Source organism: Cyclobacterium xiamenense, from assembly GCF_900109255.1.
Classification (GTDB): Bacteria; Bacteroidota; Bacteroidia; order Cytophagales; family Cyclobacteriaceae; genus Cyclobacterium; species Cyclobacterium xiamenense.
The window spans coordinates 1-57555 of record NZ_FNZH01000014.1 but is presented as its reverse complement, the minus strand read 5'-3'; the positions used below and the strand labels follow the sequence as shown (position 1 = coordinate 57555).

Here is a 57555-nt window from a genome sequence, read left to right as displayed (position 1 = left end):
CTCCCCGTGTGTGGGTTCCGGAGCCCTCCGCTTGGGAAGGGGCTGATTCCGTTGCTTTGCGGCGCCATGCGGAACGGTTGGGGTGGGCCGGGCTTTTGTCGGCCGGCTTGTCATGGGATGTGTGGCAGTGGTCCGAAATCAGGCGGGGCCAGATTTTTTTCGGAGCGGATAGGGTTCTCAGCCAAAGGCATGGGAGACCTTCCGGTGCGCTTAAAAAAGGTTTCATACGCAAAAGGCGTTCGTAGGGTAAACACGTAGAAATGCCAAATTCCTGTTTACAGCGGAGACACAAGCTCGATGAAACGAAAACCTTTAAGCACAGCGGTGTAATCGACATTCAAAAAGTCACCAGGGACTGAAACGACACCTAAAGGTTGGTAAATTGGTAGATTTGTTTTTGGAAAAAGCTGATTCCTGTCAACAGTTTTCGGCGTTGAAGTTGATTGAAAAACCTTTTTGTTACAACCGCTAAAGATGTCTGTATCAAAAAGGACCCCTGACAAAACACGATGTCAGCAACGAAAACGAAAATAAACCGGTCAACGGTAGTATTGACCGTTTATGGAAGTGAATTTAGTAATTTTTTGTAACGATCCAAATTTTTTTATGGATAAATTGTTGTTTACATTGATATTTTGCGAGGTGGTAGCAATTTTGCCGCCTTTCGTGCGATGGAAGGAATGGGAATAGGGAAGAAAAAATCCTGCCAAAAGCCGCTTATTAAGATACGGACACGATTTTTTGATAAATGAATAGATCGCTTCTAGATGGTGTGCCTCCGGTTTTTATCGTCCGTTCCGGCGCGTCCGATCGCTATCTCGGTCGGCAGCTATCGGTTTTCGTACCGGGGACAGGACCTGACTTGTTTCCCTGGTTCAGTACGGCGGTTTTGATGGGGAATCAATGCGGTTCGGTTTGCCTGGCCCTTTTCCCGGGCCCTGCCTGTCCATAGGACGGTGCATCCCTTCGCCAATACCGGCTTTTTCGATCTTCCAAAACCTATCTGGCGTCGGTGTACGCCCGTTCGCGCCGTCAGCGTCCGGACCGGATCGTTCCCAAGCGTACCCGCCTCCTGCTTCCCTGGTCGGAGCGTTTTCCTGGCCATCCGGTACGGGTTCACCCGTGGTAGCGATGGCGTACCCAATACCGCTGATAAAAAGCATAATTTTTTTTACCGGTGCAAGGGCATGGGTTTTCGACGGTCGGAAATGCGGGAAGGACGATCAGGTAGGGTACAGGCGATTTAGCAGACCGGATAGGATTTTCCGCATGGCGGGTTCGGCGCTTGCAGCAGCTCGCAGCACATCGGCAATGCTAATCTTTTGGATATTTCCCGGCGTACCGAGATCGGTAATGGCCGAAAGGGCTGCCACCTTCATGCCGCAATGCACCGCTACCTGTACCTCTGGCACGGTGCTCATCCCCACCGCGTCCGCACCGATGGTCCGGAGGTAGCGGTACTCGGCCGGGGTCTCCAGATTGGGTCCCTGCACGCCGGCATAGGTACCCCGGTGCAGCCGGATTCCATTCGTCCGCGCAATCTCCAGGGCCCATTCAATCAATCGGGGGCAGTAGGGCTCGCTCATGTCCGGAAACCGCTCCCCAAATTCATCCAGGTTGGGTCCACGAAGGGGATTTTCCGGAAAGAGGTCAATGTGATCGTCAATAAGGAGCAGGTCACCCACTTTTTGCACCGGATGTAATCCCCCGGAGGCATTGGAAATCAGCAGGTTTTTCACGCCCAATTTGTGCATGACCCGAATCGGAAAGGTCACCTCTTTCATGGAATAGCCTTCGTAGTAGTGAAACCGTCCTTTCATGGCCAGGACCGGGTGTTTGCCCCATTTTCCCAGGAGCAGTTTTCCGAGATGGGATTCCACCGTAGAAACGGGAAAAAAGGGAATGTCAGCATAGGGGATTTCCCGTACCGATTCGATATCCTGCAAGAGGCTGCCCAGTCCGGTACCCAGAATGATTCCGGTTTCGGGAGGACCGTCTAGAAAAGGCGCGAGGTAATTCACCGCATGGGTGATTTTTTCGGCATACGAAATGGAGGGTTCTTTGCGCATGGTGAAGAAAGGGTGCAGTGAGGCCGGCAGGCAATGCCTACCGGTTAAAACCAAATATAATAAAAGGGAAACTTTATGGGGTACTTGTTTGTATTTATGTAGTTAAAAATTATTCTTCATGATTAAGATTATCGTAAGCACGAATCGAAAAAATGCGGTATCGGCGAAAATGGCCGAGTTGTATCAGCAGATACTGGATCAAAACGGAGCGGAAAGTGAAATCATTCACCTGACCGACCTTCCGGATGACTTTGTGTTTACTGCCCTCTACGAAAACAACGGGAAAAATAGCGCGTACAACGCCATCCATAACCGGGTAAAAAGCGGGCACAAGTTTGTGTTCATCGTGCCGGAATACAACGGGTCTTTTCCGGGTATTTTAAAGTCCTTTATAGACGGGATGACGTATCCAAACAGTTTCCGGGCAAAGAAATGTGCCCTGGTTGGCATTTCCTCAGGAATCGGCGGTGCCAGCATTGCGCTGAGTCACCTGACCGATATATTTAATTACCTGGGAATGCATGTACTGGCCAATAAGATTAAACTTGCCAAAATCGAGGAAAACATGAGCGACGGTCACCTCTCCAATAAGCTATACATCAGCCTCTTGCACGAGCAGGCGAGGGCGCTGATCGATTTTTAGGCTCAGTCCACATTGTCGTGAAGAAACCGGTTGTTGCTGATGATCTCGTTGTCATCGTTTAGGTTAAATTTGGAAAGGTTTCTTTCCGAACTGTGCTGTACTTCGTGGAGTTTGATGTTTTTCCGTTGGTACGCCGGAATTTCCAGTTTTTCCTTAAACTCCTCGGGCGTCTGATTCACGGAGCGCATTTGGCGCAGTTTTTCGAACCGGTCATGTGCCCGCTTCATTGCCTTTTCCTTTATTTGCTCAAAGTAGTCGTTTTGATACATGTTGGGCGCTTCCTTTTCCCTGGGAGTTTCCCGGGGCGCGGTTTCCTCCGGTCGGTCGAATAGGGTCAGTACCTTTTTTGCTTCCGGAGCGGGGGTGCGTGCGACGTATTCGAAATCGTCCATCTCCTCCTCTTTCTGACTTTTGTCACTGGAAGTTGCCGGGTTGGTTTTCTTTTCCGAGGGGGCTTCCTGAGGGGTATCGTAGGCATTTCTGGCGGCATCCGGAGAAGGCTGTGGGGGTTGTTTGACCGAAAAGGTCACGGTTTGTCCCGGATTGCTTGCGTCTTCCTCCACCTTTGAGGTTTTTCCCGACTCCAAATGGATCACTTTTTTGCTTTCCTCTGCTTCTTTTTTCCTGGATTCGGCAAAGGTTTTGTCCGCGAGGGAATCGGTTTGAAAGCCGGTGGCAATGACGGTTACCCGAATGGCTTTTTTCAGATCGGGATCAATACCCTGACCGAAGATCACGTCTGCCATGTCTCCCGCCCGGTCTTGAATGAATTCGGTGATCTCCACCAACTCGTCCATGGACAGCTCTTCGTCTTCTCCCGACATGATGGAGAGCAGGATTTTTTCGGCGCCTTTGATGTCCACGTTGTTGAGCAGGGGAGAAGAAATGGCTTTCTCGGCCGCTTTAATGGCCCGGCCCTCGCCCTCTTCCATGGCGGAGCCCATGACGGCCGCTCCGGCATCTTTCATGACGGTTTTGACGTCCTCAAAGTCCACGTTCACATCCTGGGTTTCGGTAATGATCTCGGCGATGGACTTGGCAGCAGTACTCAGGATATTGTCTGCCTTACCAAACGCCTGGCGTATGGGGAGGTTGCCGTAGATATCCCGAAGTTTGTCGTTGAGGATGACCAATACGGTATCGCAGTTTTCGCGCAGGGCTTCGATTCCTGCCTGAGCGGAAAAGGTTTTTTTCCGTCCTTCAAATACGAACGGTGCGGTAACGATGCCCACGGTGAGGATGTCCATGTCTTTCGCGATTTTTGCGATGACGGGAGCTGCCCCGGTGCCGGTACCTCCGCCCATTCCGGCAGTGATAAACACCATTTTGGTATTGTCTTCCAGTAGTTTTCGGATTTCCTCCTTGCTCTCCAGGGCGGCATTTTTCCCCTTTTCGGGGTTGGCGCCGGCACCCAGCCCTTCGGTAAGGTGGGCCCCGATCTGCAATTTCAGGGGTACCGGGCTGCTTTTCAAGGCTTGTGAGTCGGTGTTGACCACCACAAACTCCACGTCTTTGATCCCTTGGTTAAACATGTGGTTCACTGCATTGGAACCTCCTCCTCCGACACCGATGACCTTTATGATCGACCGGTGATTTTTTTGAATATCGAATTCATAATCTCTCATGATGTATGCTATTTTTTTGGCTATAGTTTATGCTGGGCGAAATCGCTCAATAGTTTTCGTTGTCGTCGCCGATATCATCGGTGATGAAATTTTTCAGTTTTTTGGTAATGGATCCAAATATATCCCGGCCCACCTGCTCGGACCGGTAGGCTTTTCTGGCGGCTGGATTGCGCATGGTTTCCTTGAGGCGGTAGGTGTCCTCGCGGTCATCCAGCGCTTTGAATCCGGCGAGTACCAGTCCCACGGTCGTGGCGTACATGGGACTTTTCACATCGTCAATTTTGGATTTGCCCAGGTGTTCGTTGGGGTAGCCAATCCGGGTATCCAGCCCGGTAAGGTACTCAAACAAGGGCCCCACCCCGTGCAGCAGCGATCCGCCTCCCGTCAGTACAATTCCGCCGGCCAGCTTTTTGTAAACCCCACTGGTGGCGATTTCGGATTGGACCATTTCGATGATTTCTTCCATGCGGGCCTGAATGATAGAGGCCAGGTTTTTTACCGAGATCTCTTTGGGAGGCCGGTTACGCAAGCCCGGAATCGAGACAATCTCGTTTGGATTGGCTTCTTCTGCGATGGCTTTGCCAAATTTGGTTTTTAGCAGTTCGGCCTGATGGTGCATGACCATGCATCCTTCTTTGATATCGGCGGTGATGATATTGCCGCCAAATGGAATCACTGCCGTATGCCGAATGATGTTCTCGTAAAAAATGGCTACATCCGTGGTGCCTCCTCCGATGTCCACCAGGCAGACGCCTGCCTCCTTGTCCAGGTCGCTCAGCACCGAAAGCGAGCTGGCCAGGGGTTCCAGGATAAGGGCTTTGGATTGAAGACTGGCCCGTTTTACGCAGCGGTCGATGTTGTTGATCGCTGCCGACTGGGCGGTGATGATGTGAAAATCTGCTTCCAGACGCGCACCGGACATGCCCACCGGGTCCCGGATACCTTCCTCATAGTCCACGGTATAGTCTTGCGGCATTACGTGAATGATGCTGTTGCCGGGTGGAACCACGATGTTTTCCATGTCATTGGCCAGGCGGCGAACATCCTCCACGGTGATCTCATCGTCCTTGGGGTTGCGGATGATCACGCCGTGGTGAATCGCACTTCGGATGTGCTGTCCGGCAATGCCGACGATCACCTCTCCGATGTCCACGTTTGACATTTCTGAGGCCTCATTGACCGCTTTGGTGATCGCATTGACGGTTTTGTCGATATTGGTGACGATGCCACGGATCACCCCGTCGGATACGGCTTTGCCCATACCCAATACCTCTAACTTTCCGTATTCGTTTTTGCGACCGATAATCGCACAGATTTTCGTGGTACCTATATCCAGTCCTACAATGAGTTTTTCGTTTTCCATAGCGCTAACAGTTATTCACAAATGATTTGATCCTTGTATTTTACATTTACCCGATCGTACGTATTCCATCCTTTTTCCGGGAGGATTTTCTTGTAGTAGGTTTTGATTTTTCTAAATTTCATGTCGATGTTCTCGGGTTTCCCGAATTCAATGACCTGTTTTCCCACCTGTTGGTACAGATCGATGTCGCCATTATCCCGCAGCTCGAGCGAACTGATCTGCGCAGCCCAGAAGGGGTCCTCGTTGATGAAGTGAATCAGGTCCAGCAATGCGGGTTCCGATGCGGACAAATCTTCCAGCTTCAGCAAGGCTTCCGCCCGTCTTCCGGTCAGCACCAATACCCGACTGGTGTAATTGGAGGAGGTGGGCAGTATTTTTCCCGTGCTGCTGATGTAGCCATCTGCTGCCATGGGGCGGACGATCCGTGCCATGGGGACATGCTGGCTTACATGGACCCGGATGGTTCCTTTCAAATCACGAAAGACCTCCGCTTTCTTTACAAAAGGATGGGCCTCTACCTTTTTTTCCAGGGCATTGATGGAAATAGCACCCAGCGCTCCCTGCTTTTCCAGTTCGGGAAAGGCATTGGTCAAGAGGCTGGCGACTTCTTTTTCCTCCACAAAGTAGACGTCACTGACCCCTTCGACGTGGATTTCCAGGCCGGATAGGGTTCGTGATGCCGCCTTCTTCTCGACAAAGGCAATGAATCCCGATAGTACCAATCCAGCCAGTACTAGGAGGATGGGTTTTTTAACGTTTCTTATGTTAAGTCCTTTCATCGGCTATCCATTTTGCGATAGGTTCCACCAAACGATCGATATCACCCGCTCCGATGGTCACCAGTACTTCCGGTGGCCGTTGCTTCAGGTAGGGCAGGAGGGCTTCTTTTTCCAGTATCCTTTTCACCGGGCTGCTGATGGCCGGCAGCAACATGGCCGCTGTCACGCCTGGCAAGGGCATTTCCCTGGCGGGATAGATGTCCAAAAGCAATACCTCGTCCGCAAGCGAGAGGCTCTCCGAAAACCCGGCGGCAAAATCCCGGGTGCGGGTAAATAAATGCGGCTGAAAGACAGCGGTAAGCCTTTTTGCGGGATACATGGCCTTTACCGAATGCAAAAAGGACCGAATCTCTTCCGGATGATGGGCGTAATCATCGATGTAGGTGATCGTTTCCCCGGAATGAATGAACTCAAACCGTCGTTTAACCCCCCGGTAGCTGGCAATTCCTTCTTTTATCGCGTTTTCGGAAAGACCAAAATACCGCGCTGCTGCGATGGCAGCCAGGGCATTTTCAATGTTGTGAAAACCGGGCACATGAAGGTTCAGGTCGTCGATTCGCTCGGTTTCGGAGCAGTAATCAAACGAAAACGTAATGGTACCCGCCTGTATGTTTTCTGCCCGGATGCTACCGGTGTCCAGGCCATAGGTACGGACCGGAACGGTGCCGTATTCCCGGTCTTTAATTTTCTCGTAGGCTCGGTGCTGAATGAACAGCTGCCCCGTCGGATTGGTCAGACGAATGAAGGCGAGGAACCCCTCCAGAAAGTGGTCGGGGTCTCCGTAGATATCCAGGTGGTCGGGATCGATGCTGGTGACGATGCTCACATTCGGATGCAACTGCAGGAAGGAGCGGTCAAATTCATCCGCCTCCACCACCACCACCGGTGCTTCCTTGCTTCCTTCGTCGTGAAGGATCAGGTTGCTTTGGTAGTTTTGGGTAAGGCCGCCCAAAAAGGCCGCTGTATTGTGGCCGGCGTTTTTCAGCAGATGGGCAATCATCGAGGAGGTCGTCGTTTTGCCATGCGTACCTGCAACAGCCACGGTTTCCATGGACTTGGTTATCAGGCCCAACACAGCGGAACGTTTCATCAGTGTGTATCCCTGATCGGTGAAAAAGCGGAAAAGCGCGCTGCTCTGCGGAACAGCGGGCGTCCAGATCACCAGGGTCTTTTTCGTATCCGTTTGCAGGAAGGCAGCGGGGATCTGATCGGGATCATCCCGATAGCTGACGTGCATCCCTTCGCTTTCGAGGGTCTCCGTAAGGGGAGAGGGGGTCTTGTCGTAGCCAAAAACAGGTACCCCAATATGGGCAAACCACCGGGCGATGGCACTCATGCCAATGCCCCCAATGCCGAGAAAATAGACGCTATGTAGGTTTTTTACGTTCATTGTACCAGATTTTCCATCACGCCTACGATTTCTACTGCGGCGTTTGGTTTCGATAGTTTTTTGATGGCTTCCGAAAGGGATTGCTGTTTTTCCGGATCCTGAAGCAAGGCATGTACCAGGGACTCCAGTTCCCGAACCGCCATCGAATCCGTTAGCAGCAAGGCGCCACCTTGCGTTACTACGGCCATGGCGTTTTTGGTCTGGTGGTCTTCCGCCACGTTTGGCGAGGGAACGAAAATCACCGGTTTGCCGACCAGGCTCAGTTCGGAAACCGAAAGTGCTCCGGACCTGGAAATGACCAGATCAGCGGCCGCATAGGCCAGGTCCATGTCCTTGATGAATTCCTGGGGATGAATGTGCTGCAACCCGGAGTCCCGAACCTGCTGGCTTACCTTCTGGAAATAGTACGAGCCGGTTTGCCACAGTACCTGGTATCCCTTTGCTTCGAACCCATGCATGCTTTCCAGCATTGCTTCGTTGAGTGTGCGGGCGCCAAGACTTCCCCCAATGGATAAGACCACGGGCTTGTCGGGCTGCAGGTTAAATTTTTTCCATGCGGCTTCTTTTTTTCCGGTTAAATCCAAGATGTCTTTTCGCACCGGATTTCCGGTATACTGTATTTTTTCTTTGGGAAAATAGCGCTCCATTTGCGGATAGGCCACGCAGATGGCCGTGGCTTTTTTCGCCAGCAAGCGATTCGTTAGACCGGCATAGCTATTTTGCTCCTGTATCAGCGTAGGAAGGCCCTTTCGTTGGGCGGCAAAGAGTACCGGGCCGCTGGCATAGCCACCCACACCAACCACCAGGTGGGGCTTAAAATTTTTGACCAGTTTTCGGGCCTTTTGGAGACTGTCCAATACCTTAAATGGAAAGCTGAGGTTTTCAAGCGTAAAGCGGCGTTGCAGGCCGGCGATCCGCAATCCCTCGATGGGATACCCGGCTTCCGGAACTTTCTGCATTTCCATCTTTCCTTCGGCACCGACAAACAGCACTTCACTTTCCGGAAACCGCTCGTTCCAGGCCTTCGCGATGGCTATGGCCGGATAGATATGGCCTCCGGTGCCCCCTCCACTGATGATGATGCGATATGTCTCTCCGTTCTTTTTCAATCGATTATGCGACTTTTACCAGGTTTTTGACCGATTTTTCTTCTCCCACGAAGGCATCTTCGTGGTCACCCCGGCTCACACTCAGGATGATCCCCAGGGAAATTCCCGTGAAAATCAAGGATGTCCCCCCCATGCTGACCATGGGCAAGGGCAATCCGGTGATGGGGACCAGTCCCACGGCTACTCCCATATTGATCATGGCCTGAATCACCAGGGAAAAACTCAGGCCTGCCGAAAGCAAGCCACCGAAAGGCCGGGTGGAAATGGCCACTACCCGCATGCCGCGGTACAGCAGCGCCAGGTACAGAAAGAGTACAAAGCCTCCGCCCACCATGCCGTATTCTTCGATGATGATGGCGTAAATGAAATCCGAGTAGGGATGGGGTAGAATGTTTCGTTGTTCGCTTTTCCCGGGTCCTTTGCCGGTGATCCCACCGGTTGCAATGGCCATGTAGGAGTGCTTGGCCTGAAAGGGTATCTCGCCAGGATCGTCGTTCATGAATTTTTCGATCCGGTAAAAGAAAACATCACCCCGCTGTCCCATCAGGATGGCGGAGGACAATACAAGTGCCCCCACCATGCCAACGACCATGAGGTATTTCACTGGGACCCTGCCGATGAACATGAGCAAGAGGCAGGTTGCCAATAGCATCACGGCTGTGGACATATTGGCCAAGGCAATGAGCAGGCAAATGATCCCAATCCAGATGATGATCGGGATAAACGTCCCTTTGATATCCGCTATTTTTCGTTGTCTTTTTGCCAGCATCCCAGCCACGGCGGCAATTAAAGCCAATTTGGCCAGGTCGGAGGGCTGGAATGACTGGTTAATGATTGGAATGGTCAGCCAGCGGTTGGCCTCGTTTTTCGTGGCGCCAAAAGCATAGGTGACCAACAGCATGGGAACGCTGATCCACAAGGCAAACAGACTCAGTTTGGAGAAATACTTATAGGGAATGGTATGTACGCCCCACATGACCACCAGGCTGCCTAGAATCAGCGCACTGTGCTTGAACAGGTAGATCTCCGTATTGCCGCCCATTTTCCGGTAGGCAATGGAGCCGGTAGCCGAATAGACCGCCAGAATGCTGATCATGGCCAGCAATAGCACGATCGCCCAGATAATGGGGTCTCCTTTTAGGTTTTCTTCAAGCCAGATTTTAACTTTCGCCATTTTCAATTGCTGTTTTTAGTTGCTTCACGGCTTCCTTGAATTGGTTGCCACGGTCCTCGTAATTTTTAAACAGGTCAAAGCTTGCACAGGCCGGAGACAGCAGGACCAAGGATCCGGGAGTTCCCTTTTCCAGGGCCCAGCGAAGGGCTTGATGGATATCCTGGGTTTCCAGAATCTCCGGTATTTTTCCGCCAAAGTTCGATTTTAGCTTTTCGTTATCTCGGCCCAGGCAGATGAGTACCTGTACACGTCCCTGCACCAGCGTATCGAGCTGGGAATAGTCGTTTCCCTTATCCACCCCGCCGGCAATCCAGATGAGCGGAGTATTGTAGGCCTCCAGCGCAAATGCCGTAGCATCCACGTTGGTGCCTTTGCTATCGTTTACAAATTGAATGCCGTTGATGGCTGCCACCCACTCCATTCGGTGGGCCGCGTTCACAAAGGTTTTGAGGGCCGGTCCCAGGGTGTTTGCCGGTACCCCGGCCGTGGTGGCGGCCAGCACGGCTGCCAGGGAATTGGCCAGGTTGTGGGTACCCTTCAGGGCCATGTCCTCAATCGGCCAATACCAATCGCCCGCATCGGTTGTTACCTGTAGTTTTCCTGCAGCCACATGGGCCCTGCGCGCAGGACGGGCCTCCAGACCGTAGGGCAGTTCCCCGGGCTGGCTTTTCTTGCGGGCCAGCGCCTGGCGTATGTTTGCATCGGAATCGTAGTAGATCAAGTGGTCTTCCGGCTGCATCGTATTGCTTAGTTGTACTTTGGTGGCCGCATAGAGCGAAAGGTCGTTGGAATACCGATCCAGGTGATCCGGGGTAATGTTTAGCAACACCGCGATGCGGGGACGGAACGTAACCAGGCCTTCTATCTGAAAACTACTTACTTCCAGGACCCACCAATCCCGATCGCCTTCGCAGAGCTGCAGCGCCCAGCTTTGCCCCACATTGCCACCCAACCCCACATTCAGGCCTGCCGATCGCAACAAATGATAGGTGAGCAGGGTGGTGGTGGTTTTTCCATTGGTACCGGTAATGGCAATTACCTTTCCCCGGGAATAGCCGTAGGCGAATTCCAGCTCGTCTATCACCGGAATACCTGCCGCTTTCAGCTGCACGATGATGGGATTGGCATAGGGGATTCCCGGACTTTTGACTACCGTATCGGCAGTTAATAGCTCCGCAACCGTATGCGTTCCTTCTTCAAAGGCAATGCCCTTCTCCCGGAAAACGGCTTTCTTTTCCGCAGCGATTGCTCCGGCATCGGACACGAATACCCGATGCCCTTGCATTTGGGCAAGAAGCGCGGCTCCAAAACCGCTTTCTCCGGATCCTATCACGACCGTCTTCTTCATTTATCGCAGTTTAAGTGTAGCCAATGCCAGTATGGCAAACAAGATTCCCAGTATCCAAAATCGCACCGTTATTTTTGCTTCGGGTATGTTCTTTTTTTGGTAATGGTGATGCAGCGGAGACATAAGAAAGACGCGCTTTCCTTCGCCGTATTTCCGCCGGGTATATTTGAAATACCCCACCTGAATGATCACGGAAAGTAATTCGATCAGGAAAATGCCGCAAAGCACGGGCAATAGGAGTTCCTTTCTAAGGGTAAGGGACAGTACCGCAATCACTCCCCCGATCATCAGGCTGCCCGTGTCACCCATAAATACCTGGGCGGGGTAGGAATTGTACCAAAGGAATCCCACACAAGCCCCTACAAATGCGGCACAGAAGATCACCAATTCACCGGAATTTGGGATAAACAGGACGTTTAAGTACTGGGAAAAGATAGCGTTGCCGCTGATGTAGGCATAAATCGCGATGGTAAGTCCGATGATGGCCGAGGTACCGGCCGCCAACCCGTCAATGCCGTCGGTGATGTTCGCACCGTTGGAAACGGCCGTTACCACAAATATCACGAGCAGTACGTAAAATAGGGGGGTGAAATTTTCTCCCAGGAAACCAAAAACCACGTCGTAGTTCAATTCGTTATTTTTCAGGAAAGGAATGGTGGTTTTCATGGATTTCACGTCCTGGAAGGCGGGCGTTGCCACCACACCTTCGGCAATGGAGACCGTATCCTGAAATTCCCGAATGACCACGTCCTCGTGAAAGTACAGGGTCACGCCGACAATAATCCCGATGGATACCTGTCCGATTATCTTAAACCAGCCGGCCAGTCCTTCTTTGTTTTTCCGGAATACCTTGATGTAATCGTCCAAAAAGCCAATGCCGCCCAGCCACAGGGTAGTCACCAGCAGCAGGATGATGTAGATGTTGTAGATATTGGCAAATAGCAAGGTGGGCAGTACGATGGCCGCCATGATCATCAATCCTCCCATGGTCGGGGTTCCTTTTTTCTCCAGTTGGCCCTGCAGGCCCAATTCCCGGACGGTTTCCCCGATTGACTTTTTTCGGATCCAATCAATGATTCCTTTGCCAAGGGTAATGGTAATCAGCAGGGAAAACAAGGCCGCCATGCCCGCCCGAAAAGAAATGTAGCGAAATACCCCTGCACCGGGGAAATCGTAGGTTTGGTCGATATAATCAAAAATGTGGTACAGCATCCTATTCCTTGTGTAACAGTTCCAAAAATTCCTTCACAACTTTTTTATCGTCAAAGGGATGTTTGACCCCTTGTATTTCCTGGTAGGTTTCGTGCCCTTTACCCGCGATCAACAGGATGTCCCCTTTTTTGGCCAGGCTGCAGGCGGTCTTGATGGCCGATCTTCGGTCGGCTAAGCTGAGTGTCTTTTTCTGGTCGACGGGGTTTATCCCACCTTCCATTTCCCGAATGATTTCCATCGGGTCTTCGTCCCGGGGATTGTCCGAGGTAAAAATCACCCGGTCACTCAGGTTGCAGGCAATTTTGGCCATCAGGGGCCGCTTGCTCCGGTCCCGGTTTCCCCCGCAGCCCACCAGGGTAATCAGGGTTTCCCCACCGGTTCGTAGTTTTTGTATGGTTTTGAGTACATTTTCCAGGGCATCCGGGGTATGCGCGTAATCGACGATGGCGGTGATACCTCCATATACGACCTGATCAAAGCGGCCGACCGCTCCCTTCAGTTTGGATAATTGGCGCAGTACTTCCTCTTCTTCTTCGTCCAGCAGCAGGGCGATTCCAAGCACGCCCAACAAGTTGTAGGCGTTGAATTCGCCAATCAGTCGGAACCAAACCTGTTTGCCCTCAAAATCCAGTTCGAGCCCGTGCAGGGAGTTGGCCAAAATTTTTGCTTTAAAATCTGCTGGGTATTTCAGGCCAAAGGTAAAGGGCCTGGCACGGCAGTTCTGGAGCATGACCCGCCCCCGTTTGTCATCCGCGTTGATCAGCGCAAAGGCGTCTTTTGGCAGTTCGTCAAACAGTTTTTTCTTTGCCTTGATGTACGAATCAAAATCTCCGTGATAATCCAGGTGGTCGTGTGAAATGTTTGAAAACAAGGCGCCCGCAAATTTCAGTCCCGCAGTGCGTTCCTGAACAATGGCATGGGAACTGGCTTCCATAAAACAATGCGTACAGCCATTTTCCAGCATTTTCACCAGCAATTCGTTGATCGCCAATACGTCGGGCGTGGTATGGCTGGATGCAAGTACCTGGTCTTTGATTCGGTTTTCTACCGTAGATAGGAGTCCGGTGGCATAGCCCAGTTCGGAAAACAATTGGTGCAAAAGGGTAACGGTTGTGGTTTTTCCGTTGGTGCCGGTGACGGCCACCAGCGTGAGTTTCTCGGAGGGGTTTCCGTAAAAATTTGCTGCCATCAATCCCAGGGACCTGGCGGCGTTGATTACCTGCACGTAGGTGATTCCCTCCTCGAGCCTTTCCGGAAGCTGTTCGCATACAATGGCCGATGCACCGTTGTCCAACGCCTTTTCGATATACGCATGCCCGTCCACCTGCGTGCCGGGTATGGCAACGAAAACGACGCCTTCCCCAACCTCTCGGCTATCAAACGCGATGCGGGAAATGGGTACATCCATGGCGCCTTTCGTAGACACCAACGAAACCTTGTATACGATATCTTTTAATGGTTTGCTCAACGTAGCGTAAGTTTAATGATCTGATCCCTGTTAATACCGCTTCCTGCGGGCAGGGATTGGGAACTAACCCTTCCTTTGCCCGAATGCTGCACCCGAAGCCCCTTGTTTTCGAGGACATACAGCGCATCCCGCAGACTCATGCCCGTCACGTCTGGAATGACCGGTTTTTCTACTGCATTGCTCACCCATTGGATGGAGCGGTTCGAAACCTTGGATGTAACCCAGGTTTCGTTTCCGGAATAGTGGTTGGAGATACCCATGCTATTGCAAATCATTTGCAATTCCTCCACGTTTCCGGCACGGATGTAGGGAAATTCAGATCGGTCAATTTTGGGTATTTCCCGGTGCGCCCCGCTGCCTACCTGTACGCTCATGTCTTGTGCGTACAGTTTGTCCGCAATTTCCCGGAATACCGGTGCCGAGATATCTCCGCCGTAGGCGTTGAATCCTTTGGGACTATCGATTACGACAATGGCACTGTACTTGGGACGGTCGGCGGGAAAATAACCAACGAAAGAGGTATAATAGGTCTGGGTATACCGTCCGTTTTCTAATTTTTGCGCAGTTCCCGTCTTCCCGGCAATGCCGTAGGTGCTTGTTTTGATATTTTTGGCCGTCCCGTTATCCACCACTCCCGTTAAGAGGCTTCGGAGTTGGGACAGCGTTTTTTCGGAGGCGATCTTTTTTTGCAAGGTCTCGGTTCGGAAGCGGACTTCGACCGCATTTCCTCTCGATATTTGCTGCACGATCATGGGTTTGACCAGGGTTCCTCCATTGGCCACTGCGTTGTACAAGGCCAGGGTTTGCAGCGGAGTGATTTTTAGTTCGTAGCCGATGGACATCCAGGGCAGGGTGGTTCCGTACCAGTTTTTGTCGTCCGGATTTTTGAAATAGGGTAGTCCTTCTCCCTTGATTTGAAAGCCCAGGGGCTGGTCCAGCCTGACGCGAGAGATGTATTCCATAAACCGGTGGGGCTGGTGGCCAAAATGCTCGTTGACCATTTTCGATATGCCCACATTGGAGGATTTTTCAAAGGCTTCCCGAACGGTTATTTTTCCATACCCTCCGTTTTTTACATCTCGCATAAAGCGGTCGTAAAACTTAAATCGGCCGTTTCCGGTGTCGATAGTGTCGGTTAAATTTATTTTCCCTTCTTCCAGAAGAGCCATCATGGACAGCAGCTTGAAGGTGGATCCCGGTTCGGTAAGTCCCTGTTCACCCACGGCATAATTGTAGTATTCGCCGTATCCGTACCCATTTTTGTTTTTTTGCAGGTTAGCGATTGCCTTGATATGGCCGGTGGCTACCTCCATGACAATCACGGAACCGTAGGCAGCGTCCTTGTTCATGAGCTGGCGGAGCAGGGCCGACTCAGCCAGGTCTTGTATGTTTACATCCAAGGTGCTGACGATATCGTAGCCATCTGTGGGTTTGATGTCTTCTGCATCGTGCAGGGGTTTCCAACTCCCGCCGGCAATTTTCTGAAACATCGCTTCCCCATTTCTTCCCTCCAGGTAGTTGTTGAAACTGTATTCCAGTCCAACGCCGTACTGGTCTTCGTTTAGGAATCCCACGGTTCTACCAGCCAGGTTTTTGAACGGCCGGTAGCGCTTGTCGATTTTTTCGAATAAAACGCCCCCGCCCATTCGGCCTTCCCGGAAGATGGGCCAGGTCATCATCTTCAATTTTTCCTGGTAGCCGATTTGCTTTCGGTTGAGAATCAGGTATTTCTTCCCGTCGTTTCGGGCGTCCAGTATCATGCGCTTATAGCTCGCGGCCGATCGGTCCCGGTAAAAGCCCGAAAGCAAGTTGGCCAGGGAATCCACGCTGGATTTGAGTTTGGCACCGGAGACGATGGATGGATCCATGGCTACCCGGTAAAAGGGCAAACTGGTGGCAAGAAGGCTCCCATCCGCGCTGTAGATATTGCCACGGGTCGCCTTTACGGGCCGGTATTGCAAATGAATGTCTTCGGAGAGCTGGCGCCACTTATCGCCTTCGACCAGCTGAATGGTACCTATCCTGTAAAAAATAGCACCGGCGATTACAGTGACTGCCAGAAAGGCAAGCCGGACCCGGAGCAATATGGATTTTTTAATGTTCACTTCTCTAAAACGATTCGTTGTGGTGGTTCTTCTAATTCAACCAAACCCAGGGGTTGGATTTTTTTGGCAACCTCGGATTGCTTGCTGGAAAACATGTATTCCGCCTCCAGTGTGGTGACATCGGCCCGAAGATCTTCCACTTCCTGCTGGGTCCGTTCAATTTTCCGGATGGTATTCTCCGCCTGGTGATTGCTCCAGATGTAGAGCATGGCCAGAAAGGCAGCATATAGAAAAGGAGGCACCAGTTTTACGGGCACCTGTTCGCCCAGTAGTCCGCTGATATCCAATTTTTGCTCCATAAACGCAAACGGATTCAACCAGGATTTTTTCACCTTTCCAACGGGCTTGATTGGTTTTCGGAAACTGTTTTTTCTCATGGCTGTGTTTTTTCGGCGATTCGTAATCGGGCACTTCGCGCCCGTTTGTTGCGTTCGATTTCTTCCGGATCCGCAACGATGGCTTTTCTGCTGACCGGCTCCAGGGGGCGAATCGGGTTTCCGTAGAAGTCTTTTTCGAGTTCCCCGTGCAATTTTCCTTTGGTCATGATATTTTTTACCAGGCGGTCTTCCAGCGAATGGTAACTCATTACCACCAGGCGACCCCCTGGTTTCAACAGGTCCATGCTTTGCAGCAGCATTTCCTCCAGGGCGGCCAATTCCTGATTTACTTCGATTCGCAGTGCCTGGTACACCTGTGCGGCATACTTTGCGTATTTTCCTCGGGGGGCGTAGTGGTCGAGCAGGCGTTTGAATTCGGCACTTCCCTCAAAAGGACTGTTTGCCCGGAAGGATACGATTGCCCGGGCCAATGTTTTTGCATTTTTCACTTCCCCGTAGATGCCCAGTAGCCGCTGCAGTTCGTTTTCCGGATAGGTGTTCAGGACGGTTGCGGCCGTGAGGTCGCCGGACCGACTCATTCGCATGTCAAGTGGGCCTTCGAACCGGGTCGAAAACCCCCGTGACGGCTCGTCGATCTGGTGGGAGGAAATCCCTAAATCAGCCAATATACCGTCTACTTGTTCCACCCCATAGAGCTTCAAATACCGCTTTACATCCCGGAAATTTGCCTGGATGAAGGTAAAGCGCGGATCCTTGGGTGCGTTTTTTTCGGCGTCGGGATCCTGGTCAAAGGCATACAAATGCCCATTTTCCAACCGGTTGAGGAGCTCATTGGCATGACCGCCTCCTCCATACGTCAGGTCCACGTAAATCCCATTGGGATCGATTGCCAATCCGGAAAGGCAGGCCTCACGCATTACGGGAATATGGTATACCGAGTCAGACATGCTTTCCTAAAAATTTTCTGTTTAACGCTTTGTACACCTGCTCTTCGTTGGCAGCATACTCCTCGTGAAGGTCCGGGTTCCAGATTTCTATTTTGGTCCCAATCCCAATGAGCACCGCATCTTTCTCGAGCTGCGCGTGCCGAAGCATGTTTTTGGGAAGCAGAAACCTGCCCGCACTATCCAACTCCACGGGCGATTCCCTCCGGAAAAAGGATCGTTTAAATATCCTGACTTCCTCATCGGTATCGTCCAGACTGGCCAGTTTGCTATGGTCTTTTCGGACCTCCACCATGGGAATCAACTCCAGGCAGGGCTCCAGACCTTTGCGCAGCATCATCTCCTGACCCAAGGATTCAGGAAGGGATGCCTTCATTTTCGAAGGTAAAACCAACCTGCCCTTGGCATCCAGTTTACACTCAAATTCACCGGTGAAAGATGCCATATCCGTACTTCCTGATTCGTGGATACAAAAGTAGCAAATAGCCAAACACTTTATACCACTTTGCCCCACTTTTTACCACATTGCTATAAAAGTATCCAAAACAAACTACAAAGACAATTTTTTTAGCAAAAAATTATATGGAGAGGGCTGGTGTACAAACGGCTATAAACCAGTTACTAAAACGCCTAAAACCAGGCTTCAGTCCCATTTAAAATGGCTTTTTTGCCGATAGGATTCGGGGAAATGCAATTCGAGAAGTGGCGTAGCGAAAATGAAGTGGGAGAAATTCCCAGGGAATTTTCAGAAAATTAATTTGCTTATTTTTTTCGGGCGATGGTATAGGTTACCAGCGCTGAAAGGGAGGACTTGTAGGGCGATTCCGGAAAATCCGCCAAAATGGCCAGGGCTTCCTCGTAAAAATTGTTCATGATCGTTTGGGAATAGTCCAATCCTCCCGAAGCTTTCACGAAATCAATGACTTGGTTCACCGTTTTTTTGTTTTCGCTGCCGTTGCGGATCATGTGGATGATTTTTTTCTTTTCCAGCCAGGAGGCCTGATTGAGGGCATAAATCAATGGGAGGGTCATTTTCTTTTCCTTGATGTCAATGCCAACCGGCTTGCCTACTACGTCTTCGCCGTAGTCGAACAAATCGTCTTTGATTTGGAAGGCCATGCCTACTTTTTCACCGAAGAGCCGCATTTTTTCCGTAGCTTCTGTCGTAGCGCCGGCAGTAGCAGCACCTACTGCGCAGCAGGAGGAGATCAGGCTGGCGGTTTTTTGGCGGATGATGGTGTAGTAGACATCCTCGGTAATATCGAGTTTCCGTGCTTTGGAGATTTGTAGGAGCTCTCCTTCGCTCATTTCCCGTACGGCATTGGAGACGATTTTCAGCAGGTCAAAATCGTCGTTTTCCACACTTAGCAGCAATCCCCTGGAGAGCAGGTAGTCGCCCACCAAAACCGCGATTTTGTTTTTCCAAAGGGCATTGATCGAAAAGAAGCCCCTGCGGTAGTTGGCATCATCCACCACGTCATCGTGCACCAGGGTGGCGGTATGAAGAAGCTCGATCAATGCGGCGCCCCGGTAGGAAGCTTCGGTGATGCCTCCGCTTACGCCTGAACTCAGAAAGACAAACATGGGGCGCATTTGTTTGCCTTTTCTCCGGACGATGTATTGGGTGATGTGGTCAAGCAATTTGACCTTACTCTGCATGAAGGAGCGGAATTTTTTCTCAAAGTCAGCCATTTCGCTGGCTATGGGGGCTTGTATCTGCTGTAAATCCTGCTTCATTTGTGTTTTGGATGGTGCAATATTACAACCTATTCCACCATTGACAAAACCGCCCAATTGATTATTCTGTTTAATGAATTTTATTTTTGGTTATCTTTGAGCAAACAAAAGACATTCCCTTGACCGACGACTACATCAAGCATCAATACGCCCCCATTTTGCCAGAAAAAGACGAATGGCCTGTGGTGAGGCTGAGCAAAAGCAGAAAAGAGTTCATTCAACAAGTAGTAGCGTCCAGCAATGAAAAAATTAAAAACCTGACGGGTAATCAGGTACCTGCACTCAAAGAAGAATTGGAAATCACCCTGTATCGGGAGCGAATGCGGATCAAACAAAACCCCTGGCTGGTGGATCCCGATGACGAGGCTTCCTTTTGGGCCGGTGTGAAAACCTCGCTATTGTCCGTGGGTGTGGATCAGAAACTTACCGAGGCCGAAAAAAAGGAACGGTACCTGGCGATTTTGACAGCCATTACCCAGCGGTATTCGGAGGAGATTGCCAGTAATTTTAAGCACAGCCATTATAAAATGACCCGAAGGATCGTTACTTTTGGCTTTTCACGGCTGCTGAATACCGCGCGGGTAAAAGGGTTTAAATCGATTTTTAGTAACCAATACAGCCTGCAAGACAAAATACAGATTATCGGAGAGACCGATCAGTTGCGGGACCTTGCATCGAAAGGTACCATTGTGATGGTGCCAACCCATTTTAGCAACCTGGACAGCATCCTGATTGGCTGGACCATCAGTACCCTGGGGCTTCCTCCGTTTATTTATGGAGCGGGGCTTAATTTATTCAATATCCAGATTTTCGCGTACTTTATGAACGCCCTGGGGGCCTACAAAGTGGATCGGCGAAAGAAAAATCAGGTCTACCTGGAAACACTCAAAACCTATTCCCGGGAAGCGATACAGTTTGGTTGCCATAGTTTGTTTTTTCCGGGTGGCACACGCTCCAGAAGTGGAAACATTGAATCGAAATTGAAACTGGGCCTGCTTAGCACCGCCATCGAAGCCCAACGGGCAAATTTTCAAAACAATCCCGACAATCCCGGAAAGGTCTTCATCGTGCCGGTCACGATCAATTACCATTTTGTGCTCGAGGCGCCGGGTTTAATCCGGGATTACCTGAACCATACGGGGCAGGAACGGTATTACAGCGAATCGGACGAGTTTTCCACCTCGTATAAGATTTCAAAATTTCTGGTCAAGTTTTTTACCAAAGGGTCCGACATCTCGGTTTCTATAGGAAGAGCGATGGACATACTTGGAAACTACGTGGACGAACAGGGCAACAGTCGGGATAGACATGGCCGGTCTATCGACTGCAGGGATTATTTTGTAAGCAATGGCAAGGTGACCGTAGACCTGCAGCGCGAGGAGGAATACACCAAGAAATTGGGCACCCGTATCGTGGAGGAATTTCATAAAATCAACCGGGTGTTTAGCAGTCACCTGGTAGCATTTACCGCATTTCGACTAATCAAACGGGCCAATAGCAAGTTGGATTTGTTTAGCCTGCTGCGGGTTCCGGAGGAAGACATTCACCTGTCGTATGAAACGTTCAATGACGCCTGTGGAGAAGTTCTGGATGGGATCCGGCAACTGCGGGCGGAGGGAAAATTACACATGGCCCCTCACCTGGAAATGCCGCTGGAAGAGATCATCCGGCACGGACTGGAAAATGTGGGGATGTACCACGCAAAAAGGCCCCTGATCCGGACCGAGCAGGGGCATGTCGTGACCGAGGATATCAGTTTATTGTACTATTACCATAACCGACTGGATGGATATGAATTGGACAAAATCATTTAAAACCCGACCCATAGGTGTAATTGGTATAGGAAGTTTTGGGGCAGCCATTGCGAATCTGCTGGCAGAGAAAAACGAGGTTTTGGTGTATGCCCGGGACGAGGCGGTAGTGGAGGCCATTAACAAAACCCACCGGGTCAAAAACCGGCAATTGGCGAGTAAAATACGTGCCACGACAGACCCGGAATTGCTTTGCGAGGCCTGCGAGGTAATGTTTCCGATGATACCCTCCTCGGCTTTTCGGGAGGTAATGGTGCAGTTTGCACCTTTTCTTCATCCCTACCATTTTTTAATCCACGGCACAAAGGGCTTGTCGCTGAATCTGTCCGAAGGCAAAAACTTGGAAAACATCTCTCAACTAAAGCGGGAAAATATTTGCACCATGAGTGAGGTGATTCTACAGGAAACCGTCGTGGAACGAATCGGCTGCCTGGCCGGTCCCAACCTGGCAACGGAACTGCTAGAGCACCAGCCGGGCGCAACCGTGGTGGCTAGCCGGTACGAAGAGGTGGTTCTGGAAGGGCAGCGCCTGCTTCGCTCGGATAATTTTCAAGTGTACGGAAATTCCGATATCGTAGGGGTAGAGCTTTCCGGGGTGTTGAAAAACATCATCGCCATTGCGGCGGGTGCCTTGTCCGGGTTGGGTTTGGGGGACAATGCCAAAGGCTTGCTGGTCTCACGCGGCATGGTCGAACTGATCCATTTGGGCACTGCCATGGGTGGCTGTACCAAGTCGTTTTTGGGTCTGGCTGGGATCGGCGACCTGGTTACTACCTGTAATTCCACCTTATCCCGAAACTACACGCTGGGTTACCGTCTTGCAGAAGGGGAGAAGCTACCCGATATTGTTGCCGATATGGAAGAAGTAGCCGAAGGCATCAATACCGTCAAGTTGGTCAAGCGCTACCTGGAGTCTACCGGCATGCGGGCGCCCATCACCGAAAATTTGTACAAAGTACTTTTTGAAAATTTCAAAGTAGAAACCGCACTGCAATACCTGATGAAGTACCCGAGCTATACCGACATTGATTTTTTATGAGTGTTCCGAAATTCCGAGCAGCTGCAGCGCCGCCGGGCTGATTCGGTTTCGGGTGGCTTCCCGGAAGTACTGAGCTTGGTTGATTTGCTGCACCTGGTCCCTTCGACAAAAATAGCTGTGGATCGCTCGCCGAGGTACGGAAGTACGGTTGGTGGTGCCGCCATGCCAGGTATGGGAATTGAATATCACCACCGAACCCGCAGGCGCTTGGATAATTATTTCGTCCGGGTGTGCATCCATGGGGTTTTCCATTTCATCCTGAGGCAATTTGGATTTCAGGTGTGTTCCTGGCACCACCCGCGTGGCACCATTTTCTGCATGGAAATCATCCAGTAGCCAGATGGAGTTACAGACTTTAAAATCGTCGCTTTTCACGGCTTCTGGCCAGTCGGCGTGCAGTTTTTGCAAGCCGGCGCCTGGGAGGGCGGCCCGGAAATTAAGGGAAGACAGTTTGAAGGAATTTCCCAAAACAAAGGAAATCGCAGCAAGTACTTTGGGCTGGGTGTAGAAGCAATCAAATTCGGGCCCTTTGTTCACCAGGTCACCCAGACGAACGGAACCGGGATCTTTGGGATGCCGGATATTCGGAGATTCTTCCAGTTCTATCCCGGCCCGATCGCCTTCCTGCTGCAGCAATTCCTCGATTTTATTCCGTAGGATTTCCACGGTTTCATCGGAAAGGAGTTTGCCCAGGTTGAGGTATCCCTGGGTACGAAGAAAGTCTTTTTCGGAGTCGGTGAGTAAATCTGCGTGTACGCCTAGTTGTGAAAGGGGGTCTTGTATCATTGTGTTTTGGCTGTTTTCGTCGTATTCTCTCTGATCATTTACCCTGCTTTACCCCATGCGGTAGTCGATTTACGCTGGGAAAAGAGGGAGAAATGGCGTATCAGTCGGCCTTTTTCAGGGGGTTGTTTCACAAATTAAAGATACGGGCTAGAGGTAAAAAAACAAGCCGGTTACTCCAATCTTTTTAATCGGCTGAGTAGGGGAGGGTGGGAGTAATTCACAAAAACAAAGAGCGGATGGGGGTTGATATCCGAAAGGTTTTTTACGGAAAGGGTCTTCAATGCCTCCGCCAGTGGTTTGCCGGAATAGGTGCTTTTGGCAAAGGCATCGGCTTCAAATTCGTGTTTACGACTAAAATAGTTGGTAGCCATCCCCAGAATCAGCGAAATGGGGGAGAAAAGCATGGTAAAACCAATGATATTCAGGTGTATGGACAATTGATCGCCACCCAAGGCTAAGCTGATCTGTTCGTTAAAGACAAAAAGCGAAAGGATGTAAAGAATAATTCCTGTTTGCAGGATCCCTGCCATTACGCCCAGGGTTATGTGTCCTTTTTTGTAGTGGCCGATTTCGTGTGCCAAAACGGCTACAACCTCATCCGGGGTATGCTGTTCCAGCAAAGTGTCGTATAGGACCACCTTTTTGCGTTTCCCAAAGCCCGAAAAGAAGGCGTTGGCTTTCGTGGAACGTTTACTACCGTCCATGATAAACACATTTTCCAGGGAAAAGCCCACCGATTGGGCATAGCCCAAAATGGTACGTTTCAGTTCTCCCGCTTCGAGTGGGGTCAGTTTGTTGAACAAGGGAAGGATCAGTCCGGAATAAAATTGATTGACCAAAACGATAAACAGGGCCGAAATCATCCAGAATATCCACCAGAAATCGCTTCCGATTTCCAGGATCAACCAGAGTAGCACCAGAAGCAAGCCCCCGCCAACCGGTATGGACAGGAGGTAACCCTTGATTTTATCGGCAAAAAAGGTCCGGACTGTGGAATTATTGAACCCATAGTCTGCTTCGATTTTGAACGTATGGTAGTAGTCGAACGGAAGGGAGAGCAAATCCGACCCAATAAACAAAACGCCAAAATAAACCACGGACAAAGCCAGGGGAGCGAACCCAAATTGACGCAGCCATTCATCCAGCCATCCGAAAAAACCGAAACCGATAAAGAGCAGGGTAATGACAAAGGTGAAACTGCCGGAAATCAGGCCGAAGTAATAGTTTGTTTTCTGGTAGCGTTTACTTTCCTGTAACTTACCTTCTTCCAGGTATTGATCAAGTGTAGCCGGAATGCGGCCGGTTTTTCGGGTGGCGTTAAGAAAATTGACCGATTTTTCGAAAATAAAGGAGAGGCTTACGACTCCCAAAAGGAAGTACTTGATGAGTTCCTGATCCATGCTACGCGCGTATCAAAATTTGGGACAGGGTAAAATGGTGTCTCGCTTTCGTGGAGCTCCGGGATTGCTGGGAGGGAAAATATAGGAAATACTGATTTCGTGCGCTCCTCCGGACTGAATTCCTAACTGAGAAACGGTATAGTCAAAACTATAGCCGATGTTTAACCCAGAAGGCAGGTTAAAGCCCGCCATGAGCACCAGGGCGTCCCGATTGCTTTGGTTTTCTACCGGTTTGTAGGGAAGTCCCCGGTACCAGAGTCCGAATACGATGGGTTCGAGGTATACATAAGCGCCTACATCCAATTGTTCAAAAGGTCCCTGTCGTTTGTAATTGATGGTAGGCGTAAAATACCGTTGGCGGTAGGTATGGGTAAAATCCCGTTTTGGAGCACCTCTTCCCAGAGAAATCCGGTAGCCCGTATGAATCGAATATTTGATGGGAAGTCTGCTGATTCCCTCTTCAATAAAACTTTGATTGGGTTGGTTTACGTGATGGGTGGATAAGCCAAACCAAAAGTCTTCGGTGAAAACCAGCCCACCAAAAGACAGAGAAAGCAGGTTTACGGGCTCGCCAAATCCCTGCAGGTCGTTGCCCGGCAACAAGGGTCCAAAGGGATCCGTGGGGTTGATTTGGTTCGCAAAAACCAGGTTTTCGTAAAACCCAATATCCCGGCGCATGTAACTTGCCTGGAACCCGGGCCGTACGTAGAGGTTATCGGCGAGTTTGAGTTCGTAGGAAAGCATTCCGGAAACGTGGGTGGACTGCAGGCCTGCCGCCCCTTCGGTGTCGTTGGTTACCAAAAAGCCAACGCCGGTATTGTATTCTTCTAAAAAGGTGTCCCCATAGGCAGAAAACGTCGAAAATGTGGCATCCAATCCGGGCCATTGATTTCGGTAGTTTACACCTACCCGGGTTGCCAGTTCAGAACCTGCAAAGGCAGGGTTCAAATAAAGCGGTGCCGCGTAATATTGACTGTATTGCGGATCCTGACCGAAGCAAGTGCTCGCAAGGCACATGGCGGACAGGGTTAAAAAAACTGAATTTATTTGTGACTGAAACAAAGATTTATTCGTTTATTGGATACCAGACAGTTTATAAACGTTTTGCTGCTTTCCAGTGTATATAAAGCAGCGTGTAAATTATGAAATCTAACTATTTAAACACCATAAATGATTTTATTTTTAAAGCAATATTTTTATTTATTGGTCTTTACACGCCTTTTTTGGGGTATTCTCAAGGTTTCAACGAAAATGAATGGATATTTGGTTATTGTGAAGGAGGGGAAAATAATTACCTCTCTTTTGGAAAGGATCAGCGGGCACAGGTAGCCACCCTTCCCGGATCGATCACCCTGGGCAGCGCCAATTCAGCCATGGCCATTGATCCGATTACCGGGGAGATACTCTTTTATACGGATGGTGCGCTGGTTTATAATTACCTTAATGAGGCCATGCAGGGGGTAGTTGGGGAGTTGGGAGGCGTGGAAACAGGCAGGCAATCGGTAGCCATCGCTTCCCTGGACTACGATCCCCAGCCCGGTGGTTCCAGGGAGTTTTATATTTTCTACATCAGCCCGGCAGGGGAATTGGAGTACAGCCGGGTAGATATGAACGATCCGGGCGGAGCCCCGGCGAATCAACCGCCAGCCGGTGCAGTAGCTGCCGGCGGGAGCATTGGTGCCGCTGAGGGGCCGATTTTGGTGGTGAAATCCGGCGTGTCATCCAACTTTCTCCTAAGTATCGAAAACGGACAAGTGGTTTCCAGAAGGCTGGAAGCGACGGCCGGGCAGTTTACCGAAACGGGAGCGGTTGCTTTGGATGAGGACCCGCATACCATCGTTTATGACGAATCGTCTGGAATCCTATACCTGATTCCCGAAACGGCAGGCGCGGATATTATTACTGTACCCTTCGATACCTCGACCGGGCTATTCGGAACCCCCGCTACGGTACCGGATACCGGAGGAGCGGAAACCATCGAAGGCCTCACGGTATCCCCCGATGGGGATTTTTTATACGTTTCCCGGGGCGATGAATTGATTCGGTACTTTCTGGGCGATCCGGAAGATGCAGATCCGGAATTGGACCCCTCTCAGATACCTGGCGACGAACCGGTGAGTCTTTCGCTCACCAATGAAATACATCGGATTTATTCCCTAAAAAACGGTCCGGATGGGCAGCTCTATTACATTTACGAAGAGGTGGAAGGCGGCCCTCAATATGTGGGCAGGGTGACCAATCCGGACGAATGGTCCCAGGCAGCGGTGGTCATTGAAGAATTGCCTTTTGGCGGAACGGATTTTTGCGGGACTGAATTTCCCCAGTTTGCGCCAAACGTGGACCTTGATCCCACGGCGGATTTCACCTGGGAACCGGAAATGCCCTGCATGAACAATCCGCTTCAACTCACCAGTACCATTACGCCGCAGAACTACCAGCCGGTGAGTTTTGAGTGGGAAATACTCCCGCCACTGACCGATGAAGAAGGGAACGAGATCGAAATGGATCTGAGTGCGGAGCACCTACTACTGCCCCAGGATGCTACCTCTGAGCAGCAGGTGACGGTAAACCTCACCGTGACCTATCCCAATGGCGAAACCAGCAACGTGACAAAGAGTATCACATTTACGGAGAATAATTTGACGGTCCAGTTCAGCCCTTCTGATACCACGCTTTGCGATCCCTCCTGCCTGGATCTGATGCCGCTGGTGCAGGCGCAAAGCGGAGAAGAGGGCGGCCAGGGCGGCGGGCAGCCGGGAGGGCAGCCCGGCGGCGGTCTGGGCGGCATACCCGGATTGGGCCAACAACCCGGTGGTGGCATACCAGGTCTGGGCCAACAGCCGGGAGGCGGTCAGGGACAGGCGCAGCAAAATCTAGAGTATTTTTGGTCCAATAAGCGGGAAGAAGGCTGGGGTCCGGAGGCGCCAAACGAAATTTGCCGCCCTGGTTTTTATTGGGTCTTGGTCCGTGAACAGGGTTCCTCCTGCTATGCCTATGCCAGCATACGGGTCAACATGTGGGACGTGCAGGATCAGACCAATAACATCTGGTATTTTGGCGATGGAGCAGGGCTGGACTTTAACCCCGACCCGGACGATCCGGACGCGCCTACCCCGAGACCCATTGAATCCCCCCATCCGCAAAACATTCCAGCGGGGGTGACGACGGTTTCCGATCAGGCCGGTCAGGTGTTGTTTTATACCGATGGACAAACCGTCTGGGACCTGAATGGCAATCCCATGCAGAACGGGGAAAATATTGGCGGAGACAACCTTTCGACGGGAAGTGTTTTGGCCATCCCGGTAGCGTCCGACGAAACCTTGTACTACCTGTTTACCACCCAGCAGGGTGCCGGAGGTGAAAACGAAGTGAAATTTTCTCTCGTAGATATCAAAGGAGACAATCCGGATGGGATTGGTAATGTCATCAGCAAGGATAATTTTTTGTTTAGCCCGGGCACCGAGCATTCCGCGGCGTTTAACTCCGGAGACACCACCTGGGTTGCTTTTCACGAACGAGGCACCGATGCATTCCGTTTGTATCCCGTTTCCTCAGAAGGGATCGGGCAGCCGGTATTCAACTCGGTTGGAGGAGAACATGATTTCGGTGATGGCATTGGTACCTTGAAGTTTTCTTCGGATGGGAGTAAAGTGGCCGTTGCCTATACCGAAGGCGGTACGAATTGGGTGGAACTATTCGATTTTGATCAAAGCACGGGGGAGATGACATCCTACGCTACGCTTGATTTGGGCAGTGAAGGGGAGGTGTACGGGTTGGAATTATCCTCAGACGCTACCCGCCTGTTTGTTTCCTACCGAAACGGAGGTCCCGGAGTGGAGGAATTTTTTATTCAGGCAGCAGAAGAAACGGATGAAACCGACCCGGAAAATCCGGTAACAACCACCTGTCCCGAATGTTTTGAATCCGCCACGGAGCAGGAAGCCATCGAACAATGCATCCTGGACAGCCGGGCCGCGGTTTCCGGGACGGCAGGATTGGACCTGGGAGCGGTACAAATCGGCCCCGATGGGCAGGTGTACGTGGCCGTGGTGGGATCCAATCAAATTGGGCAGATTCAAATCGGGTCGGGCTGCAACCCCTCCACGTTTAATCAGGATGCTGTAGAACCCATGCCAGGGACCACCAATCTCGGGCTGCCTGCATTCGTACAAAATTCCGGCAGCAGTATTCCCGAGCCAAGTCTGAATGGTCCGGATCGGCTTTGCCTGTCCGACGAAGAGGGGGCCGTGGGTTTGTTTGAGGGTGGAGGAGAACCCGATATTGACACCTATAATTGGACGATTTTCAACGAAGAGGGAGAAGTGGTCGATGAATTTCTCAATGGTGGAGAGGATTTCCAGGATCTGGAATATGCGTTTGATACGGTGGGCGTATTTACGGTACAGTTGGAAGTGGATCGATGCGGAACCCCCTGGGAAGAAGTATTTTCCATGGAGGTAGAAGTCATCGCCTCGCCCGAAATCATCCTGCCTTCAGATGTTTCTTTGTGCGGTGCCTCCGTGACGCTGGTTGCCGTAGACCCGGAAGATCCCCGACTCGGTGAGTACGAATTTGTATGGGAGAATGCTGCTGGAGAGATCGTCGGAAACACCAATGAATTGGAGGTGACGGAGGAGAGTATCTACACGGTAACGGTGGCCTATGCGCTTCCGGAGGGGGGCGACGAAGCATTGTTTGAAAGTTGTCCGGTGAGTCAGGATGTATTTGTGGGACCTCCCTTTGAATTCGAATTGGAGCAATCGGCCGACGAGGTCTGTTTTGGAGAGATGGTAAGCTTTAACCCGGACACCCCGGTTTCCGGCCTGTGGTCGATCCGTGCCAGCCCCGACGGGACCTACGCCATTCTGGGCGAAACCCAGGTGTTGGAGTTAAACACCGGTGAATTGGATGGGCCGGGCGTATTTGAGTTGTTGTTTCAAACCCAGGATCCCCTGGATAGTACCTGTACGGTGGAGCGAACCATTCCCTTGACGGTAAACGCTCTCCCGGATTTTACCCTTCTGGCGGTATCTCCTTCGCAAAGTTGTGAAATCGGCGATGGATCCATTCAGTTGGATGCCGGTTCCGGACTGGACAGTCTGTTGGTCGAACCCACCGGCGAGGTTTTTTTCGATTTGCAGCCCGGAGAAGAAGTGGTTCTCGACGGGCTGGCTCCGGGGAGGTACACCTTTACGGGGTATTCCGGATCCTGTCCACAGTCGCAGGTGGCGGTGGTTGAAAATGCCACACCTCCGGCCGATGTGTTGTATTCCATACGCGTGGAGCCAGAAACCTGCGTTGGGGAGGGTTTCGAAGAGGGGGCTATCGTCATTTCCTTTTCTCAAGGAGCAGCTTCGGGTAGGTATAGCTTGTTAAATTTGGGTAGTGGCGAATTGGTTGAGGCTGACTTCAGCAATCAGGACAGTATTGTGGTAAATCTACCTCAGGGAGAATACCTGGTAGAAGTATCGGACATTGGAGGATGTGTGGTGCCGGACCCGGAGGTGTACCGCATCGAAACGGGAACGGATGTAGAAGTCAGCTTGAGTAGCCCGGGTCTTTGTGGCGGCGTTACGGAAACCGAAATCTTAGCCGAGGCAGATTTTTCCCAGGTTGAAACGATCGAATGGTATTACCTGGTGGGGGCTGGAAGCAACCTGCTTGCAGGGGCTTCCGATTCGGTATTGCAGGTAGATCAACCTGGAACGTATGAAATTAGGTTGTTAAATGCCGCGGGATGTATTTTGGGATCCGAAACCATTGATATCCCTTTTTCCGATGCCAGCCCGCCGCAGTTGGAAGATATTTACGAGATCTGTCGGGCTACCAACGAGCTGGTTTCACTGAATGCGGGCAATTGGGCGAGCTACGAATGGTACCGGGAAGGCGTAGTGGTAAGCGAGGACGCGACATTTGTGCCGGCGGCAGAGGGAGCCTATGAATTACGGGTTCAGGACGAGGCAGGCTGTGCGTTTGAGGTCACCTTTATCGTCAACGAAATATGTGAGGTCGATATCCGCTTTCCGAATGCCATGCGACCAGGGGATCCGTCGCGCGACTTTTTGATCTATACGCAGGGGGAAATTGACACACTAATGGTGTATATTTACAACCGATGGGGTGAATTGGTGTATTTTTGCGAGGAAGAAAATGTATCCGAAAATGTTTCGGTGTGCAGGTGGGATGGGATTGTGAACGGAACAAAAGTGCCCGTAGGAACATATCCTGTCGTTGTGAAGTTTACCAATGAGGAGCAACAAATTCAAAAAACAATACGAAACGCAATAGTAGTAATTGATTGACACATGATAGTAGTAATTTCACCGGCCAAGACATTGGACTACAGTACGACGGAGGTGCCGCTGGCATCGCAGCCCCAGTTTCAGAAGGAGACGAAAGAACTGGTAGGGATTATGAAGAAAAAATCCGGCAAGTCCCTGCAGCAACTCATGGGAATCAGTGAAAACCTTGCCGAGCTCAACGAAGCGCGTTACCGGCAGTTTGCGGACGCATACACCCGGGAAAATGCCAAACAGGCCTTGCTTGCCTTTAAGGGTGATGTCTACATGCATATTGACGTGGAATCGTTTTCAGCCGCCGATTTTGCATTTGCTCAGGACCATTTACGCATACTTTCGGGGCTGTATGGATTGCTGCGTCCCATGGACCTTATTCAGCCATATCGCCTGGAGATGGGTATCAGCCTGAAAAATAAGAAAAGCAAAAACCTGTACGGGTTTTGGGGAGAAAAAATTGCAGCGGCGTTGAATGAAGCAGCAGCAGGGCAGCCTATCATCAACCTGGCTTCAAAAGAGTATTTTAAGGCGGTGGACGTAAAGGCCTTGCAAACGACCGTCATTCATCCGATCTTCCTAGAATTCAAAAACGGCTCGTACAAGAACATTGGAATTTTCTCGAAACAAGCCAGGGGAATGATGACTGATTTTATCGTGAGGAACAGACTAGCCGATCCCGAACAACTAAAGACGTTCAATCAGGGGGGCTACGAGTACGCTGAAAATAAGAGTACTGCTGATGAATGGGTTTTTATCCGGTAACAAGGTTCCTTTCATTCAGTTAGTTTCCGAAAGCCGGTCGATTTGGTAACGAATCGGGCGGGACTGTCGGTATTGTAACAAAACGTATCTATTAATCATTTATACCATTTGCAGGTGTCGGCTCGTCAAGTAGTTTCTGTTTTGCCATTTCTGCTCGTGTTGCTCACCGCTTTTTCGGCCGACAGCCACCGGGTAGAAGACTTTTTCAATGAACCCCAATTACAAGGTCCCGAGGGGGTTTGTTTAAATGGAGGATTTGCGTACGCGGACTTCTCCGCAGGAGGGGACCCGGGTACGGACCGGTATATCTGGAGCATTACCGATGCCAGCGGTTTTGAGATTTTTTATGAATCCGGGGGAGCTGCTGCGCAGGACATTTCGTTTCCCTTCACTGCCACCGGCGTATTTACGATCAGTCTCCGTGTGATTCGGGGAGCGGACCAGAACTATTACCAGGCATCGCAAAGCGTGACCGTAGAGCGGGGCCCGTCTTTTGTATTGCCCACCGATGTGGTGTTTTGTGGAAGTGATCCGGTTACCTTGCAGGCATTGGATCCCGTGGATGCCGGCAGTGGGCGGTATACGATCGAATGGCTCAATCCCGCAAATACGGTTTTGGGAACCGGAAATACCTACATTGCGACAGAGCCTGGAAGGTACTATGCAAAAGTAAGTTCAATTGCCTGTGAAGCGGTGGCCACTACCTTTGTCGGACCGTCCATATCCGTTTCGGTGCAGGCGTCGTCCACGGTGGCCTGCCTGGGTAGCACTGTGACTTACCGCCCGGATGCTCCCTACCTGGCATCCTGGTTTTACCAAAAAGACGGGGCTACCGAACGAACATTTATTGAAAATGCATTCGAACTGGCCCTGGACACCGATGCGCTCGAGGGATTGGGCGGCTATACCGTTTTTTTCACCGTAGAGGATCCGGATAGACCCGGGTGCGATGTGGAGCAATCGTTTGACCTGGAGGTTCGCGATGCGCCGGAGTTTACCCTTACCAAACGGAGCGACGCCGAAAGTTGCGCGTCGGCGACCGGTGTCTTTGAGATTCAGGCAATTACCCTGCTGAATTCCGTGCGAATTTCAGGCAAGCAGGAAATCACGATCAATCAGATCGCCCAGGGAGAGATCCGTACCATTACAGGCCTGGAGCCGGGTGTATACACGGTGACTGGCAGGGTGGGCGACTGCGAGATTAGCCGGTCCGTCAGCATCGAAAACGAAAACCCGGACGAGGGGATCGACTTTGAGGTAAGGTCTACGCCCTCCGTTTGTACCGCTTCCGGCGTGCAACGAGGCGTGTTGACGCTGGATTTTAAGGGATTATCGGTGTCGGGATCCTATCGAATAGCTGGGGCGAATGGTCAACTTTTTCAGGGGAATTTTCAGAATCAGGCCCAGGTGGAGGTAGACGTGCCCACGGGAACGTATACAGTGAGTGTAAGCGATGAAAGCGATTGTAGTTCGACCCAATCACAAACCTACCAAATGACCGGTGCGCAGCAAGTTAATTTTTCCGTTCCGGCCAGCCTCACCGTTTGCCAGGAATACAGGCTGGTTCCCGAATCCGGCCTATCCCTGCAATTCCGCATGGTGGCTCCCGATGGTACCGAAGTTGCTCCGGCAGGGGGTGGGTTTTTGCTTGATCAGACGGGTACGTACCGCCTTACAGGGAGCCCCGCAGATCCCGGTGTGGTCTTGTGTCCCAGGACCCGGAGCATTGAGGTATTGGTAAACGAACCCGTGGAATACGACTATACGCAGCGGACCATCAACTGCTTTGGAAATCAGATTTTTGGCGTTGAACTTTTTGGTGAAAATCCGAATCAATACATCATCCGGTGGATGCGGGAAGACCGGACCATACTGGGGAGAGAAGTAGAGTTTTTTCCTCCCAGTACGGGAAATTTCCTTCTTGAGGTGCAGCCAAGAGGAAGCAGTGCCTGCCCGGTTACGCCGGTGCAATTCGAGGTCACCATTCCGGAAAACGATGCGCAGGCATCTGTAACGGGTACACCGATTTGTGGAGCGGGGTCGATTGCGATCGTACAGGCCGAGGTAAGCGGTTCAGCGGTTGCGAAAGTCGAGTGGTACAAAATTGAGGAAAGTGGGGACAATACCTGGCTTTTTGACTTCGACGACCAATTGGAAATTGAAGTGGAAGAGCCCGGGACGTATGAAGTGGTATTGCGCAACGAAATTAACTGCAGGCTATTTGGGGCGGTTTACGAGGTGGTGGAAAATGTACCCGCAGCGATTGATTTGGTCGACTCCTACTCCATTTGCAGTGCAGAAAACAGGCGGCCGACGTTGAACCCAGGTACGTTTGATACCTATCGATGGTACCTGGAAGATAGTTTGCTGAGTGAATCGAACAGCTATGTGCCACAAGCGCCCGGGGCGTATACGCTGGAAGTGGTAGATGAAGCCGGATGCCCTCAGGAACACGTCTTTCGAGTAGAGGAGGATTGTGTGATTCTGATTCGCTACCCAAGTGGCCTGGTACCCGGCGATTCGGAGAAGCAATTCAAAGTTTTTGCTGCTCCGGAAATCGACTACGTGGAGGTTTTTATCTACACCCGTACCGGAGAGTTGATTTTTTATTGCGAAGAAAACAGCGGCGGACAGGCAAGTCCCGGCTGTACCTGGGACGGTTTGGTGAATGGCAGGGAGGCGATGGATGGGACCTATTCGGTCATCGTGAATTACAAAAGCAGCGAATTGGGTTTGGACAAATCGGAAAAGCGATCCCTTACCGTCATTGGAAATTGATGTAGTTTGGCGGCGCGATGTGATGCAGCCTGAGATAAACGATCAGTTGGGCGCGGTGGTGGGTGACGTGATCGGCAAGCAGCAAAAGAAATTGCCGTCTGGTTCGACTAAATGCGGCATAGGAAGTTGTTTCATCCAATTTGTCCGGATCGAACTCCTTGATTAGCTCTTTCGCCCGATCAAATTCCCGAGCCGTTTCCTGAATCAGTTGTGCCTTGTTTTTACCCGTTACCTGAAAATCCTCCCAGCGGATTGGCGCTTCGCTGCCGCCAAATTTGCTGAAAGCATGCCAGTCCATGACGACGGCCATGTGCATGAGTTGCTCGGCAAAACTCTTCCCCTCGTCAAAAGGGGCCTGAAAATAATGCGCTTCGGGCATCGCTTCCGCCACAGCAAGCAGGTAGGCTTTGGATTGGTCCCAGCGCACCAAAAAATCACGAAGAAAGGGATCTTCCTGACCCGTACCCTTAGGGCAGATCGAAAGTAGGAGGAATAGGACAAGAATCACATACTTTTCCATTTTTATTGGTAACTTTTGAGTTTTAAGGATAGTTATCGAGGGCAATTACCACCGCACACTCGAAGTTATGAAATTGAAGCCAACAAGAAAGGAACCATGAAAGCATTTTGGAACGAAAGGTACAAATCTGCCGATTACGTCTACGGGGAGAAACCCAACGCATTCTTTGCATCGAAAATTACTTCTCTTAGCCCGGGAAAGCTGCTGCTGCCGGCAGAAGGGGAGGGCAGGAATGCCGTCTTTGCGGCTAGTCTCGGCTGGGAGGTTTGGGCCTTTGACTTTAGCGAAGAGGGAAAAAGAAAAGCGGAACGGTTAGCCGAAAAAAATCGGGTAGCTATTCACTATGAGGTCTGTGATACAAATGACGTTCGGTACGAGGCGGATTCCTTTGATCTAATGGGATTGTTTTTTGCCCATTTCCCGGAAGGTGTACGTGCTACTTACCACCGCAAACTCGCAGCTTTTGTAAAGCCGGGCGGGAAATTGCTGATAGAGGGCTTTCGAAAGGAGCACCTGGAGTTGAGCCGCGCGAATCCCCAAGCAGGTGGTCCCAAAGACGAAAGCATGCTTTTCTCGCTGGATATCCTGCGCAGCGACTTCCCTGATTTTGAATGGGAACAATTGGAAGCGCTGACTGAAAACCTGGAGGAAGGAAGCTTTCACCAAGGCAAATCGGCCTTGATTCGCGCCCTGGGCACCAAACGTAAACAAGCAAACCATTAACGCCATGCGCATACCGATATTAGGTACTACCCTACGAAATTTCATGCTGCTGTGGGTTCTTTTCCCAGGCACATCTTGCGATGTTTCCGATAACCTTGACAATTCAGTCGGCGCGTTTCCCTACGAAGAGTGGCAAATTGACGATTTCCGGGAGGCCTATGCAGCTGAAATGGTGACGGTAAGAGAAGTAGTGGAAGCGTACCTGGACAGAATTGAAGCCCTGGACCAATCCGGTCCGGAATTGAATGCAGTGTTGCAGGTCAATCCGGATGCCCTGAAACTGGCAGACTCCCTGGACCTGCTGCGGGCATCGGGAAGTCCGGTAGGCCCCATGTTTGGGATCCCGGTACTGCTGAAGGACAACCTGGACACCCACGATGCCATGGCGACCACGGCTGGTTCCCGGGCACTGGCCGGCTCCAGGCCAATGAAAGACAGTTTTGTGGCAAAGAAATTGAAGGAGTCGGGTGCAGTGATTTTGGGAAAGGCCAATTTAAGCGAATGGGCTAATTTTCGGGGAGAACTATCCAGCAGCGGGTGGAGCGGAATGGGTGGGCAGACCAAAAACCCCTACCAGCTGGATAGAAACCCCTGTGGGTCCAGTTCCGGATCGGCGGTCGCCGTATCTGCTAATTTGAGTGTACTGGCGATCGGTACGGAAACCAACGGATCCATCGTTTGTCCTGCCCATGCAAATGGAATTGTGGGTATCAAACCCACGGTAGGCTTGGTGAGCCGATCGGGCGTCATACCCATTTCCGATACCCAGGATACCCCTGGCCCCATGGCAAGAACGGTAAAGGATGCAGCGATAGCGCTGGAAAGCCTGGTAGGCGTTGATCCGGAAGACGCTAAAACTCTGGCCAGTGCGGGAAATTACCAGGTCGATTATGTTCAATTTCTGAAAAAGGACGGGTTGAAGGGGAAGCGGATTGGTTGGTTCAAAGGACCTTCAGGAAGAAATTTCAAGGTGGACCGCTTGATGGAGGCGGCAATCGCCTACATGGAAAGTCAAGGTGCGGAAATTATACCCATCGATCAGGTTGAACCTGCGGGTACCGGCGCCCATTCCCTGCAAGTAATGCTGTACGAATACAAGCAAGGCTTGAATGCCTATTTTGAATCGCTGGGTGCGGATGCCCCCATTAGGAACCTGGAGGAGTTGATTGCCTTTAACGAGCGCGATAGCATTGAACTGCGGCATTACAACCAGTTTTATCTTGAACAGGCGCAGCAAAAAGGCGGACTGGAGGAAACGGCGTACCAGGAAGCGTTGGCTTCCATGCTTCGAATGAGCCGGGCAGAGGGCATCGATAAGGTCCTGGAGGAAAACCAGCTACATGCCATCGTCGCGCCCACCGGAAGCCCTGCCTGGAAGACCGACCCCGTCAATGGCGATTCGTTTCAATTGGGGAGTTCCTCCCCGGCAGCACACGCCGGCTACCCCAACATTTCCCTACCCATGGGATTTGTGGAGGGCTTGCCGGTTGGCATTTCCATTTTCGGAACCGCCTGGTCGGAACCTGCTTTACTGGAGATCGCCTACGCTTTCGAACAAGGTACCAACCACCGCAAAGCCCCGGAATTTAGGTAGGGGGTACACAAAAACGGAATAATTTCAAACCTTTCTCCATTTAGTATTCCCCAAGTATCCATTTAATTTGGTAAACTTGGCAAATTAAATTTTTGATTCATGATATACATAGATTTGATTGCGGGCGCAAGACCCAATTTTATGAAAATTTCCCCAATTATTGACGCTATTCTGGCCGCATCAAATGAGGGTAAAGCCATTGCTTTTCGGCTGATTCATACCGGCCAACACTACGACAAAAACATGTCCGGTAATTTTTTTGAGCAACTGGGTATTCCAGACCCGGACGTTAACCTGGGTGCCGGAGGCGGCAGCCAGGCCGAGCAAACGGCAGCCATCATGATTGGGTACGAAAAATTACTCATGGAAAAAAACAAACCTGATCTTTGCCTGGTGGTAGGGGATGTCACTTCGACCATGGCTTGTGCCATCACTGCACAAAAGCTACACGTACAAGTGGCGCATGTAGAAGCAGGCATTCGTTCGGGTGACTGGACCATGCCCGAGGAGATCAACCGAATGGTGACCGACAGCATTACAAATTATTTTTTTACCACCTCTGAGGTCGCAAATTCCAACCTTAAACAAGCCGGAGTTGGAGAGGAGCGCATCTTTTTCGTCGGAAATACGATGATCGATACGTTGCTCAAGCACCGGCCCAGATTTCAGCAGCCAGAAGTATGGAAACAGTTGGGCCTGAAAGACGGGAAATACCTGGTCATGACCCTGCATCGACCTGCCAATGTGGATCAGGAAGAAAAGCTCCGGGAATTGATTCAGAAAATCGTGGACCACACGTTGGATTTGCCGCTCGTATTTCCGGTACATCCCCGAACAAAAAAGATGCTTCAGAATATCGGTATCGCCCACGAGCGGCTTCACATGATCGACCCACTCGGTTACCTGGAATTTAATTACCTGGTAGAGCGATCCAAAGCAGTAGTAACTGACTCTGGAGGCATAACCGAAGAAACTACGGTGATGGGGATACCCTGTATGACGCTTAGGGACAATACTGAACGACCGGAAACCATCACTCAGGGTACAAATGAGCTGTTGGGGACCGATCCCAAAGCCATTCCACCCGCTATGGAAAAACTATTTTCAGGAAATTGGAAAACCGGTAAAGTTCCTCATTTATGGGATGGACAGACGGCAAAAAGAATTGTTGAAATTCTTTTAGATAAATTAGGTTGATTATCCTGCTCAATCTGTATTCAAAGGCTTGAAATAACAGGAACATGTAGCTGGTGTCATACCCGTCATTCAGGCGTTGAAATGATAAAAGGGGCTGGTAAGTATCTCAGTTTTTACTAAATAAATTTGAATATTAATCCAGAAAGCTTTCCAGACTGGTGCTGAGATTTCAATTGTAATAGGAAATGTTAGAAGCTACAAACTTAGTACCACCTTGCCACCTATTGGATCAAGGTGGTTATTCTGACTGCTTTTAATATGCTAAATTTTAAATGAGTAGAGATAAACCAATTTTTTCTCGACTCATTTTTTTTTTTTTTCTGTGCAAGATTCATACCGGATTTTGATACCCCTGGTTTTTGGTTTTCTCTTTTCTTGTGGTAAAGGACCCAGTGAAACTCAAAATAAAAACTATATTATTCATAAATATGTGATTTACGATACATTTGGTAATCAGCTTTACACTTTTGGTACCTGGAGTCAATTGATGGACGATCCTTCTGTGCTCCCCAATGTAATCAAATCCGTTCATCATAGGCGTAGTTCCGTTAACCCAGTGCTTAAAAAATATGTGTTAGGAGGACGCTTTAGAGATTTTATTGAAATTATGGATCTTTCAAGTGGGAAATTATTTCTACCCTTGGTTCGGAGCAAGTTATTCCAGCGTTGGTCGTCGATTACTCAGCTGGTTATCCCATGGCACAGGTTACCGATAGAAGCCTTTCTAACTATTATATGGACATTATGGCGGGAGATGAAGATATTTATGCACTGTATTTTGGGAAATCTGCGGATTTATATTATCAAAATGGCGAATTGTCAAAAGAAATCTTTGTTTTTGATTACGATGGCAAGTTGGTAAAAACCTATACCCTGGATTATTCGCTGGTTTCCTTGGCTGTAGATGAAGAGAATATGCGCTTTTTTGGTATTTCATCCGATAAGGATCCGAATGTGGTGATTTTTGATTACAATGATTAGTAGTAAATGCGGCTTTGTTTTCCCTTAAATTTAAGCCAAACAAGTAAGCTGTTTGGATGAGGGGTTTTTTGAAGCAATTTCCCAATAGGAAAGCCAATTCAACTGTCAGGGTAAATGGTTAACTCTTATGATTTCCTATGCTGAAACCTAAATCCCCCGTATGCGCTTTAAAACAGATTATTTGTAAATTTTTTAAAAGAATAGTTGCAGGTGTGATTTTTTTTTTATCAATTTAAGTTCCATTAAATCAATGTTTTACTTCAAACTAAAAAAACATGAAGAAATGGATTAACAATTCAAAAAAAGGAATGGCAGCCTGTGGGGCTGTAGCGGTTATGCTGGTGGCCGGCTGGCAGTTTGGGGTCAGTGGTACGGAAGCACCGTTTTCGGAAAAGGACGTGGCCTTGGAGAATGCGATTGCGGGGAGTGGGAGCGCAGATTGTTGCGAGGTAATCTATTTTCCGGATTTGTGCACGATTCAATATATTCCTGTATATAGGGAATATTATGGAGAATACATTTGCATCTAATCAATCAACGACAAGTTTCTCAATCCTGATTTAAAATTTTGATGAGAAACTTGTTTGTTTTTTCACTATGAAAATGAAGAAATTAATTTTGAGAATGCTATCGGTAACAGGAATTTTTCTTGGTACGGGTATAATTTTACCTTCTTGCGAAGTTGAAAATAAAGGAGAAAATTTCAAAGATTATTTTGCAAATGCAGAAGTCATTGAGTTGACCGGTAATAGAATTCGTCTTCAGGAAAATGGAAAGCCACTAAGCTATATGTTCAACATGACCTTCTTTGACAGTTTAATTTTGGTCAATGAATTTCCGGATAGAGACTATACCTATAAACTTATTGATTTGAGAGACCAATCGGTAAGACCCTTTGGTAAAAAGGGTGAAGGGCCAAACGAACTATTAAGTGATGCGTTTTATTTTTCTGTAGACCACCCAAATAATAGATTATTTCTCACAGATAACGTACACTACTATATTTACGATGTTTTTGATTTAAAAAATGGATCTGATGAACCAAAAGAAAAATTTACCATGGACCAACGAGAAAAACGGTTTATGGGTAGTACGGTACATGTAAACGGATACATTGTTGGAAGTATGTTGCACAAAAGGTTTTGTGCCTACCAAATTTCCAATCAGGAACTTATCGAAGGCGAAGCCTACAAAGGAGGCCCGTCCATGGCAATGGCCAATCAATCCTTTTACATGAACCATCCAACGAAGAACATGGCGGTATATGGGATGTCCAAGGTTCCTGAATTCGGAATTCTTACCATTAAAAAAGACACCATCGAAGTAAATAAGTTTTCCTGGGGGGAAACCTCACTTGAAGTAAGCCATACTAAGGAAACGATGGCAGTCGTTGGAAATGAAGAATTGCGTTATGAATATACCTCCGTTGCGGTTACTGAAGAGTTTATCTATTTCCTTTATAGTGGAAAGAAAATTGACAGGAGTTCCCGAAAAAGCATGATGAATTCCGGGCTATCAAATGAAGTTTATGTCCTGGATTGGGAAGGAAAACCTATTAGAAAGTATAACTTAGACCAGCCGACGCGCTCCATCGCTGTGGATAGCAAAAATAAAATCTTATATACCGCTTCTTTTGAAGAAGATCCTACCCTGGTTGCCTATAATTTAACTGATCCAAAATGATTAGATTGACATTTCTTTATTTGTTATTCGGGATACTATCAAAGATAAGCTATGGACAGGATTCCAATACCCTTAAGGCATTCAAGTTACCTGAAAAGACATTTAAGGTGGCAGGAAAAACACAGCAAACACCTTTGGAGAAGCCATTAAAGATGGTTGCATTCATTGATCCACTTGCTAGCTCGTTAAACAAGGAAGCGGAAGTCTGGAAGTATTTTATAGGCAGTATGGACACGGACTCCATCGGATTTGTGTTTGTAGTCAGGGATAATTCTGATATGGTGAATTTTAAGCACTATTGGTTTGAAGAAATGGCGATGGATTATCCGTTTTTCCATGACAAAGGAAACCGGGTTTTTGACATAAATGAAATCTCTGATGAAAGATCAAGACAAACCATGCTTTTAAACCGGAATAACGAAATCGTTTTAACCGGTGGAAGTCCGATCAATACAGATCCATTCAATCGCTACCGAAGCGAATTGCACAAGCGGACTACTGCGATGGGTATTGCGGGTGCAGTAAGAGGTGTAATCGTCGAGCAGACAGAAAGTGGAGGTATAAAGTGGTTTCATGTAAATGAGCCTGTTTATGTAAATGAAAATGATGAGGTCGTCCCTACCAAACAAGCCAAAGAAGGAATTTATTCCAAAAAATGGGTGCCGGGAATATCCCCGCTTTCCGATACCGTCCGTTTGATCAAGAGAAATCAATAATAACCTTTTTAAAAATCCCTGTTGCTGGTGAGTGTTGCCTTTTTCCAATATGGCCTAAACGGAATATCTTTTTTTTTTCGATGCTTTTTTCACCTAAATCCCCCGTATACGCTTTAAAACAGATTATTTGTAAATTTTTTTCAGTATTTTTTAAAAGAATAGTTGCAGCTCTCGTTTTTTTTTTATCAATTTAAGTGCCATTCAATCAATGTTTTACATTAAACCAAAAAAAACATGAAGAAATGGGTTAACAATTCAAAAAAAGGAATGGCAGCCTTTGCGGCTGTAGCGGTTATGCTGGTGGCCGGCTGGCAGTTTGGGGTTAGTGGTACGGAAGTGCCGTTTTCCGCAAGCGAAGTGGCGTTGGAGAAGGCGATTGCGGGGAGTGGATATGGGGGCCTTTGTTGTCAGTTTGAGGATGAGTCTTGTAATCACCCGATAGGTCTGAAATTTGCTGATTCCTATTGGTATGGAGGTTATACCGAATGCTTTTAGTTTTAACTTTTAATTAATTGGAGAGATAAATCGTTTTTATTTCTCCAATTAATGTATCTTTTATGAATTTATATATGATTAAAATTTACTTATATAGGCTATTATTACTTTTCTTAACAGGTCTTAATTTTTCTTGTGGAAACCCACCTGAGAAATCACATGATATCGAATATAGTATTCGCAACTTTGGTCCTGAAGATGTTCCAGCGCTGGATGCTCTTCAAGGTAAAAAACTTAATCTAACTGCTTTGCTAAACCCCAATGCTATTCTTTGGACAGGTAAATACCTGGTAGTGGGAGAGCGCAAGGTTTTGGACTACCACCTGCACGTGGTCGATCCGAATAGTGAAAGGCTGATTAATACAACGGGTAAAGACGGTTTTGGTCCAGGGGAAATTGTTGCTGCTTATCAATTACAGCGAGGGAAATCGGTCAACGAATGTTGGGTTTACGACCATACCCAAAAATTGATTGCCTTGTTTGATTTGGAATCATCCAGTGATCTGTACCAAAAAGCTTTTAAGCAGCCTCAAAGTATGTATTTGGCTGTGGACATGTTGTGGAATTCGGACAGTACGCTTATATGTCAATTGGCAGATGGAGACGAAAAATTCCAGATTTATGATACACTTGGAAATCAGCTCTCCACCTATGGCACCTGGAGCCAAATGCTGGAAGACCGCTCTCCTCCACCCAATGTGGTGAGTTCTGTTCACCAGGGAAAATCCACCATAAGCCCAGACTATAGAAAATACGTGAAAGTTGGGTTATTACGAGATTATATTGAAATTCTGGACTTACCCAGCGGAAAGATCACTTCTGTTCACGGGCCTGAACATAATATCCCGGAATTTGAGGTAGACTATTCTGCAGGATATCCCATGGCGCAATTCACGGATATGAGCAGATCACATTATTATAAGGATGTTGTGGCAGGAGAAAAATACATTTATGCTCTATATTTTGGGAAGTCCATGGATGCTTACTTTCAGGAAGGTGAAACGGCCAGAGAAATCTATGTGTTCGATTATGCCGGCAGTTTGGTAAAAACTTATACGCTGGACCATGCCCTGTTTTCCCTGGCAGTGGACGAGAAAAACAAGCGCTTTTTTGGTATTTCATCCGATAAGGATCCGAATGTGGTGATTTTTGATTACAATGATTAGTAGTAAATGCGGCTTTGTTTTCCCTTAAATTTAAGCCAAACAAATAAGCTGTTTTGATGAGGGATATTTTGAAGCAATTTTCCAATAGGAAAGCCAATTCAACTGTCAGGGTAAATGGTTAACTCTTATGATTTCCTATGCTGAAACCTAAATCCCCCGTATGCGCTTTAAAACAGATTATTTGTAAATTTTTTAAAAGAATAGTTGCAGGTGTGATTTTTTTTTTACCAATTTAAGTGCCATTCAATCAATGTTTTACATTAAACCAAAAAAACATGAAAACATGGCTTAAAAATTCAAGAAAATTAATGGCAGCCTGTGGAGCTGTAGCGGTTATGCTGGTAGCTGGCTGGCAGTTTGGCGTCAGTGGTACGGAAGCACCGTTTTCGGAAAAGGACGTGGCCTTGGAGAAGGCGATTGCGGGTTCTAATGAATATGGAGGCGTATGTTGCTCGTGGAATGACTCCTGTCCGCACCCAATTGGGTTGAAATTTGCAGACTCCATTTGGGTGCCAAATGATGATACCTGTATTTAACTAACTTTTAATGGAGTAGGCTTCAAAGATGTCCTACTCCCTTTCAACTTGATTTTGATATCAATTCTCAAGAAATGATACGCAATAAATTAACCCTTCTAGTTGGATTTTTCGCTTTAGGCTTTGCCTGTTCTCCCGCATCGGAGGAAAACGAAATCGAAGAAATCGTTGTTTTTGATGAAAAGGATCTTCCGGATCCGATAGCCTTGGTCGGGAAAAAGTACAATTTCCCCAACATAACAAACCCGAGAAATATTTTGTGTTTGGGAGATTACCTGGTGGTAAGTGAAAGAAGCAATGGCGATCTTTTGCATATCCTTGACATACAATCCGAAAAATACATCCGCAGTACCGGGAAGAATGGCCTTGGTCCGGGAGAAGCAACCCTGGTATGGAAATTGGAACCCGCCTTTGAAAAAGAAAGCTTCTGGTGCTACGATTTGGAACAAACTTTTTTTTCAAAGTACTCCGTTAATGAAGGGACTTCCAAATTGGCAGAAAGCCAGTTGAGATTGGAAGAGATTTTCCATTATGTAGCTGATTTGACCTGGGCATCAGATACCAGCTTATTGGTTACGATGGTGGATGGTAACGATAAGTATTTTGAGGTGTCGCTGCAAGGGGATACATTGGCCGCCTACGGTACCTGGGACAGTATGATCGATCGCAAAGATGTTCCTTACAATGTGATAAGCAGTATACATCAGGGAAGATTAAAAGCCTCTCCCGATAAACGTAAATTTATCGCTGCAGGATCCAGACGGGATTTTATCGATGTATTGGATAAGGCATCTGGAAAGATCCTTTCTATCAGAGGTCCCGTTGATGAAGTTCCGGAATTTGACGTGGACTACAGTAGGGGCTATCCCATGGCAGCTATGAACATGAAAACACTTACGGTAAAGTATTTGGACAGTTTTGCCGGGAAAGAACGAATATACGGGCTTCACCTGGGTAAAAGCTTTCGAAACATCAGTGATCCTGATGAATTGAATCGGATTTTTGTTTTTGATTACCAAGGAAAAATTGTACATCAGTATTCGCTAGACTACCCGCTAACCGGATTTACTGTGGATGAAGACAATAGCATCATCTATGGACTCACCGTAGATGAGGAGCCCAATGTTGTTGCCTTTGCCTTGCCGGAGAGTTCGCTGCTCACAGAATAGGCAGGTGATAGGCTAGTTGAAGCGATTTGATTTTAAGCTCCTTTCTATGAAATACCGCTTTTGTAGGGTTCGGGTATTTTCCATTATTTTTTCTGCTTGCAAAATGTGCGCTTCTGCGCTCAAATTGCTGAAATTTCGTTTTAGAAGTAGGATTGGAAAGAGAAGAGTCAGAAATACATGGGGTGTCAACCCATTGATTTACAGTTTTTAAACAAAAGTGTCATCAGAAAGATCAAAGAGTGTTTGGAGTGGAGAATATCGTGGAAGAATTCGAAAAGCCCAGGGGACAAAAGACTACCACACACTCTTTTCCAAATCTGAAACCTACCAAATAAAGTTTGCAGTGACGATTTAATCGGTGTTTTTATGCGCCATTCTCTCCCAATAATAAGGTTTCTTAGTGACGATTTGGTTGTTTTAAGGAGATGTTACCTCTAATTTAAGAAAGGTAATTTTTACCCTTTTTGACAAAAGAAAATCATTTCATTTTCAGGAAGGGCATGTTTTTTCACCAATTCTTTGTCCAGAGTTTTGACAAACGAGTTTTCGGAAACGATTAAGCCGGAAGCACTGAGTCTGCTGGCATAATCTTTTCCGTACTTCCGAACATGGTCGCGTTGGCCAAAAACCCGCTCCCTTTCGACAGGATCTGTGATGCTGGGGTATTCCAGGGTTTTATCCAGGTCGTATACGGGGGACTGCAAAATGCCCCAGCCGCCAGGTTTTAGTACCCGATTGATTTCTTTACAGGCATCTATGTCGCTTTTCACATGTTCGAGTACATGGTTGCAAAAAACCACGTCAAAGCTATTGTCCGGAAAGGGGATTTGGTGAATGTCCATTTTAATTTTAGCAAGGGGAGATTCCAGATCGCCGGTGATGTACTCAAGGTTATCCATCGCCTCAAATCGATCCAAAAAGCACAATTCCGGGGCGATATGCAGTACTTTTAGGGGACTCTTGAAAAAATCGGTTTTCTGTTTGAGAAACAGCCACATGAGCCGGTGCCGCTCCAGGCCCAGGCAGTTTGGACAGAGCGCATTGTCTCTACCTACTCTTCCGTAGGGCAAAAATTTCCGAAAACTTCGTTCGCAAATGGTGCATTGGACGGTATTTCCGCGGTAAAACACCGCAGCCAATCGTAAGAAAAAATGGCTGAAAAGCTGTAGGTATTTCCGTGGAATGTATCGGATCGTCCAACTTATCACTGCTTTCATGCGGCAAATATAGCGAATGAATGGGAATGGCGTACGATTCACGAAAATTTAAGGAAATGTGTTTTTCCGATACGGCGACGAATGCAAACTAAAAACGAAAAAATTAGCCTTGAAATTACATTTTTATGTCAATGGACAAATAAGATGCTCATTGGGAAGGACTTAATTGACGAAAAAGTTACCTTTGAACCAGTAAATAACAGGAAAATGAAAAAGAATTTAATTTACGTAGCCATTGGAAGTGTGATTGTTATCGGTGCGCTGTATTACTTTTTTGCCTCTGGGAGTGCGGGAGTGGAGAACGATATACTGGCTACCGTCAACAAAGGGGAGTTTCGGGTAGAAATTACTACTTCCGGGGAGTTGGAGGCGTTGCGATCGGTACAAGTCTTTGGCCCCGCCGAAGCGCGTCGATTTAGAATTGGCAATTTTACCATTGACAAAATGGTGGACGAAGGCACGGTCGTAAAGAAGGGAGATTTTATTTGTTCCATCGACAAGACAGAATTGTTTGGCCGTCTGGAGGACAGAAGGCTGGATCTGGAGCAAACCCGGGCACAATACGAACAGATTCAATTGGATACCTCATTGAATCTTCGGGTCGAGCGAGACAATATCCTCAACCAGGAGTACATTGTACAGGAACAGGAATTGATATTGGAGCAGTCTCAGTTTGAGCCGCCTGCGATCATTAAACAAAACGAGTACAACGTAGAAAAAGCCAAAAGAGAGCTTGATCAAGCCAGGGAACGCTACCGAATCAAGAGTCTTCAGGAAAAAGCCAGAATGATGGAAATTGCCGCCAAGCTTCGTGAAGATGAGTTGGAAGTGGAACAAATGGTTGAGGTTCTGGATAAATTCGTTGTGACTGCACCCCAGGATGGGATGGTGATTTATGTCGATTATAGGGGTAGTAAAGTGAAAGAAGGTTCTCAGATAAGTTCCTGGAATCCCGTCGTCGCCACACTCCCAGACCTGACGACCATGCAGAGTATTACCTACGTCAATGAGGTAGACATCCGCAGGGTAAAAGTGGGCCAAAAGGTGGAATTAGGCATGGATGCTTTTCCAGACAAACGATATACCGGCGAGGTAACCAAAGTGGCCAATGTGGGGCAACAACGGCCAAATTCAGATGCAAAAGTTTTTGAAGTCATGGTAATCGTCAACGAGAGTGATCCCATGCTCAGGCCGTCTATGACTTCCAGCAATACCATCATTGCCGACCAGCTAAATGAGGTACTGTACGTGCCATTGGAGGCCGTCAATGTAGAAAACGATAGCATAAATTACGTATACCTTCGGAACGGTGTCAAGCAGGAAGTTCTTTTAGGGATGACCAATGCTAACGATGTGGTCATTGAAAAGGGACTGAATGACGGAGACTATGTCTACTTAAATACACCGAATTGGGGAAGCAACCTGACGGTGAATTTACTCGAAGAACTGAACGGCAAACGAAACCTGGACAATAAGGATGAGGAGCCTGTGGCGGAAGTCCCGTCCTTCGGTCAACGAAGGTCCACGCCAGCTCCCTGAACAGACATCGCTAAAAAGTACCATTCCTTATCTAAATCAAACCTATGTTTAACGAGAGGCTTTTAGCCAATTTTTATATCGCCTTTGAGGCAGTACTGGCTAACAAGGTACGTTCCCTGCTGACCGCTTTGGGGATTATTTTTGGGGTCGCAGCTGTCATAGCCATGCTGGCCATCGGTACCGGAGCACAGCAGGAAATCATGGAACAGATCAAGCTGGTAGGTGTCAACAACATCGTGGTGGTACCGGTAGTAGAGCAGGTAGAAGAGCAACTGGACGAGAGTAGTAGTTTAGAAAAGGAGCGCAGTAAATTTTCTCCGGGCCTGAAGTTACAAGACGCCGAGGCCATTCGTGAGATCATCCCTGGAATCAGCAAGATCAGCCCGGAAATCGTATTGGACACCTATATTGTAAAAAGTGGCGTCCGAAGATCTGCCAAGCTGGTGGGTGTAACCCCGGCGTATTTTGACGTGCTCGATTTTAAGTTGAGAGCCGGCAGAATGTTTAGTGAAAAGAATCTGGTAAAGGGAGACCCCGTTTGCATCATTGGGAGAAACGTGGCGGCACGGTTTTTTCCAAATGAAAGCCCGATTGGCAAAAAGATCAAGAGCGGTAGCCAATGGTTGGAAGTAGTCGGTATTTTGGAAGAGCGGATCGTTTCGGAATCAAGTATATCCAAGCTAGGCATCCGGGACTTCAATATGGATGTCTACGTACCGATTCAAACCATGCTCATCCGCTATAAAAATAGGGACCTGGTCACCGAATCGAGATTAAACGATAGCAATAGCGGATCCAGTAATTACCACCAACTGGATAAGATGGTCATTCAGGTATCGGAAAGCGAATTGCTTAACCCCACTGCGGAGGTTTTGGCCAAAATGCTGGAACGGAGGCATTTTAACGTAGTGGATTTTGAGATCACCATTCCCGAACTATTGCTCAAACAGCAACAACGGACCCAAAACATTTTTAATATCGTTTTGGGAGCCATCGCGGGGATTTCTTTGCTGGTGGGAGGAATCGGTATTATGAATATCATGTTAGCGTCGGTAATGGAAAGAATAAAAGAAATTGGCCTAAGGCTTTCGTTAGGAGCAAAAAAGAACGATATTGTGAATCAGTTTCTGTTTGAATCCATTATGATCAGTGTTTCCGGTGGCTTGATAGGTGTGATTTTGGGTATCGTATTGGCCCATTTGGTATCCACTTTTGCCGATTTTCCTACTGTAATTACCCTGAGCTCCATTGTATTGTCTTTTGGAGTGGCAGCCACAGTAGGGTTGGTCTTTGGTATTACCCCAGCCAAGAGAGCCGCTAGCCAGGATCCGATAACCTCTTTACGCTATGAATAAACTATTTCTACCAAACCTGATCGTTATGTTTTTAGCGATCATTTTTTCTGTCCATTCCCAGCAGGTCGTTTCGTATACCCTGGAAGAGATTATTTTACGGGCTAAACAACAATCTCCGGCTGCCCTGAATGCGGATACCCGAAGAGAAAACCGGTACTGGAGCTATCGCCTGTACCAATCCAATTTTAACCCCCAGTTGCGCCTGGAAGGCACCCTGCCGCAGTATTCGCAGGCCTTCAATAACGTCACCCAACCGGACGGGACCATTGAGTTCCGGGAAGTGAGGCAAAATTTGGTGGATTTGGAATTGGGACTCCGCCAGGTAATTGGGCCCACGGGTGGCATCATCTCCGTCAACAGTTCGACCAACCGTTTTGACAATTTTCTGGCCTCGGATTCCGAAAGTCAGACGCGGTGGAGTGGCGTTCCGGTAAACATTCGCCTGTCCCAACCCATTTTTGCCTTTAACCCCTTTAAGTGGGATCGAAAAATTGAACCCATTCGCTATGAAGAGAGTAAGCGAGAATTTGTAGAGGAGATGGAACAGATCAGCGAACGGGTAACCCAGATGTTTTTTGATTTTTTGGTGGCCCAGGTAAACCTGGACATCGCTACAAAGAACCTTCAAAACTCCGAAGCGATTTTAAAAATCGAACAAGGGCGGTACAATATCGGCACTACCTATGAAGATAAATTGTTGCAGGTGGAATTACAGGTGTTGGAAGCGCGGCAAGATGTGGCACAGGCTCGGTTGGATATGGAAGCATCTTCCCTTCGCTTGAAATCCTACATAGGGCTGAACGAAAGCACGACCCTAAATCTGAAGTTACCGGATGAAATCCCGGATTTTGAGGTCAATGTGGAACAAGCAATCGAATATGCGTTTCAGAACCGCTCCGATGCTATTAGTTTCGAAAGGCAGCGAATGGAGGCGCAGGCAGACGTAGCCCAGGCAAGGGGGCAACGTTTTCAGATGAATTTGAACGCCAGCTACGGGTACAACAAGGCGGCCTTGATGTGGGGAGACATCTATTCCAATCCCAACACCCAGGCCTTGGTAAATCTGAGCATTGGCGTGCCCATTTTGGATTGGGGGCGCAACAAAGCCAGGATGAGCATGGCAAAGGCCAATCAAAAGCTCACGGAATTTGAAATTGAGCAGGAAATCATCAATTTCGAGCAGGAAATTTTCACCCGGGTTCGGAACTTTATCATGCTCAAAGATCGGCTGGAGATCACGAAGACATCCGATGAGGTTGCCGACAAACGGTACGAAATATCCTTCCGCAGGTACCAGAGCGGAAATGTATCCATTACCGATTTGGGAATAGCCCAGCGCGAAAAGGATGAAAACAGGAGGAGTTACGTTGAATCCCTAAGAGACTATTGGACGGCGTATTTTGAGCTCAGAAGGCTGACACTTTACGATTTTGAGAATAAGGAGTTGCTTTACAGCCCTGAAATGAGTTTCCAGGAAGAGTAAACCGAGTTTAATGAGGCCAAGGGCGGGTAATCCGCTCAGCAACGTATGCTTTAAAGGAATTGCCCAGGCAGTAAATGGCTGCGCCAAAAAGCAGGGCGATGTGAAAGAGACCGTTGTTATAGATGCCAAAAATGGAGTTAAGCGCCGAAAGAAAGGAATCCGTTTGGAGGATATGACCGCGCACCCATTCGATGGAGAAGACCACCCGAATAAAGATGGACAATAGGGCGAGTATGCCCCCAACCATCCCGATCAGCGGCTTTTTGTAATGGATCAGTAATCCAAACGCCGCGAAGGTTTCGATCCCGGCCAGTAAAATGGCCCAAAAAAGACTGTATTCCAGGGCCCCAATGAGTTTTAACTTGGTAAATCCACCAAACAAAAGAAGGCAGGCCAGAGAAATACGGATGACATGACCACCAACTCCTTCAATTTTTAGGTATTTAAGAAATTTTTCCACTTACTAATATATGAATTAAACCCAACTATTTCCTATTGTACCGCAATTAAACTGGAACCGGATTGTTACAAATTGCGGACTTGATGTATCGGGGTTTTTATCTGCAGCCGTTTATTTTGTCGTCGGACTGACTTCGATAGCTACCAGAGCAGACTGGTACAACAGCCTTCCATCGTGGGCGTATACCACCACTCGTAGGTCGTAAGGTCCTGCTGCCTCCGGTCTCCGAACCACCTTTTTTTGGTGATTTTCTATGGGCATTTCCTAATTGGAAAGGCAGTTGGCGGTATTCCGAACGGCTTCACTAATGGCTTGTTTGTTTTCCAAAGTGAAATCATCGTCCCGCTGCCGTTGGTAGAAACAGGACAGAATAATAAACGTTCCCTTTTGATCCGCTGCAACGATTACTTTCTCCACCCCTTGCATGTACTTCTTTCTCAACGCGCCATTCGGTTCAAAAGCGGTATTGAGGCCCCCTCATAGCCGGGTAATACCCCTGAAGCGAACTATCAAACCCATTCACTCCGAGGCTCAGGTATTCGGGGATGCGATGGATAAAGGTTTGGGTGTTTTCCCACGGGTCAACGGCATCCACTTGTTTTTCGATTCCCCCCCTGTCCTCAAAAACGGTAGTGACCATCCCCACATTCAGTAGCAGGCGCTCCTCAGGAGAACCGGGATTGGTAATATCTCTATTGATGTACCAGTTATCTTCTTCTATGTTGATCTGCGGTCGATTTCCCTGGGGGAGGCATACTTCCGGACAAAAATACGCCTACCTCCAAGGCAGCTGTTTTAATCTGCGAGCGTCTTCTGATGGCTAAATTGAATTTTTGTTCGCACCTTTATACCTAGGCGTTGCCGATTTATTCTTATGGTCTGCATACGTGATGGGTTTTGGTTGCTATTCAATCAACCTCTCGCGTAGACGCGTAGAGTAGATGAACCCTGACAGCTTGTTGGGTGCTATTTTTACCCGGAGATTATGAGATTATGTAGCAGATTTAAGGCAATGAGTCCGAATCATGCCGGAGAGGGGTTCCTATCCTTTGCGTAGGCTACCGGCTCCGGGTTACGATCTCCCTCAAAATTCGGCGTTGCCGGGTGTTCTGGGGAAGGGAATTACGTCCCGTATATTGCTCATTCCGGTGACAAATTGGACCAATCGCTCAAAGCCCAGTCCAAAGCCGGCGTGGGGTGCCGTGCCAAAGCGTCGGGTATCCAGGTACCACCACATTTCCTCCTGACTAATGCCCAATTCCTGCATTCGTTCGGTCAGCTTGTCCAATCTTTCTTCCCGCTGCGAACCGCCAATGATTTCCCCAATACCCGGAAACAGAATGTCCATGGCAGCCACTGTTTTTCCATCCTCGTTTTGCTTCATGTAAAACGATTTGATGGCTTTGGGATAGTCGGTGATGATCACCGGCTTTTTAAAATGTTTTTCGACCAGGTACCTTTCGTGCTCGGATTGCAGGTCTGTACCCCATTCGTCGATGGGGTAGGTGAATTTTTTCTTTTTATTCGGTTTGGAGTTTCGCAGGATATCCAATGCCTCGGTGTAGCTGATGCGTACAAAGGTATTTTTGGTCACAAATTCAAGGCGTTCGAGCAGGCCAAGTTCACTGCGTTGTTCAGCCTTTTTGTTTTTTTCTTCTTCGGCCGCGCGTTGGTCAAGAAAGGCAAGGTCTTCCTGGCAATTTTCCAGCGCGAAGCCGATGATGTACTGTAGGAAATCTTCCGCCAGGTTCTGATTGTCTTCCGCATCGTAAAATGCCATCTCCGGCTCAATCATCCAGAATTCGGCCAGGTGGCGCGTTGTATTAGAGTTTTCCGCCCGGAAGGTAGGCCCGAAGGTATAGATTTCCGAGAGGGCCAGTGCTGCGAGTTCCCCCTCCAATTGACCAGAAACGGTAAGGTTGGTTGCGCGTTCGAAGAAATCTTCTTTGAAATTGATGGCGTTGTTTTCGTCCCTGGGTGGATTTTTTAGATCCAGCGTGGTGACCTGGAAGGTTTCTCCGGCCCCTTCGGCATCCGACGCAGTGATAATGGGCGAATGCAGGTAGCAAAATCCCTTTTGGTGGAAATACTGGTGTACGGCAAAAGCCAAATGGTGGCGAATACGAAAAATGGCGCCAAACGTATTGGTTCGGACCCGCAAATGGGCGTTTTCTCGCAAAAACTCCAGGGAGTGTTTTTTGGGTTGAATGGGGTATTTGTCCGGGTCCGCTTCTCCCAGGATTTCTATCCGATCCGCCTGAATTTCCGATTGTTGGCCACTACCCTGAGAGGCGACCACCGTACCGGTAATTTTAAGACAGGCACCCGTATTTGCTTTTTTGAGTAGTTCTTCGTTGATTTTTTCCGGGTCTGCAACAATCTGGTAATTTTGAATGCTGGAACCATCATTCAAGGCGATGAAGGTTACGTGCTTGTTGCTGCGTCGGGTTCGTACCCAGCCCATTACCGTTACAGTCTCGCCTGTGTAGGTGTTTTCGATTAAATGTTTAATTTTTATTCGTTTGTTAAATGACATGATTCGTTTTTCTATTGAAGTGAATACCTATGCGGACTGTGTGTAAAGTGAATGCAAAAAAACGATATAATACGCTTTTTATCAAAATTTTGATCTTATTTCCTAAATTTGAAGAATGAAAGCGGGACGTCCGTTCGATAGCCCCTGATTTACACGTACCTAACCCATACCAGGTCAAAGAATATATGCAAAAACTGAATTTAAATCAGATCTTATCCCAAAAGTTATCTCCTCAGCAGATACAGTTTATTAAGCTTTTACAGGTGCCAACGGCCGAGCTGGAAGCGCGGATTGAGGAGGAATTGGAGATCAATCCTGCATTAGAGGAGGGAAAGGAGTCCGATTCGGACATTCAGGCAGAGGAATTTGCGGAGGGAACGGAGGTTCCGGATGTAAAAGAAGACAAAGACATCAATATTGACGAATATTTAAATGAAGAGTACGGTGGGTACAAAATGCAGGGGGATGGGAACTATTCCGGAGACGAAGAAGATCGGGAAATGCCGATTTCCAGCCATTCTACCCTTCACGAGCAGCTACTTTCTCAATTGAATTTTTTAAAACTAGACGAGCAGCAGCGGTTGATTGGAAGGCAGCTCATCGGTAGCATCGAAAACGACGGCTACATCCGCAGGAGTCTGGAAGCAATCATCAACGATTTGGCTTTCAGTCAGAACGTGGAGACGGACCTGGATGAGGTAGAAGAGATCCTGCTTAAAATTCAGGGGTTTGATCCCCCGGGTATCGCAGCCAGAAACCTTCAGGAATGCCTGATTATTCAATTGGAACGAAGGGATGATACAAACGAGCCCCTGGTACAAAAAGCCATTTTTGTTGTGCAACATTGCTTTGAGGAATTTACCAAGAAGCATTACGATAAGATTCTGAAAAAGGCAGGAATAGAAGAAGAGGAACTTAAGGAGGTGATTCATAGTATCACCCGGTTGAATCCAAAACCGGGAGGAATTTCGGACGGTATGGTACGAAATCATTACGTAATTCCCGACTTTATCCTGAATAATACGAACGGCAAGTTTGAAATAGTTCTGAATTCAAAGAATGCGCCAGAACTTAAAGTGTCCAGGTCCTACTCCGAGATGTTTAACGCCTATGACAAGAGCGACAAGAAAGATAAAAAGCTCAAGGAGACCGTAACCTTTGTTAAACAAAAGCTGGATTCTGCAAAATGGTTCATCGACGCGATCAAACAGCGGCAGCAAACATTGATGAAAACCATGCAGGCCATACTCGATTACCAGCAAGAGTTTTTTGTGGATGGGGACGAGACAAAACTTCGTCCCATGATACTAAAGGACATTGCTGAAAAAATCGACATGGATATATCGACTGTATCTCGGGTAGCAAACAGCAAAGCCATACAGACCGAATTTGGGGTGTTTCCACTAAAATACTTTTTCTCGGAAGGAATCGCTACCGACGGAGGGGAGGATGTTAGTAATCGGGAGGTCAAAAGCGTACTCAACAAATTGGTGGAAGAGGAAGACAAAAAGAAACCGCTCTCTGACGACAAACTGGTGAAATTACTCAATCAGAAAGGATACAACATAGCCCGAAGGACTGTAGCCAAATACAGGGAACAACTGCAGATCCCGGTGGCCAGGTTAAGAAAGGAGTTATAGGTGTGTAGGAAATTTGCATTGGGAGTTTCGGTGGTCTTTCAACCGCTTTTAATTCCCTCCATGATGGTACTTACCTTATTTTACATTGTTCCGGAGGCGACGGTTGTGCCCGGGGAAGCGAAATGGTCAATCGCTCTGCTAGTCGGGTTTACGACGTTTCTGGTTCCGCTACTGGGATTGGTGGGGATGCGTTTTTCTGATCTCATACATAGCTTTCACCTACCCGACAAACGAGAAAGGCTGGTTCCGTTTGTACTGGTCAGCATATTCTATTGTATGACTTCGGGTTTCTTTTACTGGAAATTAAATGTCGATGAGCTGCTAATCGCGACCCTTGGGTTGGCCACGTTTAGTCTCATGGCCTTGACAGCGGTTACCTATTTTTGGAAAATTAGTGCGCACCAAACGGCTTTAGGGGGCTGGGTTGCTCTGGTGGCAGTCTTATCGGTAAAGTTTTATTCCCCACCGATGTTTTATTATTTACTAGTGATTATCGTCATCAGTGGTCTGGTAGGAACGGCCAGGTTGTACCTAAATGCGCACAAGCCCTTGGAGGTGTATGCGGGTTTTGCCCTGGGATTTGGAATTAATTTTTCTGTGCTGTATTCCCTGTTGGTAACTTAAAATGTACGGCGGTAAGGTTGCATTCGGGGATTTCCGGAATGGCATTAGAACAGGGCAACGGAAATTCCGAAGTTAAACTGGGTGGCCTCTGTGCCAAAAGGTCCTTGTTCGCCATCAAATAGACCGTTTAATCCATAGTATCCCCACACATTAAATCCGGGGAAACCCAAACGCGTGTAAACCCCGTACCGAATGGGGCTCAAGCCATAATCCTGGCTGTTTTTCACTTTTTGGGTCAATCCCTCGCTATCGGTTACAGTGATTTTAGAGTGCGCATTGTATAGTACGCCAATCTTTCCGCCGACAGCCACGCGAAAGCCGGAATTGTAGTCACTTTTGTTGGCATGGTACCGTATTTCAAGTGGGATATCCAGGTAATTAAGGGCCATGGTGTTCGTTTCCACGCGGATATTTTCCCCATAGATATCCGATATGGGAACCAGTTGACTGGAGTTGCCACCTTTTGCTGGGTCCGGAATCAGCGTTTGGTTGCCTTGAAATGCCAATTTCTCCAAGCCGAATCCCAGACCGGGGTTAAAAGTAAACCCAGAGTTTTCGCCCAAAGGCAGCTGCGTTTGGTAGTAAACATTCACCACTCGGGATGGAATAAATCGGGTGTTAAGATCTTCCGGTCGGTTATTAAGCAGGTTAAAACCAAAATCCAGAAACAGATCTCCTTTTATATTGGGCCGGCCGCCTATGGGTGTTTTTTCTTTTTCCTGAGCGTGTAGGTGAAAAGTAGCTGCGAGTAAAAGGCAAATTAGGGTAAGTCTTTTCATGAAAACAATCGTTAATTTTTCAATTGATCGGCTAAATTATGAAATCTTGCTTGATTTGGCGTGTTATTCATCTTAATAATTCTTAAATTAAAATTGGTCGAACGGCATTCTTTCCTGGGTGATGGGCTTTGTATTTTTGTTTGCATTCATTACCTTTGCATTCCGTTTAGAAGAAATGGCCTCGTAGCTCAATTGAATAGAGCACTTGATTACGGCTCAAGAGGTTCCAGGTTTGAATCCTGGCGAGGTCACATATTTCGCTTCATTACAGGTTTTGTGCGAAAAAAATCTTAAAAAAAACGCAAAATTGCATTGCCTACCCAAAAAAAGCGTTCATCTTTGTGATCCCAAACGGGGGGAAACGGAATGAGTTGGCGAATGCATCCGGAGATCGTTGAAAAAAGATTAAAATAAGTTTGTTTGGGGTTGGATTTTTTCTACCTTTGCAAACCCAAACGGAAAAGACATCAGAGAAAGGGTGTTTTGGAGCGTTTTGGACAAGCCGGTTGACTGCTCCGAAAGGGGGTATAAGAGGTCGGACTAAGTTCTTTGAAGTATTGTCAGACAAAAAATAAAAACAGAAGTAATTTCTTCGAGCCACAGAGACAACAGGCGATCTTGGTATAGTTTACGTGAGTAGGTATATCAGAGACGCCAAACAAACTTTACAATGGAGAGTTTGATCCTGGCTCAGGATGAACGCTAGCGGCAGGCCTAATACATGCAAGTCGAACGGGATTGTTGACTTCGGTTGACATGAGAGTGGCGCACGGGTGCGTAACGCGTATGCAACCTACCTTATACAGGGGGATAGCCCGGGGAAACCCGGATTAATACCCCATGGTATATATTGATCGCATGGTTAGTATATTAAAGATTTATCGGTATAAGACGGGCATGCGTAGGATTAGCTAGTTGGTAAGGTAACGGCTTACCAAGGCGATGATCCTTAGGGGTTCTGAGAGG

The 57555-nt window shown here is 48.4% G+C and carries 49 protein-coding genes, 1 tRNA gene and 1 rRNA gene; 24 read left to right on the top strand and 27 right to left on the bottom strand.

The features are described from left to right. Positions 1 to 875: 875 nt before the first annotated feature. The gene (locus BMW71_RS22665; protein WP_092178824.1) at positions 876 to 1163 is read right to left on the bottom strand and encodes a hypothetical protein; all 288 of its coding nucleotides are present in this window, start codon (positions 1161 to 1163) and stop codon (positions 876 to 878) included. Positions 1164 to 1223: 60 nt separating this feature from the next. Further along, entirely contained in the window at positions 1224 to 2069 is an 846-nt protein-coding gene (locus BMW71_RS22660) for a purine-nucleoside phosphorylase (RefSeq protein WP_092178823.1), read from the bottom strand. 118 nt (positions 2070 to 2187) lie between these two features. Between BMW71_RS22660 and BMW71_RS22655 the strand changes: the two genes are divergently transcribed. Further along, entirely contained in the window at positions 2188 to 2712 is a 525-nt protein-coding gene (locus BMW71_RS22655; RefSeq protein ID WP_092178822.1) for an NADPH-dependent FMN reductase, read from the top strand. Between the two features lie 2 nt (positions 2713 to 2714). Here the strand turns inward: BMW71_RS22655 and ftsZ are convergent, their stop codons facing one another. From ftsZ to BMW71_RS22585, 14 genes are all read right to left on the bottom strand, one after another. Next, positions 2715 to 4337, bottom strand: coding sequence for a cell division protein FtsZ (ftsZ, locus tag BMW71_RS22650; protein WP_092178821.1), 1623 nt, complete (start codon positions 4335 to 4337; stop codon positions 2715 to 2717). Between the two features lie 46 nt (positions 4338 to 4383). Continuing rightward, positions 4384 to 5700 (bottom strand): cell division protein FtsA, encoded by a 1317-nt coding sequence (ftsA, locus tag BMW71_RS22645; RefSeq protein ID WP_092178820.1) that lies wholly within the window; start codon positions 5698 to 5700, stop codon positions 4384 to 4386. 11 nt (positions 5701 to 5711) lie between these two features. Next, positions 5712 to 6479 carry a cell division protein FtsQ/DivIB gene (locus BMW71_RS22640; RefSeq protein ID WP_092178819.1) on the bottom strand — a complete coding sequence of 256 codons (768 nt, stop codon included), beginning with the start codon at positions 6477 to 6479 and terminating at the stop codon, positions 5712 to 5714. Further along, positions 6466 to 7869, bottom strand: coding sequence for a UDP-N-acetylmuramate--L-alanine ligase (murC, locus tag BMW71_RS22635; RefSeq protein WP_092178818.1), 1404 nt, complete (start codon positions 7867 to 7869; stop codon positions 6466 to 6468). The genes BMW71_RS22640 and murC overlap by 14 nt, the downstream gene beginning before the upstream one ends. After that, positions 7866 to 8978 (bottom strand): undecaprenyldiphospho-muramoylpentapeptide beta-N-acetylglucosaminyltransferase, encoded by a 1113-nt coding sequence (gene murG, locus BMW71_RS22630; RefSeq protein ID WP_244891284.1) that lies wholly within the window; start codon positions 8976 to 8978, stop codon positions 7866 to 7868. Before murG ends, murC begins: the two co-directional genes overlap by 4 nt. 4 nt (positions 8979 to 8982) lie before the next feature. Next, the gene (locus BMW71_RS22625) at positions 8983 to 10152 is read right to left on the bottom strand and encodes an FtsW/RodA/SpoVE family cell cycle protein (protein ID WP_092178817.1); all 1170 of its coding nucleotides are present in this window, start codon (positions 10150 to 10152) and stop codon (positions 8983 to 8985) included. Continuing rightward, positions 10139 to 11500 (bottom strand): UDP-N-acetylmuramoyl-L-alanine--D-glutamate ligase, encoded by a 1362-nt coding sequence (murD, locus tag BMW71_RS22620; protein WP_092178816.1) that lies wholly within the window; start codon positions 11498 to 11500, stop codon positions 10139 to 10141. Before murD ends, BMW71_RS22625 begins: the two co-directional genes overlap by 14 nt. Next, on the bottom strand, positions 11501 to 12712 hold the full coding sequence (gene mraY / locus BMW71_RS22615; protein WP_092178815.1) for a phospho-N-acetylmuramoyl-pentapeptide-transferase: 1212 nt from the start codon (positions 12710 to 12712) through the stop codon (positions 11501 to 11503). A 1-nt stretch (position 12713) separates the two neighbouring features. Then, positions 12714 to 14180 (bottom strand): UDP-N-acetylmuramoyl-L-alanyl-D-glutamate--2,6-diaminopimelate ligase, encoded by a 1467-nt coding sequence (locus tag BMW71_RS22610; protein ID WP_092178814.1) that lies wholly within the window; start codon positions 14178 to 14180, stop codon positions 12714 to 12716. Then, positions 14177 to 16285 (bottom strand): penicillin-binding protein, encoded by a 2109-nt coding sequence (locus BMW71_RS22605; protein ID WP_092178813.1) that lies wholly within the window; start codon positions 16283 to 16285, stop codon positions 14177 to 14179. The genes BMW71_RS22610 and BMW71_RS22605 overlap by 4 nt, the downstream gene beginning before the upstream one ends. After that, positions 16282 to 16662, bottom strand: coding sequence for an FtsL-like putative cell division protein (locus BMW71_RS22600; RefSeq protein WP_092178812.1), 381 nt, complete (start codon positions 16660 to 16662; stop codon positions 16282 to 16284). The genes BMW71_RS22605 and BMW71_RS22600 overlap by 4 nt, the downstream gene beginning before the upstream one ends. Then, entirely contained in the window at positions 16659 to 17570 is a 912-nt protein-coding gene (gene rsmH / locus BMW71_RS22595; RefSeq protein WP_092178811.1) for a 16S rRNA (cytosine(1402)-N(4))-methyltransferase RsmH, read from the bottom strand. The genes BMW71_RS22600 and rsmH overlap by 4 nt, the downstream gene beginning before the upstream one ends. After that, the gene (gene mraZ / locus BMW71_RS22590) at positions 17563 to 18012 is read right to left on the bottom strand and encodes a division/cell wall cluster transcriptional repressor MraZ (RefSeq protein ID WP_092178810.1); all 450 of its coding nucleotides are present in this window, start codon (positions 18010 to 18012) and stop codon (positions 17563 to 17565) included. Before mraZ ends, rsmH begins: the two co-directional genes overlap by 8 nt. 317 nt (positions 18013 to 18329) lie before the next feature. Continuing rightward, positions 18330 to 19304, bottom strand: coding sequence for a polyprenyl synthetase family protein (locus BMW71_RS22585; RefSeq protein ID WP_092178809.1), 975 nt, complete (start codon positions 19302 to 19304; stop codon positions 18330 to 18332). A gap of 119 nt (positions 19305 to 19423) precedes the next feature. Here BMW71_RS22585 and BMW71_RS22580 point away from each other — a divergent pair, with 119 nt between their 5' ends. Then, the gene (locus BMW71_RS22580; protein ID WP_092178827.1) at positions 19424 to 21118 is read left to right on the top strand and encodes a 1-acyl-sn-glycerol-3-phosphate acyltransferase; all 1695 of its coding nucleotides are present in this window, start codon (positions 19424 to 19426) and stop codon (positions 21116 to 21118) included. After that, positions 21096 to 22154, top strand: a complete 1059-nt coding sequence (locus BMW71_RS22575) for an NAD(P)H-dependent glycerol-3-phosphate dehydrogenase (RefSeq protein WP_394333708.1) — start codon at positions 21096 to 21098, stop codon at positions 22152 to 22154. Before BMW71_RS22580 ends, BMW71_RS22575 begins: the two co-directional genes overlap by 23 nt. Here BMW71_RS22575 and BMW71_RS22570 read toward each other — a convergent pair. The 3 genes from BMW71_RS22570 to BMW71_RS22560 form a co-directional block, all read right to left on the bottom strand. Then, positions 22149 to 22940 carry a phytanoyl-CoA dioxygenase family protein gene (locus BMW71_RS22570; protein WP_092178807.1) on the bottom strand — a complete coding sequence of 264 codons (792 nt, stop codon included), beginning with the start codon at positions 22938 to 22940 and terminating at the stop codon, positions 22149 to 22151. The genes BMW71_RS22575 and BMW71_RS22570 overlap by 6 nt on opposite strands. A 170-nt stretch (positions 22941 to 23110) precedes the next feature. Further along, a complete protein-coding gene (locus tag BMW71_RS22565; RefSeq protein WP_092178806.1) occupies positions 23111 to 24340 on the bottom strand; it encodes a M48 family metallopeptidase in 1230 nt (409 codons plus the stop codon). A 12-nt stretch (positions 24341 to 24352) separates the two neighbouring features. Then, positions 24353 to 25387, bottom strand: a complete 1035-nt coding sequence (locus BMW71_RS22560) for a PorP/SprF family type IX secretion system membrane protein (protein ID WP_262485684.1) — start codon at positions 25385 to 25387, stop codon at positions 24353 to 24355. 95 nt (positions 25388 to 25482) lie between these two features. On the opposite strand from BMW71_RS22560, the gene BMW71_RS22555 reads away from it, so the two are divergent. The 3 genes from BMW71_RS22555 to BMW71_RS22545 all read left to right on the top strand — a co-directional run bounded on the left by BMW71_RS22555 (position 25483) and on the right by BMW71_RS22545 (position 34176). Beyond that, positions 25483 to 30642, top strand: coding sequence for a T9SS type B sorting domain-containing protein (locus BMW71_RS22555; protein ID WP_092178804.1), 5160 nt, complete (start codon positions 25483 to 25485; stop codon positions 30640 to 30642). A 3-nt stretch (positions 30643 to 30645) separates the two neighbouring features. Further along, complete coding sequence (gene yaaA / locus BMW71_RS22550; protein WP_092178803.1) at positions 30646 to 31398, top strand: peroxide stress protein YaaA; 753 nt, start codon at positions 30646 to 30648, stop codon at positions 31396 to 31398. Between the two features lie 114 nt (positions 31399 to 31512). Beyond that, positions 31513 to 34176: a hypothetical protein gene (locus tag BMW71_RS22545; protein ID WP_143057738.1), complete on the top strand. Its 2664-nt coding sequence runs from the start codon at positions 31513 to 31515 to the stop codon at positions 34174 to 34176. On the opposite strand, the gene BMW71_RS22540 is transcribed toward BMW71_RS22545, so the two are convergent. Continuing rightward, positions 34163 to 34696, bottom strand: a complete 534-nt coding sequence (locus BMW71_RS22540; RefSeq protein ID WP_092178801.1) for a DinB family protein — start codon at positions 34694 to 34696, stop codon at positions 34163 to 34165. The genes BMW71_RS22545 and BMW71_RS22540 overlap by 14 nt on opposite strands. A 96-nt stretch (positions 34697 to 34792) precedes the next feature. Between BMW71_RS22540 and BMW71_RS22535 the strand changes: the two genes are divergently transcribed. From BMW71_RS22535 to BMW71_RS22480, 11 genes are all read left to right on the top strand, one after another. Then, a complete protein-coding gene (locus BMW71_RS22535) occupies positions 34793 to 35419 on the top strand; it encodes a class I SAM-dependent methyltransferase (protein ID WP_092178800.1) in 627 nt (208 codons plus the stop codon). 4 nt (positions 35420 to 35423) lie between these two features. Beyond that, the gene (locus tag BMW71_RS22530; RefSeq protein WP_218145625.1) at positions 35424 to 37013 is read left to right on the top strand and encodes an amidase; all 1590 of its coding nucleotides are present in this window, start codon (positions 35424 to 35426) and stop codon (positions 37011 to 37013) included. 99 nt (positions 37014 to 37112) lie between these two features. Continuing rightward, on the top strand, positions 37113 to 38210 hold the full coding sequence (wecB, locus tag BMW71_RS22525) for a non-hydrolyzing UDP-N-acetylglucosamine 2-epimerase (protein WP_092178798.1): 1098 nt from the start codon (positions 37113 to 37115) through the stop codon (positions 38208 to 38210). A gap of 696 nt (positions 38211 to 38906) precedes the next feature. Then, positions 38907 to 39191 carry a BF3164 family lipoprotein gene (locus tag BMW71_RS22515; RefSeq protein WP_092178796.1) on the top strand — a complete coding sequence of 95 codons (285 nt, stop codon included), beginning with the start codon at positions 38907 to 38909 and terminating at the stop codon, positions 39189 to 39191. 275 nt (positions 39192 to 39466) lie between these two features. Further along, a complete protein-coding gene (locus BMW71_RS22510; RefSeq protein WP_092178795.1) occupies positions 39467 to 39721 on the top strand; it encodes a hypothetical protein in 255 nt (84 codons plus the stop codon). A 73-nt stretch (positions 39722 to 39794) separates the two neighbouring features. Further along, positions 39795 to 40874 (top strand): BF3164 family lipoprotein, encoded by a 1080-nt coding sequence (locus tag BMW71_RS22505; protein WP_177179743.1) that lies wholly within the window; start codon positions 39795 to 39797, stop codon positions 40872 to 40874. Further along, positions 40871 to 41590 carry a hypothetical protein gene (locus tag BMW71_RS22500; RefSeq protein ID WP_092178793.1) on the top strand — a complete coding sequence of 240 codons (720 nt, stop codon included), beginning with the start codon at positions 40871 to 40873 and terminating at the stop codon, positions 41588 to 41590. Before BMW71_RS22505 ends, BMW71_RS22500 begins: the two co-directional genes overlap by 4 nt. 234 nt (positions 41591 to 41824) lie before the next feature. Beyond that, complete coding sequence (locus BMW71_RS22495) at positions 41825 to 42085, top strand: hypothetical protein (protein WP_092178792.1); 261 nt, start codon at positions 41825 to 41827, stop codon at positions 42083 to 42085. A gap of 62 nt (positions 42086 to 42147) precedes the next feature. Beyond that, positions 42148 to 43251 (top strand): BF3164 family lipoprotein, encoded by a 1104-nt coding sequence (locus BMW71_RS22490; RefSeq protein WP_092178791.1) that lies wholly within the window; start codon positions 42148 to 42150, stop codon positions 43249 to 43251. A gap of 275 nt (positions 43252 to 43526) precedes the next feature. Then, complete coding sequence (locus BMW71_RS22485) at positions 43527 to 43787, top strand: hypothetical protein (RefSeq protein ID WP_092178790.1); 261 nt, start codon at positions 43527 to 43529, stop codon at positions 43785 to 43787. A gap of 74 nt (positions 43788 to 43861) precedes the next feature. Then, positions 43862 to 44956, top strand: coding sequence for a BF3164 family lipoprotein (locus BMW71_RS22480; RefSeq protein ID WP_092178789.1), 1095 nt, complete (start codon positions 43862 to 43864; stop codon positions 44954 to 44956). A 455-nt stretch (positions 44957 to 45411) separates the two neighbouring features. Here BMW71_RS22480 and BMW71_RS22475 read toward each other — a convergent pair whose 3' ends face one another. After that, the gene (locus BMW71_RS22475) at positions 45412 to 46173 is read right to left on the bottom strand and encodes a class I SAM-dependent methyltransferase (RefSeq protein WP_092178788.1); all 762 of its coding nucleotides are present in this window, start codon (positions 46171 to 46173) and stop codon (positions 45412 to 45414) included. Positions 46174 to 46380: 207 nt separating this feature from the next. Between BMW71_RS22475 and BMW71_RS22470 the strand changes: the two genes are divergently transcribed. From BMW71_RS22470 to BMW71_RS22460, 3 genes are read left to right on the top strand one after another with little or no spacing between them, the layout of a single operon-like run. Beyond that, the gene (locus tag BMW71_RS22470) at positions 46381 to 47712 is read left to right on the top strand and encodes an efflux RND transporter periplasmic adaptor subunit (protein WP_092178826.1); all 1332 of its coding nucleotides are present in this window, start codon (positions 46381 to 46383) and stop codon (positions 47710 to 47712) included. A gap of 44 nt (positions 47713 to 47756) precedes the next feature. Further along, a complete protein-coding gene (locus BMW71_RS22465; RefSeq protein WP_092178787.1) occupies positions 47757 to 49067 on the top strand; it encodes an ABC transporter permease in 1311 nt (436 codons plus the stop codon). After that, positions 49060 to 50550: a TolC family protein gene (locus BMW71_RS22460; protein WP_092178786.1), complete on the top strand. Its 1491-nt coding sequence runs from the start codon at positions 49060 to 49062 to the stop codon at positions 50548 to 50550. The genes BMW71_RS22465 and BMW71_RS22460 overlap by 8 nt, the downstream gene beginning before the upstream one ends. A 7-nt stretch (positions 50551 to 50557) precedes the next feature. On the opposite strand, the gene BMW71_RS22455 is transcribed toward BMW71_RS22460, so the two are convergent. The 5 genes from BMW71_RS22455 to asnS all read right to left on the bottom strand — a co-directional run bounded on the left by BMW71_RS22455 (position 50558) and on the right by asnS (position 53546). Beyond that, positions 50558 to 51010 carry a hypothetical protein gene (locus tag BMW71_RS22455; protein WP_092178785.1) on the bottom strand — a complete coding sequence of 151 codons (453 nt, stop codon included), beginning with the start codon at positions 51008 to 51010 and terminating at the stop codon, positions 50558 to 50560. A 111-nt stretch (positions 51011 to 51121) separates the two neighbouring features. Beyond that, positions 51122 to 51271 (bottom strand): hypothetical protein, encoded by a 150-nt coding sequence (locus BMW71_RS23815; RefSeq protein ID WP_177179742.1) that lies wholly within the window; start codon positions 51269 to 51271, stop codon positions 51122 to 51124. Between the two features lie 3 nt (positions 51272 to 51274). Further along, positions 51275 to 51451: a hypothetical protein gene (locus BMW71_RS23810; RefSeq protein WP_177179741.1), complete on the bottom strand. Its 177-nt coding sequence runs from the start codon at positions 51449 to 51451 to the stop codon at positions 51275 to 51277. 13 nt (positions 51452 to 51464) lie between these two features. Further along, positions 51465 to 51650, bottom strand: coding sequence for a hypothetical protein (locus BMW71_RS23625; protein ID WP_143057737.1), 186 nt, complete (start codon positions 51648 to 51650; stop codon positions 51465 to 51467). Positions 51651 to 52094: 444 nt separating this feature from the next. Then, on the bottom strand, positions 52095 to 53546 hold the full coding sequence (gene asnS, locus BMW71_RS22445) for an asparagine--tRNA ligase (protein ID WP_092178783.1): 1452 nt from the start codon (positions 53544 to 53546) through the stop codon (positions 52095 to 52097). Positions 53547 to 53731: 185 nt separating this feature from the next. Here asnS and rpoN point away from each other — a divergent pair, with 185 nt between their 5' ends. Both rpoN and BMW71_RS22435 read left to right on the top strand, forming a co-directional pair. Then, entirely contained in the window at positions 53732 to 55186 is a 1455-nt protein-coding gene (gene rpoN / locus BMW71_RS22440) for an RNA polymerase factor sigma-54 (protein ID WP_092178782.1), read from the top strand. Beyond that, positions 55187 to 55810 (top strand): PA-phosphatase, encoded by a 624-nt coding sequence (locus BMW71_RS22435; RefSeq protein WP_244891283.1) that lies wholly within the window; start codon positions 55187 to 55189, stop codon positions 55808 to 55810. A 44-nt stretch (positions 55811 to 55854) separates the two neighbouring features. Here the strand turns inward: BMW71_RS22435 and BMW71_RS22430 are convergent, their stop codons facing one another. Next, on the bottom strand, positions 55855 to 56589 hold the full coding sequence (locus tag BMW71_RS22430) for a porin family protein (RefSeq protein ID WP_092178781.1): 735 nt from the start codon (positions 56587 to 56589) through the stop codon (positions 55855 to 55857). A gap of 177 nt (positions 56590 to 56766) precedes the next feature. On the opposite strand from BMW71_RS22430, the gene BMW71_RS22425 reads away from it, so the two are divergent. Next, positions 56767 to 56840, top strand: a tRNA-Arg gene (locus BMW71_RS22425). Between the two features lie 416 nt (positions 56841 to 57256). Then, positions 57257 to 57555 (top strand): 16S ribosomal RNA (locus BMW71_RS22420); the annotation flags it as partial.

Coding starts and splice junctions, on each gene's coding strand:
- BMW71_RS22665 (WP_092178824.1), bottom strand. CDS start 1,163: ATGCTTTTTATCAGCGGTATTGGGTACGCCATCGCTACCACGGGTGAA.
- BMW71_RS22660 (WP_092178823.1), bottom strand. CDS start 2,069: ATGCGCAAAGAACCCTCCATTTCGTATGCCGAAAAAATCACCCATGCG.
- BMW71_RS22655 (WP_092178822.1), top strand. CDS start 2,188: ATGATTAAGATTATCGTAAGCACGAATCGAAAAAATGCGGTATCGGCG.
- ftsZ (WP_092178821.1), bottom strand. CDS start 4,337: ATGAGAGATTATGAATTCGATATTCAAAAAAATCACCGGTCGATCATA.
- ftsA (WP_092178820.1), bottom strand. CDS start 5,700: ATGGAAAACGAAAAACTCATTGTAGGACTGGATATAGGTACCACGAAA.
- BMW71_RS22640 (WP_092178819.1), bottom strand. CDS start 6,479: ATGAAAGGACTTAACATAAGAAACGTTAAAAAACCCATCCTCCTAGTA.
- murC (WP_092178818.1), bottom strand. CDS start 7,869: ATGAACGTAAAAAACCTACATAGCGTCTATTTTCTCGGCATTGGGGGC.
- BMW71_RS22625 (WP_092178817.1), bottom strand. CDS start 10,152: ATGGCGAAAGTTAAAATCTGGCTTGAAGAAAACCTAAAAGGAGACCCC.
- murD (WP_092178816.1), bottom strand. CDS start 11,500: ATGAAGAAGACGGTCGTGATAGGATCCGGAGAAAGCGGTTTTGGAGCC.
- mraY (WP_092178815.1), bottom strand. CDS start 12,712: ATGCTGTACCACATTTTTGATTATATCGACCAAACCTACGATTTCCCC.
- BMW71_RS22600 (WP_092178812.1), bottom strand. CDS start 16,662: ATGAGAAAAAACAGTTTCCGAAAACCAATCAAGCCCGTTGGAAAGGTG.
- rsmH (WP_092178811.1), bottom strand. CDS start 17,570: ATGTCTGACTCGGTATACCATATTCCCGTAATGCGTGAGGCCTGCCTT.
- mraZ (WP_092178810.1), bottom strand. CDS start 18,012: ATGGCATCTTTCACCGGTGAATTTGAGTGTAAACTGGATGCCAAGGGC.
- BMW71_RS22585 (WP_092178809.1), bottom strand. CDS start 19,304: ATGAAGCAGGATTTACAGCAGATACAAGCCCCCATAGCCAGCGAAATG.
- BMW71_RS22575 (WP_394333708.1), top strand. CDS start 21,096: ATGAATTGGACAAAATCATTTAAAACCCGACCCATAGGTGTAATTGGT.
- BMW71_RS22570 (WP_092178807.1), bottom strand. CDS start 22,940: ATGATACAAGACCCCCTTTCACAACTAGGCGTACACGCAGATTTACTC.
- BMW71_RS22565 (WP_092178806.1), bottom strand. CDS start 24,340: ATGGATCAGGAACTCATCAAGTACTTCCTTTTGGGAGTCGTAAGCCTC.
- BMW71_RS22555 (WP_092178804.1), top strand. CDS start 25,483: ATGAAATCTAACTATTTAAACACCATAAATGATTTTATTTTTAAAGCA.
- yaaA (WP_092178803.1), top strand. CDS start 30,646: ATGATAGTAGTAATTTCACCGGCCAAGACATTGGACTACAGTACGACG.
- BMW71_RS22540 (WP_092178801.1), bottom strand. CDS start 34,696: ATGGAAAAGTATGTGATTCTTGTCCTATTCCTCCTACTTTCGATCTGC.
- BMW71_RS22535 (WP_092178800.1), top strand. CDS start 34,793: ATGAAAGCATTTTGGAACGAAAGGTACAAATCTGCCGATTACGTCTAC.
- BMW71_RS22530 (WP_218145625.1), top strand. CDS start 35,424: ATGCGCATACCGATATTAGGTACTACCCTACGAAATTTCATGCTGCTG.
- wecB (WP_092178798.1), top strand. CDS start 37,113: ATGATATACATAGATTTGATTGCGGGCGCAAGACCCAATTTTATGAAA.
- BMW71_RS22515 (WP_092178796.1), top strand. CDS start 38,907: ATGGCACAGGTTACCGATAGAAGCCTTTCTAACTATTATATGGACATT.
- BMW71_RS22510 (WP_092178795.1), top strand. CDS start 39,467: ATGAAGAAATGGATTAACAATTCAAAAAAAGGAATGGCAGCCTGTGGG.
- BMW71_RS22505 (WP_177179743.1), top strand. CDS start 39,795: ATGAAGAAATTAATTTTGAGAATGCTATCGGTAACAGGAATTTTTCTT.
- BMW71_RS22500 (WP_092178793.1), top strand. CDS start 40,871: ATGATTAGATTGACATTTCTTTATTTGTTATTCGGGATACTATCAAAG.
- BMW71_RS22495 (WP_092178792.1), top strand. CDS start 41,825: ATGAAGAAATGGGTTAACAATTCAAAAAAAGGAATGGCAGCCTTTGCG.
- BMW71_RS22490 (WP_092178791.1), top strand. CDS start 42,148: ATGAATTTATATATGATTAAAATTTACTTATATAGGCTATTATTACTT.
- BMW71_RS22485 (WP_092178790.1), top strand. CDS start 43,527: ATGAAAACATGGCTTAAAAATTCAAGAAAATTAATGGCAGCCTGTGGA.
- BMW71_RS22480 (WP_092178789.1), top strand. CDS start 43,862: ATGATACGCAATAAATTAACCCTTCTAGTTGGATTTTTCGCTTTAGGC.
- BMW71_RS22475 (WP_092178788.1), bottom strand. CDS start 46,173: ATGAAAGCAGTGATAAGTTGGACGATCCGATACATTCCACGGAAATAC.
- BMW71_RS22470 (WP_092178826.1), top strand. CDS start 46,381: ATGAAAAAGAATTTAATTTACGTAGCCATTGGAAGTGTGATTGTTATC.
- BMW71_RS22465 (WP_092178787.1), top strand. CDS start 47,757: ATGTTTAACGAGAGGCTTTTAGCCAATTTTTATATCGCCTTTGAGGCA.
- BMW71_RS22460 (WP_092178786.1), top strand. CDS start 49,060: ATGAATAAACTATTTCTACCAAACCTGATCGTTATGTTTTTAGCGATC.
- BMW71_RS23815 (WP_177179742.1), bottom strand. CDS start 51,271: ATGCCCATAGAAAATCACCAAAAAAAGGTGGTTCGGAGACCGGAGGCA.
- BMW71_RS23625 (WP_143057737.1), bottom strand. CDS start 51,650: ATGGTCACTACCGTTTTTGAGGACAGGGGGGGAATCGAAAAACAAGTG.
- asnS (WP_092178783.1), bottom strand. CDS start 53,546: ATGTCATTTAACAAACGAATAAAAATTAAACATTTAATCGAAAACACC.
- rpoN (WP_092178782.1), top strand. CDS start 53,732: ATGCAAAAACTGAATTTAAATCAGATCTTATCCCAAAAGTTATCTCCT.
- BMW71_RS22430 (WP_092178781.1), bottom strand. CDS start 56,589: ATGAAAAGACTTACCCTAATTTGCCTTTTACTCGCAGCTACTTTTCAC.